Below are 57,149 nucleotides of genomic sequence, written 5' to 3'. Positions count from 1 at the left end.
GGCGTCGTCGGCGACCTCGGCGGGGGCTCCCTCGAACTCGTCGACGTGCGCGGCGCGACGGTGGGGCAGGGGGTGACCATGCCGCTCGGCGGCCTCGCTCTGCAGGACCTCACCGGCGGCTCGCCCAAGAAGGCGCAGAAGATCGTCCGGGACCATCTGAAGAAGGCGGCGCCGCAACTGGAGACCCTGCGCGGGCGCAGCTTCTATGCGGTCGGCGGCACCTGGCGGGCGCTCGCGCGTCTCCATCAGGCCGCGCGGCTCTATCCCTTCCACGTCATGCACGGCTACTGCGTCGAGCCCTCGGACGAACTGAACTTCCTCGAAGTGGTCGAGAGGGTCGACACCGCCCTCCTCGCGGACGTCGAGACCATCTCGGAGGCTCGCCGGCCGCTTCTGGCCTACGGCGCCATCGTGCTCGAGGAGATCATCCGCATCGGCCGGCCGCGCGAGGTGGCGATTTCGGCGAGCGGTGTGCGCGAGGGGCTCCTCTACGAGCAACTCGACCGCGAGACCCGCGCCGTCGACCCGCTCCTCGCCGCCGCCTCGGAGCTGAACGTCCTGCGCGCCCGCTCGCCCGGGCATGCCAACGACCTCATCGCCTGGACCGACAGGTTCGTGAGCGCCCTGGACGGCCCCGAGACGGCGGACGAGCGCCGCCTGCGCCATGCCGCCTGCCTCCTTTCCGACATCGGCTGGCGCGCCCACCCCGATTACCGCGGCGAGCACAGCATCGACGTGATCACGCAAGGCGCCTTCGTCGGCATCGATCATCCCGGCCGCGCCTATCTCGCCCTGGCCGTCTATTTCCGCCACGAGGGCGTCGCGGCAGAAAAGGCGAGTCCCATGCTGCGCGGTCTCGCTGGCCCACGCCTGTTCGAGCGGGCGCGGCTCCTGGGCGGATTGCTGCGCGTCGCCTTCCCGGTCTCGGCCGGCATGGCCGGAACCCTCCCGCGCATCCCCATCGGCGTCGCCGATGGCAAGGTCTTGCTGACCATACCGGCAGAATGGCGGGCGCTGGCCGGCGAGCGCATCCTTGGCCGCGTCCGCGGGCTCGGGCGGGTGATCGGGCTGGAGGGAAGGGTCGAGGTGGGGTGACGGGTCTCCTCAGCTTGCCCTCTCCGCAAAAATCGCCTTCTTGACGATAGCGTGGACGCCCCAGTTGCCGTCGACCACCTGGGTCATGCCGAAATCGACCGCGATCGACATGAGCGAAATCGCCTCTTCCTCGGTGAGGCCGTGCGCGTGCATCAGGAACTGGCGCGTCTTGCGGAAGGCGTCGCGCGTGGCGAGCTCGATCGAGTTTTTGCGAAGATCGCGTTCTGCGCGTCGGGGCCGAGATCGGCGAGGTCGTTCGGGTAGCTGAAGCCCGACAACACCCACTTCTCCGCCGTCTCGATCATGGGGAAGTCGAGCCCTTCGAGCGAGGTGCCGGCCAGATCCGCTTGTCTGTGCAGCACGAACTGGAAGGTGCCGGTGAGCGAGCATTCGATGGCGGTGCCGCACAGCTCGGACTCACCCTGGCTCGCATGCGGGTCGCCCACCGAGAACAGGGCGCCCGGCACGGCCACCGGATAATACATCGTGGCACCCTTGCCGATGCGCCAATTGTCGATGTTGCCGCCGGTATAGCTCGGGGGGATCGAGTTCACCATGTCGGCTTCCTTGGGCGCGAGGCCCATCGTGCCGAAATGCTTTGAAACCGGCACAGTTCGGATCATCGCCACGGCACGTCGTTTCGCCTCGTGTTGCGTCGGCAGAGTGCATGCAATGCAGCGGCCAAGGTTTGGCGCGAGCTTCGCAGGGCGGCGCAACGACTCGCGATCACCTGCGTTATGCAGCGCGCAGCTTGAGTATTCCGTCCCACGCGACGAGGAATGGTTCAGCCCATTGACCACCGGCGTCGACCGTTCGCAGCTCCGACAGATCATCGCCGGATTGACCGAGGGCGTGATCCTGATCGAGCCCGATCAGACCATCGCCTGGGCGAACGAGGCGGCTCTCGGCATGCACGGCGCGGAGGATCTCGCCGAGCTCGGCGCCGATGTCGGCGCCTACCGTGAAAAGTTCGCCCTGCGCTACCGCAACCACCATGTCATCGAGCGCTATCCGATGGAACGGGTGGTGGCGGGCGAGGCCTTCGACGAAGTGATCGTCAACGTCCGCCGCACCGACCGGCCGGACTTCGACGTGATGCACCGCATCCGCAGCCTCGTCATCACGGATGCCGCGGGCCAGCCGGATTGCCTCGTTCTCGTCATCACCGACGTGACGCCTCAATTCGAGGCCGAGGAGCGGTTCGAGCGCACCTTCAACGCCAATCCGGCTCCCGCGGTGATCTGCCGGCTGTCGGACCTGCGCCATGTCAAGGTCAATCTCGGCTTCCTCGAAATGACGGGCTACCGCCGCGACGACGTGATCGGCCGCAGCGTCTACGAGGTCGACGTGCTCAGCGAGGCCAAGAACCGGGATCTGGGCATCGCTCGGCTTAAGGAGGGCGGTACCATCCCGCAGATGGAGGCTTGCCTCAGGCTTCCCGACGGCGGAACCCGTTTCGTCATCGTCGCCGGCCAGCCCATCGACATGGGCGAGGAGCCCTGCATGCTCTTCACCTTCGCCGACCTCGATCTGCGCAAGAAGGCCGAGACGGCCCTGCGCCAGAGCGAGGCGCGCTTCGCCGCGGCCTTCCGCCTGACTCCGGTGCCGACCCTCCTGTGCCGGGCGGAGACCTTCGAGGTCGTCGGTGCGAACGAGGCTTTCGGCCGCATCTTCGGCAAGGAGACCGAGGAGACCCGCAACGGTTTCGATCTCCGCGATCTCTGGGTCAAGGCCGAGGACCGTGCCCGCTTCGAGGCCGCGGTCGCCACGGGAAGCGCGCTCGGGCTCGAGACCTGCCTGCGCCGACAGGACGGCACCGAGCGCGACAGCCTCGTCTCGGCCGAGTCGGTCACCATCGGCGAAGAGGCCTGCATCCTCGTCGTCCTGCAGGACATCACCGATCGGAAGCGCTCGGAGCGGGAGCTTTTCGCGGCCATCGAGGCGGTGATGGCGGACGCCTCGTGGTTCAGCCGCGGCATCATCGAGAGGCTGAGCGGCCTGAAACCGAATGAGAACGGCACCCGCCAGGGCCTGGCACAGGCGGCTTTGACGCCACGGGAGCGCGAGGTGCTGAACCTCATCTGCCAGGGACTCGCCGACCCTGCCATCGGGCAGCGCCTCGGGCTGACGCCGAACACCGTGCGCAACCACGTGGCCGCCCTCTACCGCAAGCTCGGGGTGCATCGCCGCGGCGAGGCGATCGTATGGGGCCGCGAGAACGGCTTCGCCGCGTCGCTCACGCGACCGTGATAATTACCATAGGTTACTAGTAAAATCTGATCATTGATCTGATTGAAATCGCTCCCATCTCGCTGTCGACACGCAACGCTTGATGTTGCCGCTGCATCCACAGCCAAGGAGCGATCGATGGACAAGAACCGAATCGAAGGCGCCGTGAAGCAGGCCAAGGGTTCCATCAAGGAGGCCATCGGCAAGGTCACGGGCGATACCGCCACTCGGGTCGAAGGCACCGCCGAAAAGCTCGCCGGAAAGGCCCAGAGCACAGCCGGAAAGGCGGCGGACGGCGTCCGCGACGTCCTCAAGAAGTAGGCGCCGGGCGAGGCGTCCCGTATCAACCCTGATAGAAGGATCGACATCATGAGCCTGGATCGCGTGAGCAGCACCATCAAGGAGATCGGCGGACAGGCCGAGAGCGCCGTCGGCGATGCCATCGGCGATCGCGGCGCCCAGATCGGCGGCCGCCTGCGCACGGCCGAGGGCCGGAGCGAGAAGGTCCTGGCCGATGCCGGCGTCGCAATCCGGGAGGCGGCTGACAACGTCTCCGGCTATGCCGACGAGGCGTACGAGCGCGGGGCCCGCTCGCTGCGCGAAGGCCGCGACGTCGTCGCTGACCAGGTCGCCGGCAAGCCCGTGGCGGCCCTGCTCATCGCCGGTCTCGTCGGCTACGGCCTCGGTCTTTTGATCCATCGCGCCTGACACGGCGCGATCCGCTCGAGTGAGCGCTCGTTCGCTGGTCGAGGCGAGTTGGTTTCGAGACCAACTCAGCGAGGCCTTTACTCTGGATTCAGCCGAATGATCTTCAATCCAGAACGTTCACGATCGTTGCTCTCTGCAATCGGGCTGAGCGGTCCTGAAAATAAAGATCGTTCTCTCGTCTGATCTTCGGCTCGAAGATCATCGCTAGACTTGGACACGCGTCGGCCGCGATCAGGCCGGCGCGCTCCGTCGGCGCGCCCATACCCCTTCCCGTTCAACGTCCCCACGAAAAGGAACGACCCCTTGGCCACTTCGCCTGCCTTCACCCCTGTTCGCGCCACCGAGATCCATGATTCCGCGCATGCCGCCGGATCCGCCGCCGTCTCTCTCCATCAGGTGTCGTGGGGCGCCATCCTCGCCGGCGCCGTCGCGGCGCTCGTCGCTCAGATGATCCTCAACATGGTCGGCCTCGGCATCGGCCTCGCCGTGCTCAACCCGGCCGGCTCGGACAATCCGGCCGCGGGCTCGCTCTCGCTGGGAGCCGGCCTCTGGTGGGTGGTCTCCGGCATCGTCGCCTCCGCCATCGGCGGCTTCCTCGCCGGGCGGCTCTCGGGCAAGCCCGCCGCGGGCACCGCCGGCTACCATGGCCTCGTCTCCTGGGCCGTCACCACCCTGGTGATCGTATATCTGCTGACCTCGGCTGTCGGCGGCCTCGTCGGAGGTGCCTTCGGCGGCGTCACCAGCGTTCTCGGCGGTGCCGGCTCCGCCATCGGCGGCGCTGCTCAGACCGCAGCCCAGGCGGCGGCTCCCTCGCTGACCAAGCTCTCCGACCCGCTGAACGGCATCGAGAACCAGGTCCGCCAGGCGAGCGGCAACCAGGACCCTGCTGCGCTCCGCGATGCGGCAGCCGGCGCCGTCCGCGCCTATCTCTCCGGTGACGCGGCCCAGAAGGCCCAGGCCGAGGCCAAGGCCGCCGACGCGCTGGCCAAGGCTCAGGGCGTCCCGGTCGACCAGGCGAAGGCGCAGATCGCCGAGTACAAGTCTCAGTACGAGAAGACTTTGGCTGAGACCAAACAGAAGGCCCAGGCTGCCGCCGAGGCCACCCGCAGCGCCGCTTCCCAGGGCGCGCTCTACGCCGCCCTCGCGCTGGTTCTGGGTGCGCTGGCGGCCTTCCTGGCCGGCCGTGCCGGCGCCGTCGGTCCGCTGGTCGTCGATCGCCGCCACTGACGGCACGACATCTCCGCCAATGCGATGCGGCCCCCGGAGCGATCCGGGGGTCTCGTCGTTCCGGCCCTCAGCCGGAGATCGGCAGCAAGCCCGGCTCGGCCGTATCGGGCTTCGGCCGCACCACGCTCGCCTGGGCCTCGACCACGGCCGCCGCCGTGACGTTGACGATGCCGCGCGCCGTCACCGATGGCGACAGGATGTGGGCCGGGTGGGCCGGTCCGATCAGCAGCGGCCCCACCGGGAGTGCGTCCGCCAGCACCTTGGCGAACTGGAAGGCGATGTTGGCCGCGTCGAGATTCGGGAAGACCAGCACGTTGGCCGCTCCCTTCAGGCGCGAGCCCGGCAACACGCGGTCGCGGATCAGTTCCGACAAGGCGGAATCCGCCTGCATCTCGCCATCGACCTGGAGGGAGGGCGCGCGGGACTGGATCAGTCCAAGGGCGGTCCTCATCTTGACCGCCGAGCGGGAATCCGACTGCCCGAAATCGGAATGGCTGAGAAGCGCGATCTTCGGCGTCAGGCCGAACCGGGAGACGTGCTCGGCGCAGGCGACCGCCACGTCGGCGATCTCCTCGGCGCTGGGATCCGCGCGGACATGGGTGTCGGCGAGGAAGAAGGCGCCCTTCTTCGTGACGATGAGGCTCATCGCCGCGAAATCGAGGACGCCGGGCGCGAGCCCGATCACGTCGCGGATCGCCCTGAGCCGCGATTCGAACCGGCCCTCGAGCCCGCAGATCAGGGCATCGGCCTCGCCCCGCCGCACGGCGATCGCGCCGATCACGGTGTTGTTGGTGCGCACCAAGGTCCGCGCCGCATCGGGCGTGATGCCACGCCGTCCAGCGATCTCGAGATAGGTCGCGACGTAGTCGCGATAGCGCGGATCGTCCTCGGGATCGATGAGGTCGAAATCCTCGCCCTGGCGGATCGAAAGGCCAAAACGCTTGATCCGCGTCTCGATCACCCGCGGGCGCCCGACCAAGATCGGCCGCGCGACCTTGTCCTCGACGATGGCTTGCGCGGCGCGCAGCACGCGCTCGTCCTCGCCCTCGGAATAGATGACGCGCTTGGGGTTCTCCTTCGCCTTGGAGAAGATCGGCTTCATGATGAAGCCGGAGCGATGGACGAAGCGGTCGAGGCTATCGGCGTAGGCCTGGACGTTCTCCAGCGGCCGCGTCGCGACGCCGGAATCCATCGCCGCCTGCGCGACGGCGGGGGCGATGCGCAGGATCAGGCGCGGATCGAACGGGCTCGGGATCAGCGAGCGCGGGCCGAAGGGCCTCGCCTCGCCGCCATAGGCGCGGGCGACGACGTCCGAGGGCGTCTCGCGGGCGAGCGCGGCGATCGCCTTCACGGCGGCCTTCTTCATCTCCTCGTTGATGCTCGTCGCCCCGACATCGAGGGCGCCGCGGAAGATGTAGGGAAAGCACAGGACGTTGTTGACCTGGTTGGGAAAATCCGAGCGCCCGGTGCAGATCATCGCGTCGGGGCGCTTCTCCTGCGCGAGGTCCGGCATGATCTCCGGGTAGGGATTGGCGAGCGCCATGATCAGGGGCTTCTCGGCCATCGTCTCGAGGTATTCGGGCTTGAGCACCCCGCCGGCCGAGAGGCCGATGAAGACGTCCGCGCCGGGAATGACCTCTGCAAGCGTCCGGGCCTCTGTTTCCTGCGCGTAGATGTCCTTCCAGCGGTCCATCAGCTCGGGCCGGCCCTTATAGACCACGCCCTTGATGTCGGTGACCGTGATGTTCTCGACGCGGGCGCCGAGGGACACCAGCAGGTTGAGGCAGGCGAGGGCGGCGGCGCCAGCGCCCGAGGTGACGATCCGGACATCGCCGAGCTGCTTGCCGGCGAGTTCGAGGGCGTTGAGCACGGCTGCGGCCACGATGATGGCGGTGCCGTGCTGGTCGTCGTGGAAGACCGGGATGTTCATCCGCGCCCGGCACTGCTCCTCGACCTCGAAGCACTCGGGCGCCTTGATGTCCTCGAGATTGATGCCGCCGAAGGTCGGCTCCAGGGCGCAGACCACGTCGACGAGCTTCTCGACGTCGGTCTGGTCGACCTCGATGTCGAACACGTCGATGCCGGCGAACTTCTTGAACAGGACCGCCTTGCCCTCCATCACCGGCTTCGAGGCGAGGGGGCCGATATTGCCGAGGCCCAGCACCGCCGTGCCGTTGGTGAGCACCGCGACGAGGTTCTGGCGGATGGTGAGGGTCGCGGCCTCCTGCGGATCTTCGTGGATCGCCATGCAGGCCGCCGCGACACCGGGCGAGTAGGCGAGCGCCAGGTCGCGCTGGTTGCCGAGGGGCTTGGTCGCCTGGATCTCCAGCTTCCCGGGGCGTGGCAGGCGATGGTAGACGAGCGCCCCGGACTTGAGATCGTCGGACATGTTGTCGCCCATGGGCCTCACTCCCTGGATCCCGCGCCGCTTCGGCGCCGCACCTTCGCGATCGGGATGCGTCGTTTGAGGACTCTGTTGCACCGCCTGCGGAACGCACGCAACCCGCACAACGAGACACGTCTGCACCTCGCGAAACTCGCGCGCCGGCACGGTTTCGAGATCGGCGCCTATTCCTACGGCCATCCCAAGGTGCGCTTTGCGCGCTCCGGGCGGCGGCTGACGATCGGGCGATTTTGTTCCATCGCCGACCATGTCGAGATCATGCTGGGCGGCGATCACCGCCTCGACTGGGTCTCGACCTACCCCTTCGCCGCCATGCACGGACCTTGGGCCGCAGCACAGGCTCCCGGGGATTACCAGGTCTCGCGCGGCGACGTGACGATCGGCTCGGACGTCTGGCTCGGCTCCGGCTGCCTCATCCTGTCGGGGGTCACGATCGGCCATGGTGCGGTGGTGGCGGCCCGTGCGGTGGTCAGCCGCGACGTGCCGCCCTATGCGGTCGTGGCGGGCAATCCCGCGCGGCTCATGCGCCACCGCTTCGACGAGGCGACGGTCGCCGATCTTCTCGAGACCGCCTGGTGGGACCGCGATCCCGAGACCGTGGCTCGGCTGGTGCCGCTGCTGCAGGGCGGGCGCGCATCCGAACTCGTCGCGGCGCTGCGGGCAGCCGGCGTTGCGGCGGCCCCTCGAATTGCTTAACCGGGTCCTTCGGTAGAACCCTTTCGATCAAGGCCTTCGACGATGTCCGAGACCCCGCCCGACCGCCTCGCCGCCAACCCCAACAGCCCCTTCTACGACGAGGCCATGCTCGAGCGCGGGGTCGGCATCCGCTTCAAGGGCGTCGAGAAGACCAATGTCGAGGAATATTGCGTCAGCGAGGGCTGGGTCCGTCTCAGCGCCGGCAAGACCCTCGACCGGGCCGGCAACCCGATGACCGTGAAACTTAAAGGTCCGGTCGAGCCCTATTTCAAGGACAAGACCGACGCGGCCTGAGTCGAGGCTCCGGCGTCACCGATCCGCCACGGACACGGCTCGGCGGCTTCGGCTAGACAGCCGCCATCATGCAACTCCGACCCTATCAGCGCGCCAGCCTCGACGCTCTCGAAGCCTCGTGGCGGGCCGGCGACCGCGCCGGTCTCGTCGTCCTGCCGACGGGAGCCGGCAAGGCGCTGGTCATCGCCGCCCTGGTGCGCGAGGCCCTGGCGACGTACCCGGGCCTGCGGGTCGCGATCGTCACCCATACCCGCGAGCTCATCGCCCAGAATCATCGCGAGCTCCTCGGCTACTGGCCCGAGGCGCCGGCCGGGATCTATTCCGCCGGCCTCGGACGACGCGAGGCCTCGGCGCAGGTCCTGTTCTGCGGCATCCAGTCGGTGGCGGGACGTGTCCGCGAGATCGGTGCCGTCGACCTCGTCATCGTCGACGAGGCCCATCTCATCCCGCGCAACGCCGAGACGGGCTACGGCCGATTCCTCGCCGCCCTGAGAGCCGAGCGGCCGGACCTGCGCCTCGTCGGGCTCACGGCCACCCCCTATCGGCTCGATAGCGGGCGCCTCGACGAGGGCGAGGGACGCCTGTTCGAGCGCATCGTCTACGAGGCCAATGTCGGCGACCTGATCCACCAAGGCTACCTCTCGCCCCTGGTCTCCAAGGCCACCGCCACCACCCTCGACGTCGCCGGGGTGCCGAGGCGTGGCGGCGACTACATTCCGGGCGCCCTCGAAGCTGCGGTCAACCGCGACTGGATCACGCGCGCGGCTGTGGAGGAGATGGTGGCCTATGGCCGCGACCGCCGCGCCTGGCTCGCCTTCTGCGCCGGCCTTGCTCATGCGGAGGCCGTGCGCGACGCGATCCGGCAGGAGGGCATCTCCTGCGAGACGATCTCGGGCGAGACCGGCAAGCGCGAGCGCGACCGCACCATCGCGGCCTTCCGCGAGGGGAGGCTGCGATGCCTGACCTCGGTCGGGGTGCTGGCGACCGGGTTCAACGTGCCGCGGGTCGACCTCATCGCTCTGCTGCGGCCGACCCAGAGCACCGGGCTCTACGTCCAGCAGGTCGGCCGCGCCCTGCGCCTCGCGCCCGGCAAGACGGACGGGCTGATCCTCGATTATGCCGGCCTCGTGCGCATGCACGGCCCGGTCGATATCGTCACCGCGCGCAGCGCCGCCGCCGTCAAGGGCCGCGAGGGCGAGGTCAGGGCCAAGCCCTGCCCGGGCTGCGGCGCCCTCATCGCCCTCAATGCGAGTACCTGCGAGGCCTGCTGGGTCGAGCCGGAGGAGGACGGGGATGCCGCCCACGAGGCGAGCGCCGACGACGAGAACCCGATCCTTTCCGGCAGGACCCCCGACTGGCAGCGGGTCGAGGCCTGGAGCCTCGGCGTCCACGCCCCGCCGGACGCGCCCGAGAGCCTGGAGGTGACCTTCCGTCTCGCCGGCGGCCTCAGCGCCCAGGTCAGGGTCTGCCTGGAGCATCATGGCTACCCGCGCGAGAAGGCGGTGGCGTGGTGGCGTCAGTTCACCGGCGATCCGTCCGCGCCGATGACGGTGGCCGAGGCGCTGGAGCGCCGGGACGCGCTCGTCCGTCCCGTGGCGATCCAGGTCCGCGCCAACGGCCGGCTGTCGGAGAGCATCCAGTATCGCCTGCCGGGTGGGCGCGTCTTCGCGGACACGCGCCGGCTCGGATAGATGCACTTGTCGCCCCGTCATGCGTTGGCCCCGCATCGACGAGCCCGCGAGACGAGGATGCCTGGTGATCATGTCGAAGCCACCGATGTCGACATGGCGAAAGGGCACATGGCGAAGGGCGGCTGGCGGCCTCCTCAAGATGGCCGCCCGTCCGGTGCGCCGGGCGCAGGGGCGCCACGGCACCGTCCTCGAAGCCTATCGCGGCTACGGTTCGCGCCAGGAGATCTTCCTGATCGGCCGGGTCTTTCGTCAGTCTCGTCCCGAAAAGGTCGCCGAGGATACCGAGATCCGAGCGGCCCTTCGCGACATCGGGCGCCGGATCCGCCGCCGCCGGGTCGCCGGCGTGGCGGTGGTTGGACGGTTCGCAGGCGCGGAGAGCCGCGTCTTCACCGACCGCGACGGCTATTTCCGCATCACCCTCAATCCGCGTCAGCTGCCGTCCGAGGATGTGGCCTGGCACCCGGTCGATCTCGTCGTCGAGACCGAGCCGCCGATCCACGGACGGTGCGAGGTATTCATTCCGACATCGCGCTGCCGGACCCTGATCATCAGCGACATCGACGACACGGTGATGCACACGGGCGTCGCCAACAAGCTGAAGATGCTGTGGCGCCTGTTCGTGGCCGATGCCGAGAGCCGGATCGCCTTTCCCGGCGCGGCGGCCTTCTACCGGGCTCTCCATTCGGGTGCGGACGGCGACGAGGGCAACCCGATGCTCTACGTCTCACGGGCGCCCTGGGGCATCTACGACATGCTCAGCACGTTCTTCGCGATGCACCGCATCCCGGCGGGGCCGGTGCTGTTCCTGCGCGAATGGGGGCTCTCGTGGAAGCGGCCGCTACCGCGCCGCGCCGAGGACCACAAGCGCGCGCTGATCGGGAAGATGCTCGCGGTCTATCCCGACCTGCCGGTGGTGCTCATCGGCGATAGCGGGCAGCACGACCCGGAGGTCTATGCCCGCATCGTCGAGGAGAATCCAGGCCGCGTCCGCGCCGTCTACATCCGCAACGTCTCGCGCCATGCCGGCCGGATCGAGGATGTCGAGCGGCTCGCGCGGGCGGTCGCAGCGTCCGGCAGCAGTCTCGTCCTCGCCGCCGACAGCGTCGTCATGGCCGAGCATGCCGCCGGAATCGGATTGATCGGGCAGGGGGCGGTCGCCGAGGTCGCGGCCGGACAGGATCTCGGCGCACCGGCCGCCGAAATCCGGACGGTCACGGCCGAGGGGCTGCGCCAGCTGCTGGCCGACGAACCCGATGCGCCGCCGAGCCTCGTCGTCGAGGAGGACGGGGCGGGCGCGGCGCAGGGGCCAGCCCCGCGACGCGCCTGATACCTGTCTGCGGTCAGCCGACCGTGCCGGCTCCGAAGGTCGTGTCGGCGAAGGCGCTGCGCCCTTCCGCGATGCCGAACTCGAGGTAGTGCTTCATCGGGTTGACCTGGGCCGCGCGGACGTCCGCATAGGCGGCGAGGTAGGCCGAGGAGTCGAACTCCACGGACGGGTCGCGGCCCTCGCGCGCTCCGGACTGAAGGTAGTGCGTCAGCGGATTCGTGCCCGCGGCGGCGACATCGCGATAGGCCGCCAGATAGCCGTCGGTATCGAAGATCGCGTTCGGGTCGCGGCCCTCCCTGATACCGGAACGGTCGTAATGCTGACGGGCGAAGGCGAAGGTATCCTGTCCCGAGGCGGTGGCGGCGACCGCGACGTCCTTGTTGGCGAGAAGGTAGTATTGCGCATCGAAGCCGTCGGCGCGTTGCAAATCGGCTCTGCGCCCGACCTGCTCGAAGGCGCTTCGACCTTCAGCCTGGCCGACGTTGAGGAAGTGCGCGAGCGGATCGACGTTGGCAGCCCGAACGTCGGCATTGGCGGCGAGGTAGCGCTCGTTGTCGAAGTTGACGCCGGGATCGCGACCTTCTCTCCAGCCGAAGGTGTCGTAATGGGCCAGCGGATTGGCGCCGGCAGCCCGCACGTCGGGATTGGCCGCGAGGTAGCCGCTGGTCGAGAAGAAGGCGTTGGGATCGCGGCCCTCCCGGGCGCCGTTCGCCGCGTAATGGGTGTCGGCGTCGGTACCCGCAGCGAAGACGTCGCGGTTGTTGGCGAGGTAGTAGAGGTCGTCGACGAGTGGCGCTCCATCCCCCGTGACGATGGTCCTATCCGAGAAGGTGTAGCGTTCGAAGCCGCTGATCAGATCGCGGCCTTCCGGGCCGGACAGCACGGTGGCGGAGCCGATTTGGCCGACGCTGTAGGCCGAGAAAGGTCCGCTGAGGACGAGGGTATCGGTGCCGGGGGAGCCGTTGGCGTTGCCGCCGCCCATCAGGATGTCGTCGCCGGCACTGTTGACGATGGTGTCGTCGCCCGCCCCGCCGCGGATGAGGTCGGCGAAGGCGGAGCCCCTCAGGGTATCGGCGCCGTCGGTGCCGTTCTGAGCGGTGCCGCGCTGCAGGACAGTGTCGGAGCGGGCCGCGAGGTTCTGGATGCGGGTGTCGCCGGCCGGGCCGGTATCAAGCAGGCCGAAAGGCGTGTCGGCGTAGAAGGCCTTGAGGTACTCGGCGAGGGCGTCCTGCTCCGAACCCTTCGCCGCGAAGGTCTCTGTGTCGGGCAGCGAGACCGCCGCCGCGTCGCGCAGGTTGACCCGGTTCTCGCCATAGGCCGGGAAGGGATAGTTGTCGCCGCCGAGCCCCGGTGCCGTGGCGCTGCCGGTAGCGAGGAAGTCGAGGGTGACGACGCGGATGGCCCGGTTCGGGTCGCCGACGACCTGGCCGTTCTGGACCAGCGTGTCGAGGAGGAAGCCGTTCTCGTCGATGATCGCCGCGGAGACGATGCGCTGTCCCTCGCGGGTGACGTTTCCGTTGAGGTCGAGGGTCTGCGACTGCTTCGTGGCGTCGAAGGAGTAGGAGATGCCGCCGATCTGGGTGAACTGGCCCGGTGTCGCGCCGGGCGCCACCGCGGCGACGCCGTGCTCCAGGATCCGCTCGAGCTCGCTCGCCGTGACGGTGACGAGGGAGAGGTTGTTATTGAAGCGCAGGGAGTTGGTGACATCGAGCTGCGAGATGTCGCCGGCCTGCTTGCCGGCCGCCGGGTTGGCCGCGGGGGGCAACTCGGCGGTACCGCCGCCGGCCGCCGAGAACGAGCCGATCGAGTCTCGGATACCGCCGCCGTTCTTGATCGAGACGGTGACGCTTTTGTCGAACTGCTTGGCGTACCAGATGTTGGCGTCCGAGCTTAGGCTCCCGAGGTTGGTCTCCTCGGTGCGGACCTCGCCGCGGCGGCCTTCGAGATAGACGGACGTCTTGCCGAGGATGTTGCCGTCCTGCTGGCGGATGATGTCGGCGACGCCGAGAGTCTCCTGGATGCCGTCGTTGTTGGCGTCGAGCCCTTCGATGACTTCCCGCACCAGGAAGCCCTTGCTGCCGGGCGTGAATGCGGCGGCGGTCGAGCCGTAGAGCTGTGTCACGGTGGTGTTGTCCACCGCCACGGCGCCGCTGTTCTCGGCGGTGATCGAGTTGCGGATGACGTTGCCGGCATCGTCGAAGGTGACCGTGAGGCGGCCGACGTAAGAGTATTCGCCGTCCGTGTTGACGAGGGCCAGGGTCTGGCCGGAGGCGTTCGTGAAGAATTGCGGATAGGCACCCTGCGAGGCATCGCCCGGGAGCAGCCGGTCGTTGCTGTCGGTCAGGCGCGTGTTCGAGCCGCCGCCGATGAGGACGTCGACGTTGCGCAGGAGCGGAGCCAGGGCCTGCTCGTTGGAGAACTGCTGCAGGTGCGTGCCGACGATGACCTTGTTGATGCCCGGATTGGCGGCGAGCACCCGGTCGACCTCGGCGTTGATCTGCTGGGCCAGAAGCGGGATGTCGTCACGGCCGCTGAAACCGTCGACGGTGACGTTGCCGAGCGAGGAGATCAGGGGGTCGATCTGCGTGGTGGCGCCGATGAAGGCGATCCGTTCGCCGTTCTCGGTGATGATCGTCGAACGGGCGATCTTGTCCGCGCCGGTTCCGGTCTGGGTCGAGGTCGGGCCGGTCTGGGCGAAGGTCGCGGCGTCGCCGTCGGCGTGGACGACGCCAGAGAGTGCCGCCTCCCGCGAGAAGTTCAGGTTCGTCGAGAGATAGGGAAACAGGGAGCCGACCCAGGTATCGTCGGCTGCGCCCGCGGCCGCGCCGAGATTCGCGCCGATGATGTTGAAGACTTCGGTCGGGCCGGCATCGAACTCGTGGTTGCCGAACACCGCGGCCTGGACGCCCATGACGTTCTGGATCGTGATATCGGCGCGCCCGGGCGAGGCGGTCAGACGGCCGTATGCGGCCGCCCCCGAGAGGCCGTAGAACTGGTTGTAGACGCCGTTATAGGTCGCGTTCAACTGCGGATCGCCGCCCGCGATGTAGAACGGGCTCGGAATCCAGCCGTCGCCGGTGGACAGGGTGATCGAGTTCGGAGTCGTGTCCTCCAGTCGGTCCAGGATTGCCGCGAAGTTCGGAGCGCGATCCAGGGCAGCGATCCCGGCTTCGAAGTCGGAGGCGTGCAGGATCTGGAGGGTATAGGGCATCGGGGCGGCTCCCTGCGGAAATAAAATCGATCAGGGCTGTTCTCGGCGAGCACGTGAAACCGTCCGACTTCATGCCGTCGAAGGTGAGCTCGTCGATGCCGATCGTTCAGGTGAAGAAACTCTCGCTCATCCCAGCGTCACCGGCAGCACCGCCTCACGCAGATCGATGTATTCCGACGCGCCTGCCCATTTTCCACTTGGAAATTACGCTAGTGAGGCAGGTCGGTGTCATCGGAATTCGGCTGGGCTGACGGGTCTTGGGCTCGCTGGACTGCATCCTCCGCATATCCGGCGTTTGCGACAGTGAAATGAAGCAGCAACGAATTTCAGGGCGGGGAGCTTGCGGGTTCGAAGCGCCCTGGCGCAGAGCGGCCGCTGCGGCCATGCACGCGAGGCGGAGCGGAGCCGGGCTTCTTCCACCCGTATGACTAAACCGATGAGTCTCGGCGGGCCGTCTCGCATCAGCCGCGAACGCCTTCCCAGGAGGAAGACCTGCCGCGGAAATGCGTCCCGGATCCGGCGGGACTTTGAAGCGGTTTCAGTTGGTGCCGCCGCCGCCGGTATTGCCGATCGGCTTCTGGTTCTGCTCGGCATTGCCTGCCGCACCGGAATTGTTCGAGATCGTCCCGGCCCCGGTAGGGCCGCGCGACATCGAGCCGATGGAGCCGGGGCCGCCATTGTCGATACCGCCGGGCTTCTCCACCGGAGCGGACGAGGTCCCTGGCGGTGTCAGGCTCGGGGGACCGGGCTGGCGGATCTCCGCCGGCGCGTTGCCGCTCTGGGCCAGGGCGGCAGCGGACAGGGGCAATGCCAGGATCGCGACGATGAGCATCTTCATGGTGATTCCTCCCGAGCGCCGTCAGGGCGCGTCCCGCCGGTCCAACCGGGGTTGCGGCGGTGAGATTCACGGGGCCGATGCGAGACGCCCGACCTCCGCCAGCACGGCGCTGCGCTCGTCGCCGGAGGCCTGCGAGCCGGTGTAATAGGCGGCGACCAGGATGGGTGGCCGCTCGGGCGGCCACAGAACAGCGACATCGTTGGTCGTGCCGTCATCGCCCGATCCGGTCTTGTCGCCGACCCGCCACTGCGCCGGGACGCCAGCCCGCAGGCGCTTGGCACCGGTGGTGCTGGCCAGAAGCCATGCGGCAAGCTGCGCCCGGGACGCGGCCGAGAGGGCGCTTCCGAGAACCAGGGAGCCGAGGGTGTCGAGCATCGCCAGGGGCGTGGTGGTGTCGCGCGGATCGCCGGGAAGCGCCTCGTTGAGGGCCGTCTCCCGCCGGTCGAGCCGGGTCGAGCCGTCGCCGAGGCTGCGCAGGTAGGCGGTGAGCCCGGACGGGCCTCCGAGGCTGTCGAGCATCAGGTTGCCGGCGGTGTTGTCGCTGCGCGTCACGGCGGCCTCGCAGATCTCGGCCATGGTCAGCCCGCTCCCGTCGGCATGACGCTCTGTGACCGGCGAGTAGGTGACGAGGTCGCCGCGGCCATAGACGACGCGGCGGGCAAGCTTCTCGCGGCCCTCGTCGACGCGCGCGAGGATGGCGCCCGCGGCGAGGACTTTGAATGTGCTGCACAGGGGAAAGCGTTCGCTCCCGCGATAAGCTAGCCGCGTAATCCCCGACGTATCCTGGATGGCGACGCCGAGTCGCCCGCCATGCCGGCCTTCGAGTTCGGCGCAGGCGCGCTGGACGGCGGCGCCCCGGTCCCCCACCGCCCAGGACGGGGATCGAAGGGCCAGCGGTGCCAGCGAGGCAGTCAGGACGGCTCGGCGTGAGATCATGGGCCTTTCCTTGCAGGTTGGCCGGTCATTCGCCCGAACCCGGCATCGCCTTGCGCAGGAGGTAGGTGTCCATGATCCAGCCGTGACGGGACCGCGCCTCGGCTCGCGCTCGGCCGAGGGCCTCGGCGACGTCGCCGAGGCGGCCCGAAACCAGCATCTCATCGGGCGAGCCGAGATAGGCGCCCCAGTGGATCTCGAGATCCGGATCCAGGGTGGCGAAGGGCGGATTGCCGTCGAGCATCACCACGACCGTCTCCTCACCCTGCGGCAGTCCCCCGGCGAGTTGTCGCCCCGTCGTGATCCGCACCGGCGCGCCGATGCGGTTGAGGGCGACGCGGTGGGAGGCGGCGAGCACCTGCACGCTGCTGATCCCGGCGATCACCCGGAACCCGAAGGCGATCCGACCGCGGGCAACGATCCGGTCGACGATCCGGATCGTGCTGTCGTAGAGGGAGGGGTCCCCCCAGACGAGGATTGCGCCGCACTGGTCCTCGCCGAGCTCGCTGGCGAACAGCCCTTCGTAGAGTTCGGCGCGGGCGCCATGCCAGGCCTCGACGGTGGCGCCGTAATCGGCAGGGTTGCGGTCGCGCTCGGGGTCCTGCGCCTCGACGATGCGATAGGGCCGCTCGGTGATGTAGCGCTCGCAGATCTCGCGGCGCAGGCGCACGAGGGCATCCTTCTCCTGGCCCTTGTCGAGGACGAAGACGACGTCCACCGTGTTGAGCGCCCTGATCGCCTGCACCGTGACGTGCTCGGGGTCGCCGGTGCCGATGCCGATGACGAGGATCTGTCTCATGCGCTCTCCGGCCCGATGCTGCTGCATCTCGGGTGGGGTGTTTGGCTGCAGCCGCGCACCAGGGTCAACTCTGTTCCGAGATCGCTCCGCGCCGCCACTGGTCGCCCGGCGAGGTTGAGCTATCTGGAACGGCTCCAGACACGCCGTCGTCACGTCGGCGGCCGTCATCGGTCGTGAGCCTGTCCATCATGAGCATTCCGATCACGCTGACCGTCAACGGCGTCCCGCGCCACGTCGTCATCGAGGACGCGCGGGTGACGCTCCTCGACCTGTTGCGCGAGCGTCTCGACCTCACCGGCGCCAAGAAGGGCTGCGACCGCGGTCAGTGCGGCGCCTGCACCATCCTGGTCGACGGCGTGCGCTTGAATTCCTGCCTCGCCCTGGCCGTGAGCCATGACGGCGCCAGCCTCGTCACCATCGAGGGGCTGGCTAAGGGCGACGTGCTGCACCCGGTCCAGGCCGCCTTCCTCGACCATGACGGGTTCCAATGCGGCTTCTGCACGCCGGGCCAGATCCTCAGCGCGGTGGGGCTGATCGAGGAGGGCTGCGATGGCGATCCCGAGCGGGTGCGCGAGGGCATGAGCGGCAATCTCTGCCGCTGCGGCGCCTATGCGGGCATCACCGATGCCGTGCTCCAGGCCCATGCGGCGATGAACGCGCCGGACGTCCTGCCCGGCGGAAACCTGACGGAGGATGCGGCGTGAGGCCCTTCGATTACGTCCGCGCATCGTCGCTCGCCGAGGCCGTGGCGGCGGGGGCAAGCCCCGATACCGCCTATCTCGCCGCCGGCACCAACCTCGTCGACCTGATGAAGGGCGGGATCTCGCGGCCCGGCCGCGTCGTCGACATCACCCGGCTCCCCGGTCTCGACCGGATCGAGACGCTGCCGGACGGATCGACCCGCATCGGCGCGCTGGTGCGCAACAGCGCGATCGCCCGGGATGCGTCCTTCGTCGCGCTTTATCCGGCAGTGGCCGAGGCTCTGTTGTCCGGGGCCTCGGCGCAGCTGCGGAATGCCGCCACGGCAGCCGGAAACGTCCTCCAGCGAACCCGCTGCCAGTATTTCTACGACACGGCGAGCGCCTGCAACAAACGCGAGCCCGGCGCCGGATGCGAGGCGAGGGGAGGGGTGACCCGCGGTCACGCGATCCTCGGCTGGAGCGAGCACTGCATCGCGACCAACCCCTCCGATTTCTGCGTGCCGCTCGCGGCCCTCGGCGCGGTTGTCGAGATCGAGGGGCCGTCCGGCCGCCGCGAGGTCGCCTTCGAGGAGTTTCACCTCCTTCCCGGCGAGACGCCCGAGCGCGAGACCGTGCTGCAGCCGGGCGAACTCGTCGTCGCCCTGCGCCTGCCGCCGGAGGCCGCAGGCTTTGCCGCCCATTCCCGCTACCTCAAGGTCCGCGAGCGCACCTCCTACGCCTTCGCGGTCGTCTCCGCGGCGGTGGGCCTTCGGATGGATGGCGGAACCATCGCCGAGGCGCGGATCGCGCTCGGCAGCGTCGCCCTGAAGCCCTGGCGCGCGAAGGCCGCAGAGGCGGTCCTCCTCGGCAGGGCGCCGGACCAGGAGGCTTTCCGGGCCGCCGCCGAAGCGGCCCTGGCCGATGCCCGGCCCTCCGGCGACAACGCCTTCAAGATCGAGCTCGCCCGCCGCATCGTGGTCCGGGCGCTGACCCAAGCGGCCGCGGGTACGCCCGCTCGCCTGCCGGCCCTGCCGGCCAGCCCCTTCGCCGTAGCCGCTGGAGACGCCGTCCATGCCTGAGACCGTCAGCTTCGCGCACCAGCGCCACGGCAGCTCCATCGGCCAGCCGATCACCCGCCGCGACGGACCCGACAAGGTCACGGGCGCCGCCCGCTACACCGCCGATGTCAGGCCTGAGGGCCTGCTGCACGCGGTGATGGCGGTGAGCACCATCGCCAAGGGCCGCGTCGCTCATCTCGACGTCGCGGCGGCCGAAGGTCACCCCGGCGTCGTCGCCGTGATGACGCCGAAGAACGCGCCGACGCTCGCCAAATCGCCGGACGAGAAGGACAACCCCTTCGCCTTTCGCCTCGACCTCCTGCAGGGCGACCACGTCCGCTACGCGGGCCAGCCGATCGCTGTGGTGATCGCCGAGACCCTGGAAGCGGCGACCGAGGGCGCGGCCCTGCTGGCGCCCCGCTACGTGAGCGAGACGCCCGTGATCGCCCTGGGCGAGGGCGACCTCCTCACGCCCCCGGCCGTGGGAGCCGGATCGCCCACCTCGGAAGGCACCGGCGACCTGGAAGACGGCCTCGCGGTGGCCGATTCCCGCCTCACCGCCACCTACGAGACGGCGGCGCAGTACCACAACGCCCTGGAGCCCCATTCCAGCGTGGCCGAGTGGGACGGCGACCGTCTGACCCTCTACACCCCGAGCCAGGCGCTCTGGATCGCCAAGGCCCGTCTCGCCGGCTTCTTCGGCATCCCGCCCGAGAATATCCGCGTCATCTGCCACTATCTCGGCGGCGGCTTCGGCTCGAAGGGCTTCCTGAGCCCGCCGCAGATCCTCGGCGTCATGGCGTCCAAGCTGGTGGGCCGTCCGGTGAAGCTGGTGACGCGCCGCGAGCAGATGTTCGGCCCCGTCGGCCACCGCGCGCCGACCCGGCAGACGCTGACGCTGGGCGCGACCCGCGACGGGGCGCTCACGGCGTTCGGCCACCACACCCTGACCCAGACGAGCTCCTACGACGATTTCTACGAGGCCTGCGGTCTCATCGCCCGCCACCTCTACGCCTCGCCGGCGATCTCCACGACGCATGAGGGGACGCGGGCCGATATCGGCACCCCGATCTTCATGCGGGCTCCGGGCGAGGCGCCGGGCAGCGTCGCGGTGGAGAGCGCCCTCGACGAGCTCGCCCTCGAACTCGATCTCGACCCACTGGAGCTGCGCCTCAAGAACTACGCCGAGGTCGAGCCGATCACCGGCCGCCCGTTCTCGTCCAAGGCCCTGCGGGAGTGCTACGCGCAAGGGGCGGAGCGCTTCGGCTGGGCCAAGCGCCCCAAGGCGCCGCGCCAGTTGCGCGATGCAGACGGGCTCCTGATCGGCTGGGGAATGGGCACGGCGACCTATCCGGCCGGCATGATGCAGGGCGAGGCGCGGGCGACGATCCATGCCGACGGGACCGCGCTCATCGAGACCTCGGCCCAGGATATGGGCCAGGGCTCGTGGACGGTGCTCGCCCAGATCGGCGCCGACGGGCTCGGCCTTCCCGCCGAGCGGGTCACCCTGCGCATCGGCGATACCGACCTTCCCAATGGCGGTCTTGCCGGCGGCTCCACCGGCACCGCGACCGGCGGCATGGCGGTGCACAACGCGGCATCGAGCGCCATCGCCGGACTCGCCGGCCTTGCCACCAACGATCCCGCCTCGCCGCTCTACGGCGCCGGCAATGCCGGCGTGACTGCGCGGGACGGACGCCTCGTCCGAAACGACGACCCGACCCGCTCGGAGAGCTTCGGCGAGATCCTGGCGCGGGCCGGCCGGTCTTCGATCGAGGCAAAGGGCCAGGGTGCGGGCGAGCCGGCCTCGCGAAAAGCCTACGCGATGCACGCTCACGGGGCGGTCTATGCCGAGGTGAAGGTCGATCCCGATCTCGGTCAGATCCGGGTGACGCGCCTCGTCGGCGCCTTCGCGGCTGGACGGGTGATCAACCCGCGCCTCGTGCGCAGCCAGTATTACGGCGGCATGATCTGGGGCGTCTCGCTCGCGCTGCACGAGCACGCCGTCCACGACCTGCGCTCCGGCCGGATCATGAACGCCAATCTCGCCGAGTACCACGTGCCGGTGAATGCGGACATTCCCTCGGTCGAGGCGATCCTCGTGGAGGAGCACGACCCGCACGTGAACCCGCTCGGCATCAAGGGGGTCGGCGAGATCGGCATCACAGGCACGGCCGGAGCCATCGCCAACGCGGTCTGGCACGCCACCGGCGTACGAGTGCGCGAGATCCCCATCACCCTCGACAAGCTGCTCGGTTGAGAGAGCAGGGCGTTCAGGGATCGCGGTAGGCCCGGCCGTTCTCGGCCGTCGCCGGCGTCTCGACGTAGCGGCCGTCGAGGGGAACCGCGATGGCATCGAAATCCTCGGCGAGCCGATGCAGGGCGCTGCGCATTTCCGGCCCCTGCAAGGGCCGCCCGTGACCCGTGATCACGCGCTCGGGGTCGAGCCCCGCAAGGACTTGGACAGAGCGTCGCGCGGCGTCCCAGTCGATCGTCAGGTATTTCGGCGGCCCGTGGATCTCGGGCTCGTAGGTCGCGGCCGCATAGGCCGATTCCTGAGCCGTGGTGACGAAGGCGTCGCCGACGATCAGCGTGCGGTCGGACCCGCGGAAGAAAGAGACGTGCCCGACCGAATGGCCGGGGGTGTGGATCCAGCGCCAGCCCGGCATCGGCGGCACGCTGCCGTCGGCGGGAAGAATCCGCAGGCGCGCCGACACGTCGACCGGCTTCGTCGGGTAGAGCGGCGAGAGCCGGGCCATGGCGCCGCCGCCGACGCTCGGATCGGGCTGCGGGTAGGAGGCGCTGCCGTCGAGGTAGGGTCGCTCCAGTTCGTGCGCGTAGACGGGCACGTCCCATTCCGCGGCGAGATCCTCCAGAACGCCGACATGGTCGAAATGGCCGTGGGTCAGGACGATGGCGCTCGGGCGGGCGCCCTCGCCGAAGCGCGCCGCGGCCGCGTTCTTGATCAGCGGCCTCGTCCCGACGACGAGGCCGGCATCGACGAGGACCCAGCCGCGGTCGCCGGCGCCGGGCGGCCCGACGAACACCACGTTGACGAACCCGAGGCGCCGATAGGCGACGTCATGCGTGATCTCGTGCGTGCCGTCATCGCCCGATTCCGGATCGTCGGCACGCGCCTCGCCGCTGATGGGGATCTGCTGAGCCATGGAGAGCGCGCCTGTGTGAGGAGGGCCTCGTGCGGTCCGTTCTGCCGCCAACTCGACTCCGCCGACCGGTGTTCCTGGCATGGGAAAGGCTCCGCCCCGACCCTAAACCGTCCAGCAGGGCAGGGTGGAGACCGCGACATGAGATGGATCCTGCAGCCATTTCGGGCTCCTGGATCGTTGGTCGCACGGATTCGAGCCGGCCGCACCCTGGCGGTTTTCGACCCTGCCTCCGGTGGAGTGCGATCCGCGCGGTCCTGTACGCGGACATTCGGCCTGACGCGTCAGGTCCGCCGAGACGATCTGACGGCGAGCGAGGTCAGTACGAGGAGGGCTGCGCCGCCCAGAAGGACACCTCCGGTCCGGCTCAAGTGCCGTGCGGAGGAAGCGCCTTTGCGCTCCCGCCAACCACCACTCACGCGTGGCGTGTCCTTCGATGGAGCCCGTAGGGCCCCGTCGTTTCTCTCGGCAGGCTCCGCACGGTTTAGGGCGCGGGTTATCGCGGCACCCATGATGTGCTCGGTCGGTCCCGGCGCCAGCGAAAAGGCGATCTGCGCCAACCGAGCCGGCCACCCGACTGCGACCTCGTCACGCGGATGCCTCGTGAGCCGGACGAAGGTCTCGGCGACATCTTCCGGCGCGTAGACGAGGGGCCCGGTGTCGATCTGGCGGTCCGAGACATTTGCGCCGTGTTCCAGCCCGGGCGTGTCGATCATCGCCGGGAAGACGGAGCAGACGTGGATGCGAGGATGCCGCCGCAGCTCCTGCCGCAGGCTCGCCGTGAAGCCGCGAAGGCCGAACTTGCTCGCGGTGTAGGCTGCCGCGAAGGGCGCCGGCGCCCAGCCGCCGAGGGAGATGTTCGTGATGAGCGTTCCGTGTCCCTGACGTAGGAAGATGGGCAGCACGGCATAGGCTCCGTACATCCCCCCGAGGAGGTTGAGCTCGACGGTGCGGCGATGCAGGTCGAGGGGGGCGTCCTGATAAGGACCGAACACCCCGCTGCCCGCGTTGTTGATCCAGACGTCGATACCGCCGAAAGCGGCCTGGGCGGCCTCGGCCAGCCTGAACACGGCCTCTGGGTCGGTCGCGTCGGTGGGCACCGCCAGGGCCTTCGCACCCAAACCGCGGCATTCCCAGGCGAGGTCGTCGAGTGCATCGGCCCGGCGCGCCGCGAGGGTGACGAACGCGCCGCGGCGGGCGAAGGCGAGGGCAGCCGCGCGGCCGATGCCGCTGGACGCACCCGTGATGACGACGGACGAAGCACGCAAATCCTGCATCGTTCGTCCTTTTCCTCGTCAGCGCCCGACCTGACGGTGCAGAGACACGATCAGCGCGTCGAGAAAATCCTCTGCCTCCGGCTTCAGGGCGATCTGGTCCGCGGTCGCGCTGGCGAGGCCGCGCTGCTCCAGCTCGGCAAGTCCCTCGGCGTCCGCTTCGTGGCCGTGGCCGTCGCGCCGAACCACGGTCGCGACCCGTTGCCCGCTGACGAGCCGGTAGTAGGCGGCGAATATGAGGATCGACAGGGCCTTGTCCGAAAGGCCCTCAGTACTCGCCGCCATATCTGTGCGCCCCGGATGGTCTCAATTCGCGGATCGTACGTCCACCGTCTGAGCGAGCAACCAGGGCTGAGGGGGCATGTTCCCCGCGTCGTGGCTGCGAAGGCGGGCGCAGGCATGGACGACGCTCGAGATGCGTCCACCACGTTTCATGACCCGCTGCGCAGCCGACCTGATCGAACTGCTCAGGCATATGCGGGAGGAACAGCGCGTCCCACTGACCTGTTAGGGCAGCAGATCCCGGGAGTGAAACGCATGGTCGACGTCGCACAGATCAAGGAGCATGCCGAGGTGATCGGCTCGGATGGGGTGCATGTCGGAACGGTCGATCATGTCGACAACGGCGAGATCAAACTGACGAAGAAGGATCCGGCAGCCGGAGGCCTTCACCATTTCATCCCGGTCGACTTCGTCCGATCCGTCGATGGCAATACGGTTCATCTCGACCGGGCTGCCGAGGAAGTCATGCGCGAGTGGTCGACCTCCTGAGAGCCGGTAGAGCTCGCGCACCGGTCGGTCCGCAGGGTTCGGCGCTCACGCTATCGCTCAGCACGCAGGCTCTTGATGAAGCGCCGAGCGATGTCCCGTACAGCCTCGTCGTCTCGGGCATCACCATGGGCCTTGTCCCAGAGATGGTCGAGGCTGCCGTCGAGCTCATCGAGGAGCTCGGGATGTCGCTGAGCGACAAAGCGGATCGTGCCGAAGAGCAGATGCTCGATCGCCATCTCGCGGCGGCGAGCGTCGATGATCCGGTCGGAGTCGGTGGAGGGCGTCTGTTCGGTCATGGGTGATCAACAGTTCCCGCCCCGCCCCGGTTTCTGAGATCGTGGGAATCGAATGCCGCATCCCACGTTTCGCGGGGTTGTAAGGCGAAGACGGCAGCATCCTGGCTCAACCGCTCCAGTGTGGCGCGAGATCGAGCGGAGCGGATCGGATCGCGACGCGTTGGGACTTCGACCCCAAAGCTCAGGATGACCGTCATGCAGATGAACCGACTCGCCGAGACCGAAGCGGCTCTCGCCTATACGGACCGGGCATGGCGCTCCGAGATCATGCGTCGTTACGGTCCCGATGGTGTCCTCCATTTCGGCTACAGCCAGGAGGGTCGCGGCGAGGACGGCACGCCGATGCGTCGAGCCTACGAGGCCCGCAGAACCGCCGTCGCGTTGTGGAGGCACGAGCGGCGGATCGGAAGCCGATAGCTGGGCTAGGGGTGCGCGGTCGGGAGCGGGGCGGATCTGGAGACTGAACTCCCGACCGGATCGATACACCGACGGGGGGCGCCCGGAGCGCGACTTATCGGGGTGCGGACCGGAGACGCTCTCGACGATACGCGGCGTTGATGCTGACCACCGCCGGGCTCCCATCCGCGCCTGCGGCCTGCACGGCCCCGGCGGCGTCCTCAAACGGGCGGGGCCGACTGGCTCGCCAGCCGGCCTCCGTTCGGCGGGATACTACTCTGCCGCAACCTGCGTTGTCCTCACAGCCTCGACCCGAGCGGCGCAGAACTTGAACTCCGGGATCTTGCCGAGAGGATCGAGCGCCGGGTTGGTCAGAAGGTTCGCTGCGGCCTCCGCGTAGCAGAACGGCATGAAGATCATGCCGACCGGCACATCGCGATCGGATCGGACCTTGAGCTCGACCGCACCACGCCTGGTCTCCAGGCGCATGGTGTCGCCAGGCTCCAGGCCGAGCCGGTAGAGCTCGCGCGGCGCCATGAAAGCCACCGCTTCGGGTTCGAGGGCGTCGAGCACGCCTGACCGCCTCGTCATCGAACCGGTGTGCCAGTGCTCCAGCACGCGGCCTGTGGACAGCACCATCGGGAACTCGGTGTCCGGCACCTCGTCCGGCGGCACGATGTTGGCCGGCACGATCTTGGCGCGACCCGTCGCCGTGGGGAAGCCCGCGTAGAAGATGATCTCGTTGCCAGGCTTGTCCGGAGCATCGACCGGGTAGGTCACCGCTCCCTCGCGTTCCAGCCGCTCCCAGGTGATGTTCTTCAGGGACGGCATCACCTGCGCCATCTCGGTGAAGATATCGGCCGGACCGGTGTAGTTCCAGTCGAGCCCAAGGCGCCGGGCCAACTCCTGAAGGATCCACCAATCCTGGCGGGCATCACCGGGCGGCGGGACCACGGGCTTGGCGATCTGAACGCGCCGGTCGGTGTTCGTGAAGCTGCCCGCTTTCTCGGCGAAGGCCGAAGCCGGCAGGACGACGTCAGCGTGGAAGGCGGTCTCGGTCAGGAACAGATCCTGCACGACGAGGTGGTCGAGCATGGCCAGCGCATGACGGGCATGGTTGAGGTCGGGGTCCGACATCGCCGAGTTCTCGCCCTCGACGAACATGCCCTTGATCTCGCCCGCATGGATGGTGCGCATGATCTCGACGACCGTGAGGCCGTTCTTCGGGTCCAGGGACTGGCCCCAGAACGTCTCGAAGAGATCGCGGACGGTCTCGTTCTCCACCGACTGGTAGTCGGGGTAGACCATCGGGATCAGGCCGGCATCGGAGGCGCCCTGGACGTTGTTCTGACCGCGCAGCGGGTGCAGACCCGTGCCCGGACGGCCGATCTGTCCCGTGGTGAGGGCGAGCGCGATCAGGCACCGCGAGTTATCGGTGCCGTGGACGTGCTGGCTGACGCCCATGCCCCAGAAGATGATGGAGGCGCGCGAGCGGGCGTAGAGCCGGGCGACCTCGCGCAGGGTCTCCGCGTCGATGCCGCAGACGGGCGCCATCTTCTCGGGCGTGAACTCGACGATACGCTCCTTCAGCTCCTCGAAGTTCTCGGTGTACCCGGCGATGTACTGCTCGTCGTAAAGCCTTTCGGTCACGATGACATTGAGCATCGCGTTGAGCATCGCGACGTCCGAGCCCGGCCGGAAGGCGAGGTGCTTGTAGGCGTGCCGCGACAGGACCTGGCGGCGCGGATCCATGATGATCAGCTTGGCGCCGCGCTCCTTGACCGCATTCTTGATGAAGGTCGCGGCCACCGGGTGGTTCACCGTCGGGTTGGCGCCAATGATGACGATGACCTCGGCGTCGAGCGCCGCCGAGAACGGCGCCGAGACGGCACCGGAATTCAGGCCCTCCATCAGGGCCGCCACCGAGGAGGCGTGGCAGAGTCTGGTGCAATGGTCGACGTTGTTCGAGCCGAAGCCGAGGCGCACCAGCTTCTGGAAGAGATAGGCCTCCTCGTTCGAGCCCTTGGCCGAGCCGAAGCCCGCCAGCGCCTTGCGGCCGACGGTGTCGCGGATGTGCTTCAGTCCGCCCGCGGCGCGCTCCAGCGCCTCCTCCCAGGTCGCCTCGCGGAAATGGGTCCAGGGATTGGCCGGATCGACCTGGTCGTTGGCGTCCTTGCCGACATTGTCGAGGCGGATCAGGGGCTTGGTCAGCCGGTGGGGGTGGTGGACGTAGTCGAAGCCGAAGCGTCCCTTCACGCAGAGGCGGTTCTGGTTGGCCGGGCCGTCACGCCCCTCGGCGTAGACGATCTTGTCGTCCTTGACCTTGTAGGAGACCTGGCAGCCGACGCCGCAATAGGGGCAGAGCGAATCCACCTCGCGGTCGGGGTAGACGGTGCGGGTCTGGCTGTCGTCGAGGTAGGCCGCCGGCATCAGTGCGCCGGTCGGGCAGGCCTGGACGCACTCGCCGCAGGCAACACAGGTCGACTGGCCCATCGGGTCGTCGAAGTCGAACACGGGCTTGGTACCGGCCGAGCGGTAGGCCATGCCGATGACGTCGTTGACCTGGACTTCGCGACAGGCGCGGACGCAGAGATTGCACTGGATGCAGGCATCGAGGTTCACCCGCATGGCCGGGTGGCTCCAGTCGCCCTCCCAGCGCTCGGCGGCCGGGAAGCGGCTCTCGGCGACCTCGACGTGATCGGCCTGAACCCAGAAGTGCGAGGTCGGATCGTGCGAGATCTCGCGGGCCGGCTGATCCGCGACGAGGAGCTCCATCACCATGGCGCGGGCCTTGGTCGCCCGCTCCGAGGCCGACTTCACCTTCATGCCAACGCCCGGCACCCGCTTGCACGAGGCCGCGAGCACGCGCTCGCCCTCGATCTCGACCATGCATGCCCGGCAATTGCCGTCCGGCCGATATCCGGGCGCGGGCTTGTGGCAGAGATGCGGGATGTGCGTGCCGAGACGCTGGGCGACCGCCCAGATGGTCTCGCCGGGCGCAGCTTCGACCTGCTGCCCGTCGAACTCGAAGATCACGCCCGGAATGCCGGCGGGCATCTCCTTGAGGCCGAAGGTGCCACTCGGGGCCGATCCTGCCTGCCCGCCGGATTTCGCGCCCTGCGAATAGGTGCTGCCGGCCGCCGGGTTGGCGTCGGTCGAGGGGCCGCCCGCATCCTGCGGGCCGGTCGAGGTGGTGGCGTGGGCTCCGGTGAGACCGGAATTCTGGGTGCCGCTGCTCATGGTTCCGCTCCAGGGATGGCGCAGGAAAATCGGGGTACGGGCGGCCCGCCGGGGACCGCCAGCGCAGGACCGCTACTCGGCCGCAAGTCTCTGCGGCGACGGGAAGAGATCCGGAAAATACTTGATCACGGTGGTGAGCGGGTTCGAAGCGGCTTGACCGAGGCCGCAGATCGACGCGTCACGCATGCACTGGGACAGCTCGCTAAGGAGCTCCGTGTCCCAGACATCGTTCTCCATCATCACGCGGGCCTTCTGCGTGCCGGAGCGACAGGGCGTGCACTGCCCGCAGGATTCGTCCTCGAAAAACCGCATCAGGTTCAGGGCCGCGCCTTTCACGTCGTCCTTGTCCGAGAGGACGATGACGGCCGCCGAGCCGATGAAGCAGCCGTATTTCTCGAGCGTGCCGAAATCGAGCGGGATGTCGTCCATCGACGCGGGAAGGATGCCGCCGGATGCGCCCCCGGGCAGGTAGGCCGCGAAGGTATGCCCGTCGCTGATCCCGCCGCAATACTCCTCGATGAGTTCGCGGATGGTGAGGCCGGCAGGGGCGAGCTTCACGCCCGGCTCCTTCACCCGCCCCGACACCGAGTAGGAGCGAAGACCGACCCGGCCGTTGCGGCCGTGGCTCTTCCACCACTCGGCACCCTTCTCGATGAGGTCCCTGACCCAGAACAGGGTCTCGACGTTGTTGATCAGGGTCGGACGGTTGAACAGGCCGACCTGGAAGGGGAAGGGCGGCTTGTGCCGTGGAAGACCGCGCTTGCCTTCAAGCGATTCGATCAGCGAGGATTCCTCGCCGCAGATATAGGCTCCGGCGCCGCGACGCAGGTGGATGCGCGGCCCGCCGGGCGGCAGCTTCGCGATCTCGCGTGCCAGGATCTCGCGCGAGATCGGGTATTCGTCGCGCAGGTAGATGTAGACGTCCGGCGCCTCGACCACGTGCGCGCCGATCAGCGTGCCCTCCAGGAAGCGGTGCGGATCGGTGTTGAGGTAGAGCTGATCCTTGAAGGTGCCGGGCTCGCCCTCGTCGCCGTTGACGGCCATCAGCCGGGGGCCGGGCTCGCCGCGCACCGAGCGCCACTTGCGCCCCGTGGGGAAGCCGGCTCCGCCAAGTCCACGCAGGCCGCCATCGTCGAGCACCTGCAGAATGGCGTCGATGGTGAGTTCGCCGGAACGCAACCGGTCGAGGACGGCATAGCCGCCGCCCGCGCGATAGGCGTCGTAATCCGGATAGACCGGCACGTGGGCATGGGTGTCGCCGGCCGCGACCGCCGCCTGCACGCTGGCGACGTCGGCCCGGTGCAGGAAGTTATGACCGACCTCGACGGCGGGGGCGTGATCGCACAGGCCGACGCAAGGCGCGCGGACGACGCGCACGCCGCGTCCGAGGGTCTCTCGAAGGGCCTCCAGCAGCGGCTCGGCGCCGAACATGGCGCAGGTCAGGCTGTCGCAGACCCGCACCGTGAGGGCGGGAAGGCTCGCTTCGCCATCCTTGAGGACATCGAAATGCGCATAGAACGTCGCCGTCTCGAAGACTTCAGCGAAAGCGAGGTCCATCTCGTCGGCAAGTGCCGCAAGATGAGCGGCACTGATCTGGCCATAGGTGTCCTGGATCAGGTGCAGATGCTCGATGAGCAGGTCGCGCTGCCGCGATTGGCTGCCGAGCAAGGTCTCGATCTCGACCTTCGCGCTCGGATCGACCTGCCTGCCCTTGGGAACCGGCCGCGCTCGAGTCTTCCCCTTGCCAGGGTGCTCGAAGCGGCGGACCACACCTGTCTCGTGCTCGCTCATGCCCTCACCTTATTTTCTGGCATACAAAATGCCACAATAGGCTTTCTCCTCAAATAGCACGATCTGGGCCCATACCTGCAAAAAATGCAGCCCTCATTGGCCGCCATAAGCGCGCAGAGGGCGGCCGGCTTCCGAGCGATGCCGGAAAGTGATCGTTCCGTCATCGGACGGGGCTTCGATTCTTGGTCCCACGACCGCGCCGAGATCGAGTTCGAAGGTATCCAAAGTCTGGTTAATTCTCTCCACCGCCTTCTCGTCGAGATGGCCGACTGGGAGATGATCCAGGCCGATCTTGTTCAATGCGGCTCGGAGGGTTTCGAGCAGTTCATCCGTCAATGGCGGCGTGGCCTCTGCCGCATAACCGCTCGCAATGGGGTCGATCCAACTCTGAGGTGAGGTGGTTTCGATGTGAGCCATCATCGCGTCTCCCTTTTCTTGATGCGTCCTACGTTAACGCACATCGGGCGACTTCAGGCGCATTGGTGATCGCACGTTTGATATCGGAGACAGCGCCGAAGGCTCTCACTATCTTGCGCGTCGAGCCTGTCGACGGCGCGGGGAGCAATGCTCACTCCGGTATGGTTCATGGGAACCGAAAATCTGCGACGGCATGCTGGAGCCTTCGGTCTCCGATATGGTCGGCCTCAGGGTGAGGAGCGGACGGTTGACCAAGGCCGCAAGGTGCCTTATGCGGACCCCTCTATCAGAAGCGTTCGTGAAACTTCTGGCCCGATCTGAGGAATTCTTGCAGGAACTGCAGGGTCTTCATAGGGGTAGTTGGGGGATAGTTTAACGGTAGAACAGTGGACTCTGACTCCTCTAGTCGAGGTTCGAATCCTCGTCCCCCAGCCAAATATTCAGCCCGCTTAGTTCTGGACTAGGCGGGTTTTTCGTTTCGACTCTGCACCTCACAGACTTGTAGAAGGTCGCATCGGCTGCGGTTTTTTTTGTGATCGTTGACGATCGAAGCCCGGCACGGCCGTGCAACCACCTGTACTGCATAGGTTGGCACGCACTTGACGCGACTTGGCCAGCGCTTTGGCACTCGAATCGTCCATTGACGATTGGATGTAGGGGCGTTCGCGCCATGCTTCCGGAGTATTCCCATCAGCCTTGGATCTCGGTCAGCCTCTCGTTCGATCGAAGCGGGACGATAATCGAGCCGCAATCGAAGGGAAGAGCGCAGTGCGAGCATTCCGACCGGTAAGGCGAAGCCGCAAGCATTGTGCTAGAATGGCAGCGCTGATGATGACACGCGAAAAAGGAACGGGCATGCGCGCACTCCTGCTCGGAGCGTGTCTTGGTTTGGTGTCAACCGGCGCTTTTGCTGCCTGCACCTGCGCTTGCGTGGAGGGTCAGGCTGTCAGCGCCTGTTCGAGTCCGACCGACATGGCGATCGTCTGTCAGCGCATTTGCCTGCCGTCGGTACTCCCTCCAGGAAGTCCCAAGCCGGCCATCAATCTTGGAGAGAGCGCCGACAGCTTCCAGGAGCGAGGCAATCGCCGCGAGATCTTCATCGGGGGTCAAGAGGCCCGATGACTGGATTCGTCGCCATCGCGGACAGACGCTAGCCGCCAGTCAGCGCGAGCAATGGGAGTGTCACTCAGATCAATGACCCTGCGTAGCCCGTCGATCCGTATGTTATCGAGCGGGCCGGATGACACGCGGGCATCAAGGGCGCTCACGGGCGCTGACATCGTGATCGGCGGCCGAACTCCCCTCGAGGAACGCACGACAAAGCCAGCCGCGAGGCTGGCATTGCATGCCCCCTCGGGTGCGCTTTACTCGGCGGCCGTCATCGCGGGTGTGAAGTGGCCGCACCAATCCGAGGCGCCGACGACCGGCCAGAGGCCGTGATCCTGAGGACCCGGCTGGCTAACCGGCGGGTTGAAGCGGCAGAGGCCCTCGTCGCCATGAGCGGCCGCCCCGTTGACCTTGTGCTCGTCGTAGAATCTGCAGCTCTCACACTTCACGTCAGCCATGTTCGCTCTCCTGATCGGATCGACGGCCAGACCGCCGCTACATCCGAATTAGACCAGTTCTAATCTGTCGGGTCAACAGCGGAGTCGCCGACGGGTTCCGCCTTGCGGTTTCGCCGAGTGGTCCAAGACGGCTGTGGAACGGGGCGGCAGGTCCGACCGGCCGTTACGGCAGGCCCGGCGTCAGACCCTCCCTCTCCAGCGCGCTCTGCCCGCGCATGGCCGCGAGGGCTCCCGCTGCAGAGCCGGCGTAGCGTTCGATGAGGCGGCGCTTGAGACCCAGGGCCGCGAAGGCCGCCTTCGGAGCGTTCACCGCGAGCATGCGCGGGGAGGGGTCGGCCAATCCGTACTTGCGGGAGACATAGGCCCGCGACCAGGCCTGATGCCAGCGCGTGCGGAAGACCCGCCCCGGCTCCGGGGCGGAGGAGCGCCCGCGCCCATGGACCGCCTCGGCGGCCTGGACGTGGATGAGAGCGCGGCCGGTCTCGGCGATGCGCCGGCAGAGGTCGTCGTCCTCGTAGAACAGGAAGATGTTCGGGTCGAACCCCCCGAGACCGAGGAACAGCTCGCGCTCCACCATCAGGCAGGCGCCCGACAGGAACGGTGCGCAGGCATCGCCCTCCGGCAGCGAGCGGATGCCTCCAGGATTGGTGAGGTAGGGCGCCAGGAGCGAGCGCGGCTGATAGAAGACCCGCCCATCCGGCTCCACGAGGCGCGGAGCGAAGAGGCCGGCATCGGAATAGGCCCTCGCCGCGGCGAGCAGCGCGTCGGCGGCGCCGGCCTTCAGGATCACGTCGGGATTGAGGATCAGGACGTGCCGCGCCCGTGCCGCCGCCCTGACGCCGATGGTGTTGGCCCGGCCATAGCCCTCGTTGCGGGCGTTGCGCAGGACCTCGGCGCCGGCCGCCTCGGCGATCCTCACCGAGCAGTCGCGGCTCGCGTTGTCGACGACGATCGCCGGCACGTGCTCGGCCGCGAGGGCGGCCAAGCAGGCGGGCAGCGCGTCCGCGCTGTCATGGGCGACGACGACCGCGACGAGACTTGGCACGATCGTCCGCCCGAAGCTGTCAGCCCTGCTTTTCGGGCAGGTTCAGGCGGATATGGAGTTCCCGCAGCTGCTTGGGCGTCGCCTCGGCGGGAGCGCCCATCATCAGGTCCTCGGCGCGCTGGTTCATCGGGAACAGCACCACCTCGCGCAGGTTCTGCTCGCCGCAGAGCAGCATGACGATGCGGTCGATGCCCGGCGCGATGCCGCCATGCGGCGGGGCGCCGAGCTTGAGGGCATTCAGCATGCCGCCGAACTTCTCCTCCAGCACCTCGACGCCGTAGCCGGCGATGCCGAAGGCCTTCTCCATCACGTCGGGGCGATGGTTGCGGATCGCGCCGGAGGACAGCTCGGTGCCGTTGCAGACGATGTCGTACTGGAACGCCTTGATGCCGAGGATCTTTTCCGATTCGCTCGGGTCGAGGGCAAGAAACTCCTCCCGGTCGAAGTTCGGCATCGAGAAAGGGTTGTGCGAGAAGTCGATCCGCTTCTCGTCTTCGTTCCACTCGTACATCGGGAAGTCGGTGATCCAGCAGAAGGCGAACTGGTCCTTATCCGACAAGCCGAGTTCGTCGCCGATGCGAATTCGGGCCTTGCCGGCGAGGCCTGCGGCCTTGGCTTCGGTGCCGGCGGAGAAGAACACCGCGTCGCCTGCCTTCGTGCCGGTCTTGGCGGCGATCATCGCCTGGATCTCGGCCGGGATGAACTTGGCGATCGGTCCCTTGCCGGTGAGCGTGCCACCTTCGTCCTCGAAGACGATGTAGCCGAGGCCCGGCGCTCCTTCGGATCGCGCCCACTCATTGAGCTTGTCGAAGAAGGAACGGGACTGAGCCCCAGCGCCCGTCGCCGGGATCGCCCGCACCACGCCGCCGGACTTGATCACGCCCTTGAACGCCTTGAACTCGACCTCGTCGCGAGCGAATTCCTCGGTCACGTCGGCGATGACGAGCGGATTGCGAAGGTCCGGCTTGTCGACGCCGTATTTGAGCATCGCCTCGGCATAGGGAATGCGCGGGAAGGTGCCGGTGACGCGCTTACCCTCGGCGAATTCCTCGAACACGCCGCGCAGGACCGGCTCGACGGCCTGGAACACGTCCTCCTGCGTGACGAAGCTCATCTCGATGTCGAGCTGGTAGAACTCACCGGGGCTGCGGTCCGCCCGTGCATCCTCGTCGCGAAAGCATGGAGCGATCTGGAAATATCGGTCGAAGCCCGCGATCATCGTGAGCTGCTTGAACTGCTGCGGCGCCTGCGGCAGCGCGTAGAACTTTCCGGGATGGACGCGGGACGGCACCAGGTAGTCGCGCGCGCCCTCCGGCGAGGAGGCGGTCAGGATCGGCGTCTGGAATTCGAAGAAGCCACCCTCGCGCATGCGCCGGCGCAGGCTGTCGATGATCGCGCCGCGCTTCATGATGTTGGCGTGCAGCTTCTCGCGGCGCAGGTCGAGGAAGCGATACTTGAGGCGGGTTTCCTCGGGGTATTCCTGGTCGCCGAAGACCGGAACCGGCAGCTCGCCGGCCGGCCCGAGCACTTCGAGCTCGTCGATATAGACCTCGATCGTGCCGGTCGGCAGGTCCGGGTTCTCGGTGCCGGCGGGCCGGGTCCGAACCCGGCCGTCGATGCGGATCACCCACTCGGATCGGGCGATGTCGGCCGCCTTGAAGGCCTTCGAGTCGGAATCGACCACGCATTGCGTCAGGCCGTAATGGTCGCGCAGGTCGATGAAGAGCACGCCGCCATGGTCGCGGATGCGGTGGCACCAGCCGGAAAGGCGGATGGTCTGACCGACGTCGGACGGGCGGAGCGCCCCGCAGGTGTGGGTTCGATAACGGTGCATGACGGGCTCTTGGGATTGAGCGGCGCACCATTCACGCGAGGGGGGCGAAGTCAAGACAAGGGGTCGAAACGAGCCGATCGGAGGAGCGGAATCCCTTTCGGAAATGACCTGCGATCCCCATATCAGGCTCATGGATTCGAACGCTTTTTTCCAGATCTTGAAGGATGCGGCGACGCTCGCAGAGCCCTCGTCCGCGGCCTTGCCCGCCTTCGTCGAGAGGCAGGAGGGGGCCTGGCGCGTGCTTCCCCTCGAGGGCGTTTTCGAGATCGTCTACGAGGATTCCCGTGGCCTCTGGAGCACTCGGCGCCTCGATGCGCGCGAACTCAAGCTCGGACCCGGGCGGACCCTGCTCGGCGGGATCGACCGCGAGCGCGGCGGCTATCGCGGATTTCGCGCCGACCGGGTCCGGCGCCTCACCGACCCGGCCAACGGACAGCGGATCGAGACCGGCATCCTCGACTGGCTCCTGGCGCGGGCCGAGGCGCAACGGCGCGAGCGGGCGGCCCTCGTGCGCAGGCTCTCGCGCGAGCAGCGCCGCGTCAGGCCCCGAGCAGCCGCGGCGGCCTGATCCACACCGGCCAAGCGGAAGCTGACCTGCGAGCCTCGCGCGCAGGGCCTCGAGGCTGAGAGTGTGGACGAGGCGCGGGAGGGGTTTCCAAGTCGTCTTCGCTCGCGGGCATTGTTGCTGGCCTCGGTTGTCAGAGCCGCGGCCCCGTTCGGCCTCGCCTGGCGCAAGAACCTTCGATATAGCCGATCCTCATGGAACTCATCGCCACCACGCCGGCCCTCGCGGAGGCTTGCGCCCGCTTCGCGACCCACTCCTTCGTCACCGTCGACACGGAGTTCATGCGCGAGACGACCTATTACCCGAAGCTCTGCCTCATCCAGATGGCTGGTCCGGATGGGGGAGGGGTGCTGGTCGATCCGCTCTCATCCGAGATCGACCTCGCGCCGTTCTTCGCCCTGATGGCCGACGAGGGCGTCGTCAAGGTGTTCCACTCGGCCCGGCAGGATCTCGAGATCATCTGGATGCTCGGCGGGCTGCTGCCGCAGCCGTTCTTCGATACCCAGGTCGCCGCCATGGTCTGCGGTTACGGCGACTCGGTCTCCTACGAGCAACTCGTCAACGATGTCGCCAAGGCGAAGATCGACAAGTCCTCCCGCTTCACCGACTGGTCTCGCCGGCCGCTCTCCGAGGCGCAGCTCACCTACGCGCTGTCCGACGTCACCCATCTCGTCACGATCTACGAGGTGCTGGCGGGCCAGCTCCTCTCCACCGATCGCGGCGAATGGCTCGACGAGGAGATGAGCGTCCTCACCTCGCCGGAGACCTATCAGGCCGACCCGGCCCTCGCCTGGCGCCGCCTCGCCGGGCGGATGCGCAAGCCGCGGGAAATCGCGGTGCTCATGGAGGTGGCGGCCTGGCGCGAGCGCGAGGCGCAGAGCCGCAACGTGCCGCGCGGACGCATCCTCAAGGACGAGGCGGTGATCGACGTGGCGACCTCGGCCCCGCGCAGCGTCGAGGCACTGGGGCGCCTGCGCTCGATTCCGGCCGGCTTCGAGCGTTCGCGCACCGGCACCGAGATCCTCGCGGCGGTGGAGCGAGGCTTTGCCCGCGACCCTTCCGATATTCAGATTCCGGCCGAGCGCGCCCGCGGCCGCGGCGGCAACGGCGCCCTGGTGGAACTGCTCAAGGTGCTGCTCAAGGCGGTCTGCGAGGCAGAGCGGGTGGCGCCCAAGATCGTCGCCACCGTCGACGACCTCGAAGCCCTGGCCGAGGACGACGAGGCCGACGTGCCCGTCCTCGCCGGCTGGCGCCGGACGCTGTTCGGCGAGAAGGCCCTGGCGCTGAAAGCCGGACGGATGGCGCTCTCGGCCGAGCGCGGGCGGGTCGTGGTGCGGGAGCTGCCGTAGGCAGTCCTCATACCAAATCCGGTCGATCCCTTCGGGATGGCGGATTTGGGCTTCGCTCAAGCGGCGCGCGGCCTTGCCTGATACGGTCCCCGCTTTGATTCGAGCGGGGACCGTATCAGTTCGCCTTGGCGGTGACGTCGAGCCGATCGAGCACCGCGCCAGGGCTCGGGGCGGCGCTGAAATCGATGACGCCGAGGCCCGTGCCGCCATTCTTCGGGCGGGCGCTGAGGAACAGGCGGCCGGGCTTGGCCACGAACTGGGCCATGGCCGCGCCGATCGCCTTGGCGGCCGCCGAGTTGCCGAGGATCGCCGGGACGCCGTACGCGCTCGCCGTGGCGTATTCCTGGGTGAGTTCCTCGGGCTTGAGGCTCAGCACCTTCGCCTGTGCCGTGATGAAGCGCTCGAACAGCCCCGTGTTTTCAATGGTGAGGTCGAGGGCCTTGGCGGTGGCCGAGAGCATGGCGTAGGCGGAGACCGCCGAGTTCGGATCGAACACCTCCGGGCCGATGCCGCCGATGGTGCCGTTGAGGCGCAGGCTCCCCATGTCCTTGCCGGCGATGGAGACCTCGCGGAACGTCAATTCCCGCGCGGTCTCGTCCCAGGAGGTCTCGGCCACGGCGCTCAGGTCGAGGTCGCCGTAGCCGTAGAGGCCGAGGGAGCCGAGGCCGGGTACGCCCGCCACGGTCGCGGCCGGCAGCGTGAGGCCGGAAACGCTGAGTCGGCCGGCGGTGGGAACGCCGTCGCGGGGCGGCCCGAAGCTCATGCTCGCGTCGCGCAGGCCGACATGGGTCAGGGTCTCCGCGGTCTTCGACGGATCCCTGGTGAGCGGGTCCTTTGTGAGCGGGTCCCTGGTTTTGTCCGCCGCCAGGTCGACGTCGACGTTCTGGAACGCCACCGTGCCGATGAGCGGCGTGAGCCGGCGCATGTCCTCGTCGGTGGGCGGCGTCGTCAGGGCCGAGAGCTTGCGCAGGGCCGCGATGGTCGGGGCCAGCGAGAAGCCGGACAGCGAGACCCGGCCGATGCGCGTCCGCGCGCCGCCTCCCTTGAAGGCGATCTCCTCGAGTGTCGCTCCGGTGCCGCCGAAGGCGAGGCGCGCCACTGTGAGGTCGACCGGGTGGTCCTTCGTCTCCTGCAGGCTGAGACCGGTCGCTTCCATCGCGCCGACCGAGACGGCATCCGCGAGGTCGGCGGCGATGCCGCTGAGCCGTGCGCGCTCGGTGAGCGGAGTCTTGTCGAAGTCGATCCCGATAAAGGCGTCGGTCGCACCCGCCCAGGTCGAGGGGATCTGGCGGCCGGAGAAGTCGCGGCCTTCCACCTTGGCGATCTTCAGGGCCGTGCCGCGATCGTCGACATAGGCGATGTCGGCGAGGCTCACCGCGCCGTAGATCCGCTGCATCGCGCCCTTGCCGTCGCCGGGCTCGCCGTAGAGGCGAGCCAGGGCAACGAGGTCGACATCGCTTGCCTGGATGCGGCCGTAGGTGCCGGTGCCCGTCCTCGGCCCGCCGGTGACGCTGACGCTGGCGCCGGAGGCGGTGAGCTCTGCGATACGCCCTGCCCTCACGTCCTTGGCGACGACGTCGCGGTACACCACGCCCTGGCGGCCGGGCCCGGCCTCGGCATAGGCAACCCGCAATTCCGGGATCGTCAGGCTCGCGGCGTCGAGGCGGGCGAGCCGCGCCGGCCAGGGCGCGCCCGGGCCGGGCTTCAGCAGGGTGACGAGATCGTCCTTGGACAGGCGCGTGCCGCTCACCGTGAGGCGCGGGGCGGTCAGGACGGTGCCGCCCAGCGGCAGCATCACGTCCTGCAGGGTCACGTCCTGAACCGCCGAGGCCGCCTCCTGGGCGTGCAGGCCCGGCACCACGACGCCCCTGCCCGGATCGGCTCCGCCGAGGGCGATCAGGCAGACCGAGAGGCCCGCGGCTCGCAGCAGGAGAGGGCGGTCCTTCGAACGGGTCATGGTCGGTTCCGGATCGCTGGCGGGGGCGGTGAAGCGGGCAGGCGCGAGGGCCGAATGGCGAGGCATACCTGCCGCGTTTCAGGTCCTGAGGCAATCATGCGGCGTGCCGCCGCGCGGGGAGGGGACTGCTCAGAGCGAGAACGAGGTGCCGCAGCCGCAGGAGGCCGTCGCCTGAGGATTCTCGATCTTGAAGGATTGGCCGATCAAATCGTTGACGAAGTCGATGGTCGCCCCGCTCATGTATTCGAGCGAGACCGGGTCAACGAGGACTGTGGCGCCGTCGCGCTCGATCGCGACGTCGTCGCCGGCACGGTTGCGCTCGACGTCGAAGGCGTAGGAAAAGCCCGAGCAGCCGCCGCCATTGACGCTGATGCGCAGGGAGGCGCCGGGCGGTTCGGCGCCCATGATCTCGTTGATGCGCTTGGCCGCGCGAGGAGTGAGGGTGATCTCAGGGCTCGTCATGCTCGGGTTCCGGTCCGTCGCTTCGGGCGCAGCGCCATCGGCGATTGCCGTGGAATGCGCCGCACACAAGATATGAGGCGCGGGCAGCCGCCGCAACGCGGTGGATGCACGGAACCGACAGGATGAGGAACGCGACGTGCGGCAGAACGGCGAACGCTGGCGGGCGCCCTACGCGACCGACCCGGCCGCGACGCGGGGCCGGCTGATCCGCGAGCCGTCTTCGCCGACGCGCAGTGACTTCCAGCGCGACCGCGACCGCATCATCCATTCGAGCGCGTTCCGGCGCCTCAAGCACAAGACCCAGGTCTTCGTGCATCACGAGGGCGACCATTACCGCACCCGGCTCACCCATACCCTGGAGGTGAGCCAGATCGGCCGGGCGCTCGCCCGGGCGCTCGGACTCGACGAGGACCTCGCCGAGGCGCTCGCACTCAGCCACGACCTCGGCCACACCTGCTTCGGACACACCGGCGAGGATGCGCTCGATGCCTTGATGGCCGATCATGGCGGCTTCGACCACAACGCCCAGGCCCTTCGCATCGTGACGCGGCTGGAGCGGCGCTATGCCGGCTTCGACGGTCTCAACCTCGCCTGGGAGACGCTCGAAGGCCTCGTCAAGCACAACGGCCCCCTCCTCGACCCCGAAGGGCGGCCGACGGCGCGCTGGACCGCGCGCGGCATCCCGGCCGCGATCCTCGACTACAATGCGGTGAACGATCTCGACCTGTCGCGCTTCGCCGGGCCCGAGGCGCAGGCCGCCGCCATCGCCGACGACATCGCCTACGATTCTCACGACCTCGACGACGGCCTGCGGGCAGGCCTGTTCGACCTGGACGATCTCACTGCCGTGCCGTTCCTGGCCGGCCTCCTCGGCGAGATCGACACGCTCTATCCGAACCTCGAGCCATCGCGAAAAATCCACGAGCTCGCCCGGCGCGTCATCACCCGCTTCGTCGAGGACGTGATTGCCGAGAGCCGCCGCCGGATCGAGGCCCTGGCGCCCCGCTCGGTGGAGGATATTCGCCGGGCGGGCGAGCCGATGGTGGCGTTCTCCCCGGCGATCGTGGAGGCGGATGCCGAGATCAAGACCTTCCTGTTCGCCAGAATGTACCGCCATCCCGGCGTGCTGAGCGTACGCGCCAAGGCCGACATCATCGTCGCCGACCTGTTCCGCACCTTCACGGCCGACCCCGCCGCGATGCCTGAGGAATGGCGAACCGGTCTCGACGACTCCCCGAGCCGCCTCGCGAGGCGCGTCGCCGACTACATTGCCGGCATGACCGACACCTATGCGGTGCTGGCCCACCGGCAGTTGTTCGCGACGACGCCCGACTTGCACTGGACCGGGCCGGTGCGGGGATTGCCGCTGGCCGAGGGGTAACTTGCGGAGCTATCGGCGCTCGAACGCTCAGGGTACGGCTCGATCCGCCCGATCGGGTCAAGGGCGACCGAGCGTGGGAGCCGCGCCCCCCATGGCACGCATCCTCAGTCGTATGATCTCGGGCGACGATGGTGGATGGAGCGACACTGTGCGAAGCTCATCGAGGCGCCATCCCGTCGAGATACCGTATCGGAGCCTGAATGGCCCACATCGCCTGGAACTGCGGTGGATCGGGCCAAGGCTTTGCAAGCCCTTTGCAAGCCGATCGTCGCGGCCAGATGTCTCCCGCGACGTCGCGAAACGAAGAGAAATCCGAAATGATTTATGCTCTAGCGTCGGCGGGTCGCCGGAGGTGGGATTGCGAGCACGCCAGTGCTGCACAAGCGGCAGTGCGGCGCGCTAACGACGGATAGACCGGGCGGTCGCATCCCAAGTCGAGGCTGTTTTGCTTCTATCCCGTACGCTCCGCTACCTGCCTGCACAGCTGATCGGACCCCTGTCCCAGTTCGTCGCGGTGGTCGTCTGGACGCATTTCCTCCCTCCGGCTGCCTACGGGACCGTCGCGCTGATCATGGCGCTTCAGGAGCTGATATCGCGCCTCTGCTTGGGGTGGTGGTCGAGCTACATACTCCGCTACGCCGCGACCTTCACGCCGGATATGCAGGAGCGCCAGGGCGCGCACGAGAACGCCGTCCTCCTGGCAAGCTCGATCCTACAGGTGGTCGTGACATGGATCGTGCTGGCGGCGAGCAGTCTCCCGCTGACCCCCGATCTCGTCGCCGCAGCCGTGGCCTTCACGATCAGCCGTAGCCTCACGACGCACATGGCCGAGCGCGCGCGGTCGATCCAGGCGATCGCGATCTACACCGTCGCTCAGACGGTGGGCCCGGTGATCGGCCTAGGCTTGGGGACCGCCGTCGTCTGGACCTATCCCAGTGCGGCCGCGGCGTTGGCAGGTCTGGCTCTCGCTCAGATCGTCGTGCTCCCGTTCCTCTGGCGCGCCCTCATCCCATCGCATCGCCTTCTTCTCGACCGTTCGAACCTGAAACAGGCCCTGATCTTCAGCCTGCCCCTGATCGCCAGCAGTGCGGTCGGCTGGGCGGTCGTGAATGGGATCCGGCTCATCGTCGAGGAGGTCGAGGGGGCCGAGGCGGTCGGTCTCATCTCCGTCGGCTGGAGCCTCGGACACCGGCTGATGTCGGTCGTGGCGATGCTCGTCACCGCGGCTGCTTTCCCGATCGCGGTCGATCAGATGGTACGGTCGGGGAAAGAAGCCGCCTACGCGCAAGTCGCGCGCAACAGCGTCCTCCTGCTGGCCATCGTGGTGCCCGGAGCGGCTGGCATTCTTTGCCTGACACCGGCCATCGTCGAGATGTTGATCGGTGCCCAATTCCATACGGCGACGCTGATCGTCCTGCCGGTGGCGACCCTTGCCGCAGCGATACACAATGTCCGCCTCCATACGATCGATCAGGTCTTCCTGCTCTGCGAGCGGCCGCGGGTCATTCTGTACGTCGACCTCGTGGAGCTGACGCTGACCGTGGCGGGCTGCTGGTTCGGCCTGGTCCATGGCGGCTTCCTCGGCGCATGCCTCGGGTGCCTCGCCGCCAACGTCGTCGCCCTCGCGCTCTGCGGGTGGTGCGCTTACCGGGAGGGGCTGCGGTTACCGCTTTTGCCGATCGGCAAGATCATGTTGGCCACGTGTCTGATGGCGGCGGTCGTCACGCTCGCGCCAAGCTTTCCGGGCCGCCTCGGCCTCGCCGTCGACGTCGCTGCGGGGGGCGGTCTCTACATCCTCGCCATGGCTCTGCTGTTCAGGCAGCATTGGCCGCAGATCCGCCAGGCTGCTTAGGTCTGACTTCCGTCGTAGGCGCCGTCGGCGAAGCGTGGCCTAGCTCAAGGCCGGAGCGGCCTCGTTGCGCTGCGTGAGGACGCGCAGAGTTTGCCGAAGGCGCCGCGCGGACGAATTGTTCCGGAGGCGGTAGCGTGCCGATTGCGTCGCTGCGTAACCCAGACCGCCGATCGAGCGAGCGCGGACGACGCTGCAAAGCGCGACCGGAGGCCCGTCACAGAAGCGCAGCTTGTAGCTCTCGTCTCCGAGGCCGAAATCGAAAGCCCTCAGACCCTTGGCGAAGCAGTCTTCGAAGAGGTGACGGAACATGAGGAGGCCGGGCGAGAAGCGCGTCCACTCGCCTGACTTGTAACTCGTCAGCAGGTTCGTGAAGCGGCCGCCCGCGACGATACCCCACTGAAGGGCGACCGGAGACCCGTCGACGGTGAGAGCATACACCTTCACATGGGCCGACTGAGAATCATGGCGCGTCATGACCCTGTAGAAGTCGGCCATCTGCGGAGCGGCAAGTCCGTTATCGGATTGGCGCCCTTCCATCTGCGCAGCCTTGTCGGCGATGAGAGCCTCCAGCCAACCCAGCGCCTCGCCGTTGTCCCGGGCATAACGGGTCTCGACAGGTCCGAGCTCTTCGAGCTTGCGCCGCTTGCGTGCGAGGGTTTTCTGGGTCTCGCGACCGAAGCGGCGATCGAACCAATCGGCCCAGCCCCCGTCCAGCCGGGCGACATGACCGGACATCGGGTACGGGCGAGCGTTCCTCGTCAGCAGGGGATTGGGCCCGTCTGCCAGGCTGGTCGCGAGCTTGGCGAGATGGACGACGTCGGGGCTCTCGGCTATGCCGGCCAGGGCAGCCCAGAGCTCTTTGACCTCCGCCGGACCGAATGCAGTGCCACGCGCCACCAGCGGTGCGTGGTAATCGACCGTGCCATCGCCCAGGCCCTCGAGCACACGGAGCCCCAGCCATCGCCTCACGGCGAACGGCATGAAGATCCGTTCCCCGCCTTCATCGCCGAGGGTGACGAAAACCGGCTTCCTGCGGCTGTCCTGCCCGAGCGTCGACGACCACGCATCGATCCATTCCCGCGTCTGGAATGCGTATCCGTCGACGCTTTGCCCGAGATCGGCGAGACATGGCCAATCCGACCGGATGTCCGCCCAGTCGAACCGGACCCGCGCTCGCAGGCGCCGTTGCGTCGTCTGGGTAAACGAATTCAACAACTTCGCTCCGGCATGACGGTCTGGCGCGAGAGTGTTCTCTCTTGTCGTCTCAATCACGTCCGGCGCCCCAAAACGCAGAAGTTGTTATTCAATACGAGATTCACATCGTACGTATCTTCATCTATGAAGTGGCCTCACGACCGACACAAGAACGTAAAATTGCTTAGCGCTCGCTACGGAAGCGAGATCTGTTGAGAATTCGCGGATTCAGGGTGCGGGAGCCGTTAAGGCTGGGTCCCCCTTGTTCCTCTCAAATTCTCGCGCGCCTCGGAGAAGCCGTCCCTGGCGACGAGGTCCGCACCGCGCCTGCGCCGGCCTGACGCCGCCCCTAATGTGGCAGTTCCGGCCTCCCAGCCTGAAGCTGGCGGGCGAGCTCGAAGCCGATCTCCATCATCACATCCTCGATCGCGGCGGAAAGGCCTGGCTGGCGCAGATCGCCGCAGAGGTCGCGCAGGGCGATGGCGTGCTCGGCCATGCGGTTGAGGATGGCTTGGTCATGCCCTTTCTCGCCCGCCCAGAAGGCGGGCGCCAGGGCGATGCCGCAGCCCTGGTGCGGCCTGCCCCGGCTGTCGCAGGCGATCTGACCGCGCAGGCTCACCCGGGCCGCTCCGTCCTGGTTCCGCACCGTTAGATCGAGGGGGCCGCCGCGTTCGGCCGCCGCCTCGAAGGCCGCCGTGAACCGGCTCCGGTCGGCGCGATGCAGGGCGTCGGCGAAAGCGGTAAGATGAAGCCCGCTCTCGGCCAGTTCCGGCCGGAGACCAAGACGGCGGCCTACCTGGGCCGAAACAGCGATCCGGTGGCTCCGCACGTCATAGAGCCAGGTACCGACGACGCCGGACGCCTTCAGGGCGGCCTTGAGGTCCGGGAGGTCCTGTGATGATCGCCGAAGGGAAGCCGCCATGATCGATCCGGAATGCGCGCCGACCCCAGCCTCGTGGCTCGAATTCGTGCCACCTTAGGTTGGCGATCCGGAGCGCCCGACGACCGGACCATGCATCATAGCTAGCGAAACCAGTGTGGCAAGGAAAGAGGATGACGGCCATCGCCTCGAAGAAACCAACTTCAAATTGATTTCGATTGGATCCGTTGCGGCCTGCGCCTCGCCGCTCCGTTAACCATCGCTTAACCATGATCGCCGACACCCGGATCAGGTCATCCCTGCATCACAGGATCAGGGCCACGCCCGCCGGGAGAAGCGCCACATGAAGGCCATCACGTTCGTCACGCAGAAGGGCGGCAGCGGCAAGTCGACCTTGTGCATCTCGCTGGCCGTCGCCGCACAGGAGCGCGGGCTCTCGGTCTGCATCCTCGAGATGGACCGGCAGGCGACCATCAGCGACTGGCTCGACCATCGGACCGCCGACGGCCCCGAGGTCGCGCAGATCGACGCCACTCAGATCGACGCGGTGATGACGCAGCTGCGCAGCACCGCCTACGATTACGTCTTCATCGATACGCCCGGCGTCGATTCCTCGGGCACGCTCTCGGCGATCCGTGCGGCGGATCTGTGCATCATCCCGTGCCGGCCGACCCCGGCGGACCTTCGCGCTTTCAAGCCGACCCTGGCGGCGATCTACCGTCTCGAGAAGAAGTTCGCCTTCGTCCTCAACCAGACGCCGCCGCGCTCCTACCGCATCCGGGACGCCGCCGACGGTCTGTCGGTGCTGGGCATCCTGCCGGATGTGAACATCGTCGCCCGCACCGACCACCAGGATGCCATCGGGGTCGGGCAGGGCGTGACCGAGTTCAATCCCAAGGGCCAGGCGGCGCAGGAAGTGCGTAAGCTCTGGACCTGGATCGAGAAGCGGATGCAGGTGAGCAAGTATGTCAAAGCCGCCTAAGCCGAGCCTCGCCTCCATCGTCGCCGCCTCCGCCAAGATTGCCTCGGCCAGGAGCGCCGCCCCGAAGGCTAGCCAGAGCGCTGAGATCGTCCAGCTCGATACCGGCACCGCACCGGTTCGCCGCCCGACGACCCTGAAGACCCGGGCCAAGCAGATGTCGGTCTATCTGGAGCCGCCGGTCTACGACCAACTTCGCGACCTCGCCCATGCGGAGCGGGCGAAGATGCACGGACTCATCCTGGAGGCGCTCGATCTGCTCTTCAGGCAGCGCGGAAGCCGTTCCATCGACGAGCTGTTGGCGGAGAACGATCGGTGAGAGCTGCCGGCGCGGCTTTTTCCCTCGTCGCCTCAGTGACTTGCCTGATCCTCCTCATGACCTGAGCGAGGCAATGGCGCACTCAGGATCCATGCGTCGAGCGGCGCGAAACCCGAATCTGCTGCCCGGAGTAAATTTCCCTTACCATGACGATGACTTGCGCCTCTGCGTTGATGCGTTGCGCCGGGGATAACCCTGTGCACGACACCCACTCGCCGAGCGGGCGGCCCTCCGTTCAGGCTTCGTTTACGCAGTCCCGACAATTCTCGTGACAAGGCCGGCGCGACGATGCGCGGTTTTGAAGACCACCACGACGAGCTTGAAGGGTCAGCCGGTCCTCGCCCCCGCGTCGGCCGACCCGTGTTGCGTTCAAGGCGGGAGGCATCGGGCGGTCGTCACGATGGTGCGTGTCTCGAAGGCCGGGCGGCTGCTGCCGCGGACGGCGCCGGTCTGGCAGGTGCTGGCGGTGACCGCCCTGGCGCTGACCACGGCCAATTGCGCCGGCAAGCCGCCGCAGATGGCGGCCTCGGGCGGCGGCTCCGGCATCGATCCGAAATACGGCGTCAAGGCGAGCCCCCGCATCTACAACGAGGGCGACGTGATTCCGAAGGGCGGCGGCCGCCGCTTCTCGGGCAAGCCCTACGTGGTGGCCGGGCGCACCTACGTGCCGCGCGAGGAGGCCAAGGGCTATGTCCGCGAGGGCCTGGCCTCCTGGTACGGCAGCGCCTTCCACGGCCGCCTGACCGCCAATGGCGAGGTGTTCGACCGCATGTCGATCGCGGCGGCGCACCCGACCCTGCCGCTGCCGAGCTATGCCCGCGTCACCAACCTCGCCAACGGCCATTCCATGGTGGTGCGGGTGAACGATCGCGGCCCCTACCATGCCGACCGCCTGATGGACGTCTCGGAGGAGGTGGCCCAGGCCCTCGATTTCCGCCGCCGCGGCACCGCCAAGGTGCGGGTCGAGTATGTCGGCAAGGCCTCCACCGCCGGCAGCGACGATGCCAAGCTGATGGCGACCCTGCGGACCGACGGCCAGCCGGCCACGATCCGCGGCCGCTCGCCGGTCATGCTGGCCGATCTCGGGCCGGAGCCGCCCCCATCCGCGGCCAAGCCGCCGCGCACCGCCCTGGCCTTCCGCGCTGCGGCCGAGGAGGGCGAGCCCGCGCCGCGCGTCGAGCGCCAAGCCGAGACTCGTCCGGCCCCGATCCTGGCCGCGGCCCCGGCCAGCGTCGCCGTCCCGGCGGCGGTCCAGCCGACCCGGACCCGCAACGCCGCCTTCGAGCCGGTCCGGCCCGATCCGCGCAGCCGCGCCGAGGAGGCGAGCCGCCAGCCGATGAGCCTCGCCCCGCCGCCGATCCGCCTCGCTGGCGCCCGTCATGACGGCGCTTCCGAGACTCGCGCCCCGGCGCCTCTCGCCGCCCGTGCCGCGCCCGCCCCGGCCAGGTTCGCGGCCGGGCCCGATCAGCGCCCGGCGCAGTTCCGCGCCGCCGCCCTCCCACACTCGAACACCGCGCTGCCGAAGACCGCCCTCGCGAAGACCGCTTTCGCCACGACGACTCTCACCAAGACGCCGCCCGCCACGAGTGTGCTGATCAAGACCGCCGCGGGCCATCCCGTGCCGGGCCGGATGGCCGCGGCGCCGGTGAAGCCGGCCTTCGCACCCGCCGGCCTGCCCTCCGGCGCCGGGAACCGCGCCATGACCGCGGCAAAGCCCGCTCCCCTCGGCGTGAAGGCACCGGCCACGAAGACGGCCGCAGCCCCGACGGCGATGCCGCCGCGCCGGGCGCGGTTGGCTGGGGTGGAGTGAGGGCCGCTCCGGCTTGGGATGTCGGTTAGCTGTGGATCAGCTTCGAAGCATGACCCCTGCCACGACTCCACTCAAGTCGTTGCGAGATCGACCGAAACGCCTTGAGAAGTGTGGTCACGGTCGGCGCCGATCGTGACCCCACCACAGACTCGGATCTGCTCGTCCTATCAGAGAGCGAGAGACGTCTCTCATCAGGGGCCTGCTCCAACGCGGATCCACACCCTGGCCCTTGGCGCCATTCGCGAAGATGGCGACGCCGCGCGCGGCTCCGCTCGGCGCAGGGCTCGGGAGTTCACCCACCCCGCCCCAACCACCACCCCAGTGAACAACAGCACAGCTTGGTTCGTTTTCACCCCAGGAATCCTGTACCATGAGGCGACCGGGGCGGCCCGGCGCCGTGGCGCCGGTCGGGTGAGGCGATGATGCGTGTGAGAATGAGCGTGCCGGGCTTGAGGGGCCTGCGTTGGGCCGTGGCCGTCGGCGTGGTCCTGGCGTTGGTTGCCGGGGGAGGCGGCCGAGCGCAGGCGCAGGGGTTTCAGACGGCGGCGCCGCACGCGATCCTGATCGATGCGGATTCGGGCTCGGTCCTGTTCGAGAAGGCGGCGGACGAGCTGTTCTCCCCGGCCAGCATGGCCAAGCTGATGACCGCCGAGATCGTGTTCCACGAGATCCGGCAGGGCCGGCTCAGCATGGACAGCGAATTCCAGATCTCCGAGGACGCCTGGCGCCGCGGCGGGGCGGGGGGCGGCGGCTCCTCGATGTTCGCGCAGCTCAACAGCCGCATCAAGCTCTCGGACCTCCTGCGCGGCCTCATCGTCCAGTCGGGCAACGACGCGGCGATCGCGATGGCGGAGGGCATCGCCGGCTCGGAGGAGAATTTCGGAAAGATGATGACGGCGCGGGCCAAGGAGATCGGCCTGACGCGCTCGACCTTCCGCAACGCCACCGGCTATTCGGCGCCCGACCAGAAGGTAACCGCCCGCGACCTCGCCAGGCTCTCGGTCCACATCATCGAGACCTATCCGGACTTCTACAAGATCTACTCCGAGCGCGAGTTCACCTGGAACAAGATCAAGCAGCAGAACCGCAACCCGCTCCTCACCCTCGATATCGGCGCCGACGGGCTCAAGACCGGCTATCTCGAGGAATCCGGCTACGCTCTCGCCGGCTCGGCGGTGCAGAACGGGCAGCGCCTCGTGATGGTGATCTCCGGCCTCAAGACCGCCCGCGACCGAGCCGCCGAATCGCGAAAACTCGTCGAATGGGGCTTTCGCGCCTTCGAGCCGCGCCAGATCTTCGCCGCCGGCGAGACCGTGAGCGAGGCCTCGGTCTATGGCGGCGCCAAGGGCGGCGTGCCGCTGGTGGCCAAGAAGGCGATCCGCCTCCTCGTGCCGCGCGGTTCGGGGGACAAGGTCACGGCGCGGGTGGTCTATCGCGGCCCCCTGTTGGCGCCGGTGGAGGAGGGCGCCCAGGTCGCGCGGCTGCGCATCACCCGCGGCGAGACCCAGGCCCTCGACCTGCCGCTCTACGCCGCCGAGACCGTGGCGGCCGGCACCATCCCGCAGCGCGCCCTCGACGCCGCTCTCGAATTCGGGACCGGACTCTTCCGCAAGGCGATCGGCCAGGGCGAGGCGGCCGGCGAGAAGGCCAGCACCGGCTCGTGAGCGGGGAGGATCCAGGGGGGCGTCGCGGCCATGGCCGGCCGGGCATCTTCGTCACCGTGGAAGGCGGGGAGGGGGCGGGCAAGTCGACCCAGATCGGCCTCCTTGCAGACCATCTGCGCCTGCGCACGCAGCGGGCCGTGATCACCACGCGCGAGCCCGGCGGCTCGCCCAAGGCCGAGGCGATTCGCGAGGCCCTGCTCGCCGGCATCGCCAAGCCCTACGGGCCCTTCGCCGAAGCGCTGCTGTTCTCCGCCGCCCGGATCGACCATCTCGACACCCTGATCGGGCCGGCTTTGGAGCGCGGCGACATCGTGCTGTGCGACCGCTTCACGGACTCGACGCGGGCCTACCAGGGCGCGGCCGGGGGGCTAGACCCGGGGCTCCTGCACAGCCTGGAGCGCGTCGTGGTCGGGAGCCTGGCGCCCGACCTCACGCTGATCCTCGACCTCGACCCCGAGCTCGGCCTCAAGCGCGCCGCCGAGCGGGCCGGGGAGGGCGCTGTGCCCGACCGGTTCGAGGCGGAGGCCCTGGGGTTCCACCGCCGCCTGCGGCAGGCCTTCGCCGAGATCGCCGCAGCGGAGCCCGGGCGCTGCGCCCTCATCGATGCGAGCCGGGATGCGGACGAGGTGGAAGCCGTGATCTGGGAGACGGTTTCCGAGCGGCTGCCGCAGCTGTTCTCGGGCGACCGGACGGGGCGGCGCGACGATGCCGCCTGAGCCCCGCGACGCCGATGCCTTCGAGCCGGGCGACCTTCCCGACATCGCCCGCCCGCGCGAGCAGACGAGCCTCGTCGGCCATGACGCAGCCGAGGCGGCCTTCGCCGAGGCGATCGGGTCCGGCCGGCTGCACCACGCCTGGCTCGTCGGCGGCCCGCGCGGGATCGGCAAGGCGACCCTGGCCTACCGGGTGGCGCGCTACCTCCTCGCCCATCCCGAGCCCGGCTACGTGAACCAGGGCCTCGCGGTGCCGCCGAACCATCCCGCCGCCCGGCAAGTGGCGGCCCTGTCGCACCCGAACCTCGTGGCGCTCCGGCGCACCAAGCCGCCGGGCGCCAAGACGCTGCCGACCAAGATCTCGGTGGATGCGGCCCGCAAAGCCCTCGCCCTGTTCGGCTCGACCGCGGGAGGCGCCGGATACCGCATCTGCATCGTCGACAGCGCCGAGGACCTCAACGCCAACTCGGCCAACGCCCTCCTCAAGATGGTGGAGGAGCCGCCGCCGCGCTCGCTCTTCCTCATCGTCAGCCACGCGCCGGGGCGGCTGCTGCCGACCATCCGCTCCCGCTGCCGGGCGCTGACGCTCAGGCCCCTCGGGGAAGGGGAGGTGGCCGAGATCATCTCTGGCTTCGGGCCGCCCTTCGTCCGGCCGGAGTCGGAAGCGCTTGCGCGGGCCGCGTCCCTCTCCGAGGGCTCGGTGGCGCAGGCGGTGGCGATGCTCGACCCCTCCGCCGCCGGCGTGGTCGCCGAGATCGAGACGCTGCTCTCGCGCCTCGACCATCCCGACTGGCGCCGCATCCTGGCGCTCTCGGAAAAGCTCGCGGGCCGGGATTCCGACGCCCTGTTCGAGACCGCCCTCGACACGCTGTTCCGCTTCGTCTCGGACGAGCTTCACCGTCGCCGGGATGAGTCCCCGGCTCGCCTTGCGGCCCTGGTGGAGGTGTGTGACAAGATCGCCCGCGCCGCCCGGGAGGCAGCCGCCTACAACCTCGACCGCAGGCCGCTGATCCTCTCAGCCTTCGGCGACCTCGCCGGGGCCCTGCGCGCCGCCGCCTGACCGGACGCCCGTCCTGTGATCCGATGAACCACCTATACGGGGATCCTCCGCCGTGACCGACCTCGCTTCCCCCAAGACCTTCGGCATCACTACCGCGATCTCCTACCCCAACGGCGCGCCGCATATCGGCCACGCCTACGAGGTGATCGCCACCGATGCCATCGCGCGCTTCAAGCGTCTCGACGGCTACGACGTGCTGTTCTCCACCGGCACCGACGAGCACGGCCTCAAGATCCAGCAGACCGCAACCAGAGCCGGCATCGGCCCGCGCGAGCTCGTCGACGACATGGCCGCCCGCTTCCGGGCGATGGCAGAGGCGCTGGATTGCAGCCATGACCGCTTCATCCGCACGACGGAGCCGGACCATTACGCCGCCGCGCAGGCCCTGTGGCGGCGCATGGAGGCGAACGGCGACATCTATCTGTCGAAATACGCCGGCTGGTACTCGGTGCGCGACGAGGCCTATTACAACGAGGACGAGACCGAGATCGCCCGGGACGGGGAGCGCCGCGCCAAGGCCACCGGCACGCCCGTGGCCTGGATGGAGGAGGAGAACTTCCTCTTTCGGCTCTCGGCCTATGGCGACAAGCTGCTCGCGCTCTACGAGGCGCAGCCCGACTTCATCGGCCCCGAGACGCGGCGCAACGAGGTCGCGAGCTTCGTGCGCTCGGGGCTCAAGGATCTCTCGGTCAGCCGCACCAATTTCGACTGGGGCGTGCCGGTGCCGGGCCACCCGGACCACGTCATGTATGTCTGGGTCGACGCCCTGACGAACTACCTCACGGTGACGGGTTTTCCGGATCTCGACGACGCGCGGAAAAAGTTCTGGCCGATGGACCTGCACGTGATCGGCAAGGACATCGTGCGCTTCCACGCGGTGTACTGGCCAGCCTTCCTGATGTCGGCGGGACTGCCGCTCCCCAAGCGCGTCTTCGGCCACGGCTTCCTGCTGACGCGCGGGGAGAAGATGTCGAAGTCCCTCGGCAACGTCGTCGACCCGTTCGATTTGATCGCCACCTACGGCGTCGATGCCTTGCGCCACTTCGTGCTGCGCGAGGTGCCGTTCGGCGGCGACGGCAATTACAGCCACGAGGCGATCATCGCCCGCTACACCGCCGACCTCTCGAACGGGCTCGGCAACCTCGCTCAGCGCTCGCTCTCGATGATCGCCAAGAACTGCGAGGGGAGGGTGCCCGAGCATGGCGCGTTCACCGAGGATGACCGCGCGCTCCTCGCTCTCGCCGACGCCCTGCCCGGCATCGTACGGACGGCATTGGACAAGCTCGCGCTCCACACCGCGCTCGCCGAGATCTGGGCGGTGGTGACGGCGTCCGACCGCTACTTCGACGGTGAGAAGCCGTGGGTCCTGCGCAAGACCGATCCGGCACGGATGGGCGCCTCGCTCTACGTCGTCGCCGAAACCCTGCGGGCCATCGGCATCCTGGTCCAGCCCTTCATGCCGGGCTCGGCGGGCAAGCTCCTCGACCTCCTCGCCGTACCAGCCGAGCGCCGCCAGTTCGCAGACGTAGGGGAGGGCGGGCGCCTCGTCCCCGGAACCGCCCTGCCCCCGCCGAGCGGGCTGTTCCCGCGGTTCGTGGAGCCGGAGGCCTAGAACGAGCCGCTGGCTCCGCCGACAGCGTTCGCAAGATGGACCGGCACCGTTCGGCGCCACACTCTGTGAAGACACCTGATCGACATCCATGCTCATCGACAGCCACTGCCACCTCGATTTCCCCGACTTCGCCGCCGACCTCCCCGGCGTGATCGCCCGCGCCAGGGCGGCCGGCGTGAGCGGGATGCTGACGATCTCCACCCGGGTCGCCAAGGCGCGCACCTACGAGGCCCTGTCGGAGGCGCATGGGGAAGTCTGGCACACAATCGGCACCCATCCGCACGGTGCGGGTGAGGAGCCGGACGTGCCGGCGGCCGAGATCATCGCGCTGAGCGCGCATCCGCGCTGCATCGGGATCGGGGAGGCGGGCCTCGACTACCATTACGCCGACGCGGCCCCCGAAGCCGTGCAGGAGCGGGTTTTCCGCGCACATATCGCCGCCTCGCGCGAGACCGGCCTGCCGCTCGTCATCCATTCGCGCGATGCCGACGCGCATATGGAGCGCGTCCTCGTCGACGAGATGGGGCAGGGCGCCTTCAGGGCGGTGCTGCACTGCTTCTCGTCCGGTGCGCGGCTGGCGGAAATCGGAGTCGAGCTCGGCCTGTTCGTCTCCTTCTCCGGCATCGTCACCTTCCGGCGCTCGCACGACTTGCGCGCCATCGCCGCCGAGGTTCCCCACGACCGGCTGCTGGTGGAGACCGACGCCCCGTTCCTCGCCCCCGAGCCGCATCGCGGCCGAACCAACGAGCCGGCCTATACCGCCGACACCGCGCGTTCGCTGGCCCAGTTCCTCGACATCCCGTTCGAGGAGTTTGTGAGCCTGACCACGGCGAATTTCCACCGGCTCTTCGCCAAGGCGGTTCCGGCGGGGGAGCGGTAGGGCTCTCGCTCGACATGGGCTCGTAACGTCCGCTGATGCGACGTCAGCATTCAGCTTGGTGTTCCAGGCATCAGCGAAGTCTGCCTGGCGAATGCATCGAGAGTGAATCGCTAGCAATACTTTAAAATTTTCGCTTTTTGTCTCCAAGGTTTGTGCGGGAGAGTTGTATCTTCCAGTCGTTACCGGAGGATATCATGCTCGTGTCACCGAGGTTTCTCCTGATGATCGGTCTGGCTGTTTTGGTTCCTGACGATGGTGCCTCGGTGCAATCCGACTTGCCACGTGCAGTACCAAGCACGGAGCCCGCAGTTCCTGCTCGGGGCTATCCTGTACGAGGGGAGAGCACGATGACCATCACCGTGCCGCTCGTGGCGGGGGAAAGTGCCGACGAGCAGCTCAAGTTGAGCGAAGTGGTCAACGAGCCTCGCTCATCAGGCAGCCGGCCAGGACAGCGAAGCCGGGCACCTCGACTGCTGATGATCTTCGAAGAGGGTGGCGAACAACCATAGGCTCGCGCCTCATCGCCTAAGCGATAGACCGACACTTGAGTGCATCGCCGACCCCTGTGTTGATGAGCAAGGTACGAGATGCTCCATTGATGTCCGCAATCGGCCCAAAGTACCCGGTCGACCGGAATGAAACCCACACCGCGCCACGACCCCCCCAAGGGGGCGTGACAGGCGGGCGGGCCCTCCGTTACGAACGGGGCCGGAGGTGCCGATGCGTTCGCTGACCTTGACCATCCTCGGCTGCGGCTCGTCCGGCGGCGTGCCGCGGGTCGGCTATGGCTGGGGCGCGTGCGATCCGTCCGAGCCGAGGAACCGCCGCCGGCGCTGCTCGGTCCTCGTCGAAGGGCAGGGGGACGGGCAAGGAAATCGGGAGGAGGGCGTCACCACGCTCCTGATCGACACCTCGCCGGACCTGCGCGAGCAGTTGCTCGGCGCAGAAGTGCATCGGCTCGACGCGGTCCTGTTCACTCATGCCCATGCCGACCATACCCACGGCATCGACGACGTCCGCCCCCTCGTCATCCATATGCGCCGGCGCATCCCGGTCTATGCCGATGCGCAGACGCGGGCTTTGCTCGAGGCGCGCTTCGGCTATTGCTTCGCGACGCCGCCGGGCAGCGATTATCCGCCGATCCTCGACATGAACGATTTCGTCGCCGGCGAGCCGCTCTCGATCCCGGGGCAGGGCGGGGCGGTGGAGGCTCTGGCCTTCGCGATGGAGCACGGCAACGAGGTCGCGCACGGCTTCCGCTTCGGGCCCCTCGCCTACGCGCCCGACGTCAGCGTGATGCCGGAGGCCGGCAAGGCGCATCTTGACGGCCTCGACCTCCTCGTCATCGATGCCCTTCGTGAGACGCCGCACCCGACCCACTACTCGGTCTCGGACGCCCTTGCCCTCATCGAGGAGGTGCGGCCGCGCCGGGCGGTGCTGACCAACCTGCACACCGACCTCGACTACGCGACCCTGGCGGCCAGGCTGCCGGACAATGTGGCGCCCGCCTATGACGGCATGCGCCTCACGGTCGATCTTTAGGGCTCGGCTGACGACAGTTCTGCCGGCCGATAGGGGCCGGACGCGTCTTCGCGACGTCAGTTATGCGCCGACGGGTCGGCGCGGCTCGGCGCGACCGACATGGCGGGGGCGAGGCCGACCTGGACGAGGATCTGGTTGCTGGCGGCCTTGGCGAGGCGATCGTAGCCCGCATCCGTCATGTGGAGGCCGTCCGGGCCGATCATCTGCGAGGGAGTCATGATACCCTTGTCGACCCAGGTCTTCATCAGGGCATGGCGGCGGATTACCGGCACGCCGAGCTCCGCGGCGAGGGCATGCAGGGCAGCGGCGTAGCGCTCCGCGCCGTCGATGCCGCTGAGGCGCCGGCACCATTGCTGGTCCATGAGCACGACGTCGGAGCCAGTGGAGCGGATCGCCGCGATCCCGTCGCGGGTGAGTTGGGAGAAGCGCTCCACCGGAACGCCGGTCATCGGGTCGTTGCTGCCGGTCTGCCAGATCACGAGATCGGGTCGGTCGGCGAGCACGTCGCGCTGAAGGCGCCGCGCCATCGCCTCGGCGTCGTCGCCTCCCTTGCCGCGGTTGATCACGTTGACGGCGGGCCGGCCGGCTACACCGAGTCGCAGGCTCTCGGAGAGATCGCGCTGGAGCAGGGCCGGGTAGGTCGAGGCCGGGGAGGAGGCGCCGGCGCCTTCGGTCGAGGACGACCCGAAGGCGATGATCCGGATTTCTCCGCCGGCATCGAGCCGCGCCTTGAGGCGCGGCAGCGCGCCGGTGGCCGCGAGAGCCGCGTTGGTCACGCCGGAGCCGAGCGAGAGCGGTTCGGCCTTCGCGGACATGCCGAGCCACGCCATGGCGATGGCGGCGAGGCCGAGGAGCGGAAAACGGCGCTGGAATGTCAGCATTGCGAGCAATCGAATCGTGTCAGCGAGTGAGGCTATCGCCTCATGGACGACGATTATGACGATTGCGCGATCGAGTTAAAGCGCTTTGTGGATTGTCGACCAGCCTGACCACAACGGAGAAGTCTCTGGTTCCGTGGTGAATTTCGATTGGAGATCCATGGTGAATGGGGGCTTTGCGAAGGCCCCTGCCCCGACGTGGCAGGCACTGAAGTTCCATAATATATCTTATGCGAATGGCCGATTGGGGTTGGGGAGACCGCTCAAGAGGTGCTTCCACGCCCCGATTGCGCCAGCAACCCCTCCTCCACGGGTTTGAATCGCGCGAATCTGAGGGCCAGGGTCGGCAGGAGCATCAGGTTGAGGATCGTCGAGGTGACGAGGCCGCCGAGGATGACGAGGGCCATCGGGCCCTCGATCTCGCGGCCGGGCTCGCCGGCGCCGAGCGCCAGGGGCAAGAGGCCGAGGCCGGTCACCAGCGAGGTCATCAGGATCGGGACGAGGCGGTCGGCGGCGCCGTCGATGGAAGTGGCGAGGTTCCAGGTCCGGCCCTCGATCGTGACGAGGTGCTCGTAATGCGAGATCATCATGATGGTGTTGCGCAAGGATATGCCGAACAGCGTCACGAATCCGACGATCGAGCCGAGCGACAGCACCCCGTCGGTCATGAAGACCGCCATGACCCCGCCGACGAAGGCGAAGGGCAGGTTGACGAGGAGCAGCATCAGGTTGCGCAGCGAGCCGGTGACGACGGCGAGCAGCATCAGGATGCCGAGGATCGCGAAGCCCGAATAGAGCAGGAGGTCGCGCTGCGCCCGGTCCTGCACCTCGGCGGCGCCCGAGAAGCCGAGATAGACGCCCGACGGCAGGGCGACCTCGCGGGCGATCTTGCGCTTGGCCGCCGCCATGACGGAGGCGACGTCCCTCCCCTGCACGTTGGCGGTGACGGTCTGGACGCGCTGGGCGCCCTGGTGCTGGACCTGATAGCGGCCCGCGCTTTCGTAGATGTCGGCGACCTGGGCCAGGCTGACGTAGCGGCCGTTCGGGGTGCGCAGGGGCAGGTCGCCGA

The 57,149-nt window shown here is 68.2% G+C and carries 49 protein-coding genes, 1 tRNA gene and 1 pseudogene (2 of these 51 only partly in view); 29 read left to right on the top strand and 22 right to left on the bottom strand.

Annotation, left to right across the window (positions count from 1 at the left end; translation table 11 throughout):
* Window positions 1-1,095 carry the 3' portion of an exopolyphosphatase gene (gene ppx / locus K2Y56_RS06360; protein ID WP_292506342.1) on the top strand. It extends 420 nt beyond the left edge of the window, so the window shows 1,095 of its 1,515 coding nt (coding positions 421-1,515); its start codon lies beyond the left edge, outside the window; the stop codon is at window positions 1,093-1,095.
* Between the two features lie 9 nt (window positions 1,096-1,104).
* Here the strand turns inward: ppx and K2Y56_RS06355 are convergent.
* Window positions 1,105-1,718 (bottom strand): annotated as a pseudogene (locus tag K2Y56_RS06355) (acetamidase/formamidase family protein); the annotation flags it as partial.
* A gap of 169 nt (window positions 1,719-1,887) precedes the next feature.
* Between K2Y56_RS06355 and K2Y56_RS06350 the strand changes: the two are divergent.
* From K2Y56_RS06350 to K2Y56_RS06335, 4 genes are all read left to right on the top strand, one after another.
* The gene (locus K2Y56_RS06350) at window positions 1,888-3,345 is read left to right on the top strand and encodes a helix-turn-helix transcriptional regulator (protein ID WP_292506203.1); all 1,458 of its coding nucleotides are present in this window, start codon (window positions 1,888-1,890) and stop codon (window positions 3,343-3,345) included.
* 117 nt (window positions 3,346-3,462) lie between these two features.
* Window positions 3,463-3,645, top strand: a complete 183-nt coding sequence (locus tag K2Y56_RS06345) for a CsbD family protein (protein WP_292506201.1) — start codon at window positions 3,463-3,465, stop codon at window positions 3,643-3,645.
* Window positions 3,646-3,693: 48 nt separating this feature from the next.
* On the top strand, window positions 3,694-4,032 hold the full coding sequence (locus K2Y56_RS06340; protein WP_292506199.1) for a hypothetical protein: 339 nt from the start codon (window positions 3,694-3,696) through the stop codon (window positions 4,030-4,032).
* A 345-nt stretch (window positions 4,033-4,377) separates the two neighbouring features.
* Window positions 4,378-5,259, top strand: coding sequence for a PhnA-like protein (locus K2Y56_RS06335; protein WP_292506340.1), 882 nt, complete (start codon window positions 4,378-4,380; stop codon window positions 5,257-5,259).
* A gap of 67 nt (window positions 5,260-5,326) precedes the next feature.
* Here the strand turns inward: K2Y56_RS06335 and K2Y56_RS06330 are convergent, their stop codons facing one another.
* On the bottom strand, window positions 5,327-7,660 hold the full coding sequence (locus K2Y56_RS06330; protein ID WP_292506198.1) for an NADP-dependent malic enzyme: 2,334 nt from the start codon (window positions 7,658-7,660) through the stop codon (window positions 5,327-5,329).
* Between the two features lie 75 nt (window positions 7,661-7,735).
* Here K2Y56_RS06330 and K2Y56_RS06325 point away from each other — a divergent pair, with 75 nt between their 5' ends.
* From K2Y56_RS06325 to K2Y56_RS06310, 4 genes are all read left to right on the top strand, one after another.
* On the top strand, window positions 7,736-8,359 hold the full coding sequence (locus K2Y56_RS06325) for a CatB-related O-acetyltransferase (RefSeq protein WP_292506338.1): 624 nt from the start codon (window positions 7,736-7,738) through the stop codon (window positions 8,357-8,359).
* A gap of 42 nt (window positions 8,360-8,401) precedes the next feature.
* On the top strand, window positions 8,402-8,653 hold the full coding sequence (locus tag K2Y56_RS06320; RefSeq protein ID WP_292506196.1) for a DUF3297 family protein: 252 nt from the start codon (window positions 8,402-8,404) through the stop codon (window positions 8,651-8,653).
* Window positions 8,654-8,718: 65 nt separating this feature from the next.
* Complete coding sequence (locus K2Y56_RS06315; RefSeq protein ID WP_292506337.1) at window positions 8,719-10,344, top strand: DEAD/DEAH box helicase; 1,626 nt, start codon at window positions 8,719-8,721, stop codon at window positions 10,342-10,344.
* An 85-nt stretch (window positions 10,345-10,429) separates the two neighbouring features.
* Entirely contained in the window at window positions 10,430-11,671 is a 1,242-nt protein-coding gene (locus K2Y56_RS06310) for a phosphatase domain-containing protein (RefSeq protein WP_292506336.1), read from the top strand.
* Window positions 11,672-11,684: 13 nt separating this feature from the next.
* Here K2Y56_RS06310 and K2Y56_RS06305 read toward each other — a convergent pair whose 3' ends face one another.
* From K2Y56_RS06305 to cobF, 4 genes are all read right to left on the bottom strand, one after another.
* The gene (locus tag K2Y56_RS06305; RefSeq protein WP_292506194.1) at window positions 11,685-14,882 is read right to left on the bottom strand and encodes a 5'-nucleotidase C-terminal domain-containing protein; all 3,198 of its coding nucleotides are present in this window, start codon (window positions 14,880-14,882) and stop codon (window positions 11,685-11,687) included.
* Window positions 14,883-15,420: 538 nt separating this feature from the next.
* The gene (locus tag K2Y56_RS06300) at window positions 15,421-15,720 is read right to left on the bottom strand and encodes a hypothetical protein (protein ID WP_292506192.1); all 300 of its coding nucleotides are present in this window, start codon (window positions 15,718-15,720) and stop codon (window positions 15,421-15,423) included.
* A 66-nt stretch (window positions 15,721-15,786) separates the two neighbouring features.
* Window positions 15,787-16,656, bottom strand: coding sequence for a class A beta-lactamase (gene bla, locus K2Y56_RS06295; RefSeq protein WP_292506190.1), 870 nt, complete (start codon window positions 16,654-16,656; stop codon window positions 15,787-15,789).
* A gap of 25 nt (window positions 16,657-16,681) precedes the next feature.
* Entirely contained in the window at window positions 16,682-17,452 is a 771-nt protein-coding gene (gene cobF / locus K2Y56_RS06290) for a precorrin-6A synthase (deacetylating) (RefSeq protein WP_292506188.1), read from the bottom strand.
* 188 nt (window positions 17,453-17,640) lie between these two features.
* Here cobF and K2Y56_RS06285 point away from each other — a divergent pair, with 188 nt between their 5' ends.
* Genes K2Y56_RS06285 through K2Y56_RS06275 form a run of 3 tightly spaced genes read left to right on the top strand, consistent with a single transcriptional unit; the run spans window position 17,641 to window position 21,450 of the window.
* Window positions 17,641-18,156: a (2Fe-2S)-binding protein gene (locus K2Y56_RS06285; RefSeq protein ID WP_292506186.1), complete on the top strand. Its 516-nt coding sequence runs from the start codon at window positions 17,641-17,643 to the stop codon at window positions 18,154-18,156.
* Complete coding sequence (locus K2Y56_RS06280) at window positions 18,153-19,211, top strand: xanthine dehydrogenase family protein subunit M (RefSeq protein WP_292506185.1); 1,059 nt, start codon at window positions 18,153-18,155, stop codon at window positions 19,209-19,211. The genes K2Y56_RS06285 and K2Y56_RS06280 overlap by 4 nt, the downstream gene beginning before the upstream one ends.
* Window positions 19,204-21,450: a xanthine dehydrogenase family protein molybdopterin-binding subunit gene (locus K2Y56_RS06275; protein ID WP_292506183.1), complete on the top strand. Its 2,247-nt coding sequence runs from the start codon at window positions 19,204-19,206 to the stop codon at window positions 21,448-21,450. The genes K2Y56_RS06280 and K2Y56_RS06275 overlap by 8 nt, the downstream gene beginning before the upstream one ends.
* A gap of 13 nt (window positions 21,451-21,463) precedes the next feature.
* Here the strand turns inward: K2Y56_RS06275 and K2Y56_RS06270 are convergent, their stop codons facing one another.
* The 3 genes from K2Y56_RS06270 to K2Y56_RS06260 all read right to left on the bottom strand — a co-directional run bounded on the left by K2Y56_RS06270 (window position 21,464) and on the right by K2Y56_RS06260 (window position 23,913).
* Entirely contained in the window at window positions 21,464-22,357 is an 894-nt protein-coding gene (locus K2Y56_RS06270) for an MBL fold metallo-hydrolase (protein WP_292506181.1), read from the bottom strand.
* A 281-nt stretch (window positions 22,358-22,638) separates the two neighbouring features.
* Window positions 22,639-23,631, bottom strand: coding sequence for an SDR family oxidoreductase (locus K2Y56_RS06265; protein ID WP_292506179.1), 993 nt, complete (start codon window positions 23,629-23,631; stop codon window positions 22,639-22,641).
* 18 nt (window positions 23,632-23,649) lie between these two features.
* Window positions 23,650-23,913 (bottom strand): hypothetical protein, encoded by a 264-nt coding sequence (locus K2Y56_RS06260; protein ID WP_292506177.1) that lies wholly within the window; start codon window positions 23,911-23,913, stop codon window positions 23,650-23,652.
* Between the two features lie 252 nt (window positions 23,914-24,165).
* Here K2Y56_RS06260 and K2Y56_RS06255 point away from each other — a divergent pair, with 252 nt between their 5' ends.
* Window positions 24,166-24,399, top strand: a complete 234-nt coding sequence (locus K2Y56_RS06255) for a DUF2171 domain-containing protein (protein ID WP_292506175.1) — start codon at window positions 24,166-24,168, stop codon at window positions 24,397-24,399.
* 50 nt (window positions 24,400-24,449) lie between these two features.
* Here K2Y56_RS06255 and K2Y56_RS06250 read toward each other — a convergent pair whose 3' ends face one another.
* Window positions 24,450-24,695: a hypothetical protein gene (locus tag K2Y56_RS06250; RefSeq protein ID WP_292506173.1), complete on the bottom strand. Its 246-nt coding sequence runs from the start codon at window positions 24,693-24,695 to the stop codon at window positions 24,450-24,452.
* A gap of 195 nt (window positions 24,696-24,890) precedes the next feature.
* On the opposite strand from K2Y56_RS06250, the gene K2Y56_RS06245 reads away from it, so the two are divergent.
* Window positions 24,891-25,112 carry a hypothetical protein gene (locus tag K2Y56_RS06245; protein WP_292506171.1) on the top strand — a complete coding sequence of 74 codons (222 nt, stop codon included), beginning with the start codon at window positions 24,891-24,893 and terminating at the stop codon, window positions 25,110-25,112.
* Between the two features lie 252 nt (window positions 25,113-25,364).
* Here K2Y56_RS06245 and fdhF read toward each other — a convergent pair whose 3' ends face one another.
* The 3 genes from fdhF to K2Y56_RS06230 form a co-directional block, all read right to left on the bottom strand.
* Window positions 25,365-28,136 (bottom strand): formate dehydrogenase subunit alpha, encoded by a 2,772-nt coding sequence (gene fdhF, locus K2Y56_RS06240; protein ID WP_292506335.1) that lies wholly within the window; start codon window positions 28,134-28,136, stop codon window positions 25,365-25,367.
* 267 nt (window positions 28,137-28,403) lie between these two features.
* A complete protein-coding gene (locus tag K2Y56_RS06235) occupies window positions 28,404-30,122 on the bottom strand; it encodes an NAD(P)H-dependent oxidoreductase subunit E (protein ID WP_292506169.1) in 1,719 nt (572 codons plus the stop codon).
* A gap of 93 nt (window positions 30,123-30,215) precedes the next feature.
* A complete protein-coding gene (locus K2Y56_RS06230; protein ID WP_292506167.1) occupies window positions 30,216-30,542 on the bottom strand; it encodes a hypothetical protein in 327 nt (108 codons plus the stop codon).
* A 358-nt stretch (window positions 30,543-30,900) separates the two neighbouring features.
* Between K2Y56_RS06230 and K2Y56_RS06225 the strand changes: the two genes are divergently transcribed.
* Window positions 30,901-30,974: transfer RNA gene (locus tag K2Y56_RS06225), tRNA-Gln, on the top strand.
* A gap of 929 nt (window positions 30,975-31,903) precedes the next feature.
* Here K2Y56_RS06225 and K2Y56_RS06220 read toward each other — a convergent pair.
* From K2Y56_RS06220 to aspS, 3 genes are all read right to left on the bottom strand, one after another.
* Window positions 31,904-32,104, bottom strand: coding sequence for a hypothetical protein (locus tag K2Y56_RS06220; RefSeq protein WP_292506165.1), 201 nt, complete (start codon window positions 32,102-32,104; stop codon window positions 31,904-31,906).
* Window positions 32,105-32,267: 163 nt separating this feature from the next.
* Window positions 32,268-33,149, bottom strand: coding sequence for a glycosyltransferase (locus K2Y56_RS06215; RefSeq protein ID WP_292506163.1), 882 nt, complete (start codon window positions 33,147-33,149; stop codon window positions 32,268-32,270).
* Window positions 33,150-33,168: 19 nt separating this feature from the next.
* Window positions 33,169-34,983, bottom strand: coding sequence for an aspartate--tRNA ligase (gene aspS / locus K2Y56_RS06210; RefSeq protein ID WP_292506161.1), 1,815 nt, complete (start codon window positions 34,981-34,983; stop codon window positions 33,169-33,171).
* A 130-nt stretch (window positions 34,984-35,113) separates the two neighbouring features.
* Here aspS and K2Y56_RS06205 point away from each other — a divergent pair, with 130 nt between their 5' ends.
* Both K2Y56_RS06205 and rnd read left to right on the top strand, forming a co-directional pair.
* The gene (locus tag K2Y56_RS06205; protein WP_292506159.1) at window positions 35,114-35,551 is read left to right on the top strand and encodes a hypothetical protein; all 438 of its coding nucleotides are present in this window, start codon (window positions 35,114-35,116) and stop codon (window positions 35,549-35,551) included.
* Window positions 35,552-35,742: 191 nt separating this feature from the next.
* Window positions 35,743-36,897 carry a ribonuclease D gene (rnd, locus tag K2Y56_RS06200; protein WP_292506157.1) on the top strand — a complete coding sequence of 385 codons (1,155 nt, stop codon included), beginning with the start codon at window positions 35,743-35,745 and terminating at the stop codon, window positions 36,895-36,897.
* Between the two features lie 115 nt (window positions 36,898-37,012).
* Here rnd and K2Y56_RS06195 read toward each other — a convergent pair whose 3' ends face one another.
* Together K2Y56_RS06195 and K2Y56_RS06190 are read right to left on the bottom strand one after the other, a co-directional pair.
* Complete coding sequence (locus K2Y56_RS06195; protein ID WP_292506156.1) at window positions 37,013-38,854, bottom strand: hypothetical protein; 1,842 nt, start codon at window positions 38,852-38,854, stop codon at window positions 37,013-37,015.
* Between the two features lie 129 nt (window positions 38,855-38,983).
* Window positions 38,984-39,316, bottom strand: coding sequence for an iron-sulfur cluster assembly accessory protein (locus K2Y56_RS06190; protein ID WP_292506154.1), 333 nt, complete (start codon window positions 39,314-39,316; stop codon window positions 38,984-38,986).
* Window positions 39,317-39,452: 136 nt separating this feature from the next.
* On the opposite strand from K2Y56_RS06190, the gene K2Y56_RS06185 reads away from it, so the two are divergent.
* Both K2Y56_RS06185 and K2Y56_RS06180 read left to right on the top strand, forming a co-directional pair.
* A complete protein-coding gene (locus K2Y56_RS06185) occupies window positions 39,453-40,697 on the top strand; it encodes a deoxyguanosinetriphosphate triphosphohydrolase (RefSeq protein WP_292506152.1) in 1,245 nt (414 codons plus the stop codon).
* A 445-nt stretch (window positions 40,698-41,142) separates the two neighbouring features.
* Complete coding sequence (locus K2Y56_RS06180) at window positions 41,143-42,549, top strand: oligosaccharide flippase family protein (protein WP_292506150.1); 1,407 nt, start codon at window positions 41,143-41,145, stop codon at window positions 42,547-42,549.
* Window positions 42,550-42,588: 39 nt separating this feature from the next.
* Here K2Y56_RS06180 and K2Y56_RS06175 read toward each other — a convergent pair whose 3' ends face one another.
* Both K2Y56_RS06175 and K2Y56_RS06170 read right to left on the bottom strand, forming a co-directional pair.
* Complete coding sequence (locus K2Y56_RS06175; protein ID WP_292506149.1) at window positions 42,589-43,761, bottom strand: GNAT family N-acetyltransferase; 1,173 nt, start codon at window positions 43,759-43,761, stop codon at window positions 42,589-42,591.
* A gap of 331 nt (window positions 43,762-44,092) precedes the next feature.
* Window positions 44,093-44,665, bottom strand: coding sequence for a diguanylate cyclase (locus K2Y56_RS06170; RefSeq protein WP_292506147.1), 573 nt, complete (start codon window positions 44,663-44,665; stop codon window positions 44,093-44,095).
* Window positions 44,666-44,966: 301 nt separating this feature from the next.
* Here K2Y56_RS06170 and K2Y56_RS06165 point away from each other — a divergent pair, with 301 nt between their 5' ends.
* From K2Y56_RS06165 to K2Y56_RS06120, 10 genes are all read left to right on the top strand, one after another.
* Complete coding sequence (locus tag K2Y56_RS06165) at window positions 44,967-45,605, top strand: ParA family protein (protein WP_292506145.1); 639 nt, start codon at window positions 44,967-44,969, stop codon at window positions 45,603-45,605.
* A complete protein-coding gene (locus K2Y56_RS06160; RefSeq protein WP_292506143.1) occupies window positions 45,589-45,921 on the top strand; it encodes a ribbon-helix-helix domain-containing protein in 333 nt (110 codons plus the stop codon). Before K2Y56_RS06165 ends, K2Y56_RS06160 begins: the two co-directional genes overlap by 17 nt.
* Before the next feature lie 400 nt (window positions 45,922-46,321).
* Complete coding sequence (locus K2Y56_RS06155; protein ID WP_292506141.1) at window positions 46,322-47,731, top strand: septal ring lytic transglycosylase RlpA family protein; 1,410 nt, start codon at window positions 46,322-46,324, stop codon at window positions 47,729-47,731.
* A gap of 419 nt (window positions 47,732-48,150) precedes the next feature.
* The gene (locus K2Y56_RS06150; RefSeq protein WP_292506139.1) at window positions 48,151-49,395 is read left to right on the top strand and encodes a D-alanyl-D-alanine carboxypeptidase family protein; all 1,245 of its coding nucleotides are present in this window, start codon (window positions 48,151-48,153) and stop codon (window positions 49,393-49,395) included.
* Window positions 49,392-50,111, top strand: coding sequence for a dTMP kinase (tmk, locus tag K2Y56_RS06145; RefSeq protein WP_292506137.1), 720 nt, complete (start codon window positions 49,392-49,394; stop codon window positions 50,109-50,111). The genes K2Y56_RS06150 and tmk overlap by 4 nt, the downstream gene beginning before the upstream one ends.
* A complete protein-coding gene (locus K2Y56_RS06140) occupies window positions 50,101-51,168 on the top strand; it encodes a DNA polymerase III subunit delta' (RefSeq protein WP_292506135.1) in 1,068 nt (355 codons plus the stop codon). Before tmk ends, K2Y56_RS06140 begins: the two co-directional genes overlap by 11 nt.
* 52 nt (window positions 51,169-51,220) lie before the next feature.
* Window positions 51,221-52,780 (top strand): methionine--tRNA ligase, encoded by a 1,560-nt coding sequence (gene metG / locus K2Y56_RS06135; protein ID WP_292506133.1) that lies wholly within the window; start codon window positions 51,221-51,223, stop codon window positions 52,778-52,780.
* An 88-nt stretch (window positions 52,781-52,868) separates the two neighbouring features.
* On the top strand, window positions 52,869-53,660 hold the full coding sequence (locus tag K2Y56_RS06130; protein WP_292506132.1) for a TatD family hydrolase: 792 nt from the start codon (window positions 52,869-52,871) through the stop codon (window positions 53,658-53,660).
* A gap of 347 nt (window positions 53,661-54,007) precedes the next feature.
* On the top strand, window positions 54,008-54,169 hold the full coding sequence (locus K2Y56_RS06125; RefSeq protein WP_292506130.1) for a hypothetical protein: 162 nt from the start codon (window positions 54,008-54,010) through the stop codon (window positions 54,167-54,169).
* Window positions 54,170-54,380: 211 nt separating this feature from the next.
* Window positions 54,381-55,202, top strand: a complete 822-nt coding sequence (locus tag K2Y56_RS06120) for an MBL fold metallo-hydrolase (protein WP_292506128.1) — start codon at window positions 54,381-54,383, stop codon at window positions 55,200-55,202.
* A 56-nt stretch (window positions 55,203-55,258) separates the two neighbouring features.
* Here the strand turns inward: K2Y56_RS06120 and K2Y56_RS06115 are convergent, their stop codons facing one another.
* A complete protein-coding gene (locus K2Y56_RS06115) occupies window positions 55,259-56,083 on the bottom strand; it encodes an SGNH/GDSL hydrolase family protein (RefSeq protein WP_292506126.1) in 825 nt (274 codons plus the stop codon).
* A 260-nt stretch (window positions 56,084-56,343) separates the two neighbouring features.
* Window positions 56,344-57,149, bottom strand: the end of a protein-coding gene (locus K2Y56_RS06110) for an efflux RND transporter permease subunit (protein ID WP_292506124.1). Its footprint extends 2,347 nt past the window's final position; only the last 806 of its 3,153 coding nucleotides appear in the window; the start codon falls outside the window, past its right edge; its stop codon occupies window positions 56,344-56,346.

The organism is Methylobacterium sp. (assembly GCF_019745455.1).
Classification (GTDB): Bacteria; Pseudomonadota; Alphaproteobacteria; order Rhizobiales; family Beijerinckiaceae; genus Methylobacterium.
The sequence above is the reverse complement of the archived record's forward strand: the minus strand, read 5'-3'. Positions and strand labels throughout refer to the sequence as shown.

Bases quoted from the DNA above. Each gene is read 5' to 3' on its own strand.
- K2Y56_RS06345 (WP_292506201.1), top strand. From the start codon at position 3,463: ATGGACAAGAACCGAATCGAAGGCGCCGTGAAGCAGGCCAAGGGTTCC.
- K2Y56_RS06340 (WP_292506199.1), top strand. From the start codon at position 3,694: ATGAGCCTGGATCGCGTGAGCAGCACCATCAAGGAGATCGGCGGACAG.
- K2Y56_RS06330 (WP_292506198.1), bottom strand. From the start codon at position 7,660: ATGGGCGACAACATGTCCGACGATCTCAAGTCCGGGGCGCTCGTCTAC.
- K2Y56_RS06320 (WP_292506196.1), top strand. From the start codon at position 8,402: ATGTCCGAGACCCCGCCCGACCGCCTCGCCGCCAACCCCAACAGCCCC.
- K2Y56_RS06310 (WP_292506336.1), top strand. From the start codon at position 10,430: ATGTCGACATGGCGAAAGGGCACATGGCGAAGGGCGGCTGGCGGCCTC.
- K2Y56_RS06305 (WP_292506194.1), bottom strand. From the start codon at position 14,882: ATGCCCTATACCCTCCAGATCCTGCACGCCTCCGACTTCGAAGCCGGG.
- K2Y56_RS06300 (WP_292506192.1), bottom strand. From the start codon at position 15,720: ATGAAGATGCTCATCGTCGCGATCCTGGCATTGCCCCTGTCCGCTGCC.
- bla (WP_292506190.1), bottom strand. From the start codon at position 16,656: ATGATCTCACGCCGAGCCGTCCTGACTGCCTCGCTGGCACCGCTGGCC.
- cobF (WP_292506188.1), bottom strand. From the start codon at position 17,452: ATGAGACAGATCCTCGTCATCGGCATCGGCACCGGCGACCCCGAGCAC.
- K2Y56_RS06285 (WP_292506186.1), top strand. From the start codon at position 17,641: ATGAGCATTCCGATCACGCTGACCGTCAACGGCGTCCCGCGCCACGTC.
- K2Y56_RS06275 (WP_292506183.1), top strand. From the start codon at position 19,204: ATGCCTGAGACCGTCAGCTTCGCGCACCAGCGCCACGGCAGCTCCATC.
- K2Y56_RS06270 (WP_292506181.1), bottom strand. From the start codon at position 22,357: ATGGCTCAGCAGATCCCCATCAGCGGCGAGGCGCGTGCCGACGATCCG.
- K2Y56_RS06265 (WP_292506179.1), bottom strand. From the start codon at position 23,631: ATGCAGGATTTGCGTGCTTCGTCCGTCGTCATCACGGGTGCGTCCAGC.
- K2Y56_RS06260 (WP_292506177.1), bottom strand. From the start codon at position 23,913: ATGGCGGCGAGTACTGAGGGCCTTTCGGACAAGGCCCTGTCGATCCTC.
- K2Y56_RS06255 (WP_292506175.1), top strand. From the start codon at position 24,166: ATGGTCGACGTCGCACAGATCAAGGAGCATGCCGAGGTGATCGGCTCG.
- K2Y56_RS06250 (WP_292506173.1), bottom strand. From the start codon at position 24,695: ATGACCGAACAGACGCCCTCCACCGACTCCGACCGGATCATCGACGCT.
- K2Y56_RS06245 (WP_292506171.1), top strand. From the start codon at position 24,891: ATGCAGATGAACCGACTCGCCGAGACCGAAGCGGCTCTCGCCTATACG.
- K2Y56_RS06235 (WP_292506169.1), bottom strand. From the start codon at position 30,122: ATGAGCGAGCACGAGACAGGTGTGGTCCGCCGCTTCGAGCACCCTGGC.
- K2Y56_RS06230 (WP_292506167.1), bottom strand. From the start codon at position 30,542: ATGATGGCTCACATCGAAACCACCTCACCTCAGAGTTGGATCGACCCC.
- K2Y56_RS06220 (WP_292506165.1), bottom strand. From the start codon at position 32,104: ATGGCTGACGTGAAGTGTGAGAGCTGCAGATTCTACGACGAGCACAAG.
- aspS (WP_292506161.1), bottom strand. From the start codon at position 34,983: ATGCACCGTTATCGAACCCACACCTGCGGGGCGCTCCGCCCGTCCGAC.
- K2Y56_RS06205 (WP_292506159.1), top strand. From the start codon at position 35,114: ATGGATTCGAACGCTTTTTTCCAGATCTTGAAGGATGCGGCGACGCTC.
- rnd (WP_292506157.1), top strand. From the start codon at position 35,743: ATGGAACTCATCGCCACCACGCCGGCCCTCGCGGAGGCTTGCGCCCGC.
- K2Y56_RS06195 (WP_292506156.1), bottom strand. From the start codon at position 38,854: ATGACCCGTTCGAAGGACCGCCCTCTCCTGCTGCGAGCCGCGGGCCTC.
- K2Y56_RS06190 (WP_292506154.1), bottom strand. From the start codon at position 39,316: ATGACGAGCCCTGAGATCACCCTCACTCCTCGCGCGGCCAAGCGCATC.
- K2Y56_RS06170 (WP_292506147.1), bottom strand. From the start codon at position 44,665: ATGGCGGCTTCCCTTCGGCGATCATCACAGGACCTCCCGGACCTCAAG.
- K2Y56_RS06165 (WP_292506145.1), top strand. From the start codon at position 44,967: ATGAAGGCCATCACGTTCGTCACGCAGAAGGGCGGCAGCGGCAAGTCG.
- K2Y56_RS06160 (WP_292506143.1), top strand. From the start codon at position 45,589: ATGTCAAAGCCGCCTAAGCCGAGCCTCGCCTCCATCGTCGCCGCCTCC.
- K2Y56_RS06155 (WP_292506141.1), top strand. From the start codon at position 46,322: ATGGTGCGTGTCTCGAAGGCCGGGCGGCTGCTGCCGCGGACGGCGCCG.
- K2Y56_RS06150 (WP_292506139.1), top strand. From the start codon at position 48,151: ATGATGCGTGTGAGAATGAGCGTGCCGGGCTTGAGGGGCCTGCGTTGG.
- K2Y56_RS06140 (WP_292506135.1), top strand. From the start codon at position 50,101: ATGCCGCCTGAGCCCCGCGACGCCGATGCCTTCGAGCCGGGCGACCTT.
- K2Y56_RS06130 (WP_292506132.1), top strand. From the start codon at position 52,869: ATGCTCATCGACAGCCACTGCCACCTCGATTTCCCCGACTTCGCCGCC.
- K2Y56_RS06125 (WP_292506130.1), top strand. From the start codon at position 54,008: ATGACCATCACCGTGCCGCTCGTGGCGGGGGAAAGTGCCGACGAGCAG.
- K2Y56_RS06120 (WP_292506128.1), top strand. From the start codon at position 54,381: ATGCGTTCGCTGACCTTGACCATCCTCGGCTGCGGCTCGTCCGGCGGC.
- K2Y56_RS06115 (WP_292506126.1), bottom strand. From the start codon at position 56,083: ATGCTGACATTCCAGCGCCGTTTTCCGCTCCTCGGCCTCGCCGCCATC.